This window comes from Streptomyces sp. NPDC006476 (assembly GCF_040612015.1).
Lineage (GTDB): Bacteria > Actinomycetota > Actinomycetes > Streptomycetales > Streptomycetaceae > Streptomyces > Streptomyces griseorubiginosus_B.
On record NZ_JBEXPK010000017.1, the window covers coordinates 1 to 55,392 of the forward strand.

Annotated in this window: 52 protein-coding genes (1 of these 52 only partly in view); 21 read left to right on the forward strand and 31 right to left on the reverse strand. The window is 72.2% G+C overall.

Annotated features, from left to right (window positions below; translation table 11 throughout):
• Positions 1–304: 304 nt before the first annotated feature.
• The gene (locus ABZZ74_RS20280) at positions 305–943 is read left to right on the forward strand and encodes an isoprenylcysteine carboxylmethyltransferase family protein (RefSeq protein WP_356766743.1); all 639 of its coding nucleotides are present in this window, start codon (positions 305–307) and stop codon (positions 941–943) included.
• 26 nt (positions 944–969) lie between these two features.
• Here ABZZ74_RS20280 and ABZZ74_RS20285 read toward each other — a convergent pair whose 3' ends face one another.
• The 3 genes from ABZZ74_RS20285 to ABZZ74_RS20295 all read right to left on the reverse strand — a co-directional run bounded on the left by ABZZ74_RS20285 (position 970) and on the right by ABZZ74_RS20295 (position 3,868).
• The gene (locus tag ABZZ74_RS20285; RefSeq protein WP_356766745.1) at positions 970–1,614 is read right to left on the reverse strand and encodes a helix-turn-helix domain-containing protein; all 645 of its coding nucleotides are present in this window, start codon (positions 1,612–1,614) and stop codon (positions 970–972) included.
• Between the two features lie 114 nt (positions 1,615–1,728).
• Positions 1,729–2,982: a cytochrome P450 gene (locus ABZZ74_RS20290; RefSeq protein ID WP_356766747.1), complete on the reverse strand. Its 1,254-nt coding sequence runs from the start codon at positions 2,980–2,982 to the stop codon at positions 1,729–1,731.
• Between the two features lie 205 nt (positions 2,983–3,187).
• Positions 3,188–3,868, reverse strand: a complete 681-nt coding sequence (locus ABZZ74_RS20295) for a ScbR family autoregulator-binding transcription factor (protein ID WP_356766749.1) — start codon at positions 3,866–3,868, stop codon at positions 3,188–3,190.
• A 169-nt stretch (positions 3,869–4,037) separates the two neighbouring features.
• On the opposite strand from ABZZ74_RS20295, the gene ABZZ74_RS20300 reads away from it, so the two are divergent.
• Complete coding sequence (locus tag ABZZ74_RS20300; RefSeq protein ID WP_356766751.1) at positions 4,038–5,972, forward strand: acyl-CoA dehydrogenase; 1,935 nt, start codon at positions 4,038–4,040, stop codon at positions 5,970–5,972.
• Positions 5,973–6,071: 99 nt separating this feature from the next.
• Here ABZZ74_RS20300 and ABZZ74_RS20305 read toward each other — a convergent pair whose 3' ends face one another.
• From ABZZ74_RS20305 to ABZZ74_RS20325, 5 genes are all read right to left on the reverse strand, one after another.
• On the reverse strand, positions 6,072–7,817 hold the full coding sequence (locus ABZZ74_RS20305; protein ID WP_356766753.1) for an LCP family protein: 1,746 nt from the start codon (positions 7,815–7,817) through the stop codon (positions 6,072–6,074).
• A 175-nt stretch (positions 7,818–7,992) separates the two neighbouring features.
• Complete coding sequence (locus tag ABZZ74_RS20310) at positions 7,993–8,568, reverse strand: TerD family protein (protein WP_356766755.1); 576 nt, start codon at positions 8,566–8,568, stop codon at positions 7,993–7,995.
• Positions 8,569–8,600: 32 nt separating this feature from the next.
• A complete protein-coding gene (gene tatA, locus ABZZ74_RS20315; RefSeq protein ID WP_356766757.1) occupies positions 8,601–8,864 on the reverse strand; it encodes a Sec-independent protein translocase subunit TatA in 264 nt (87 codons plus the stop codon).
• A gap of 40 nt (positions 8,865–8,904) precedes the next feature.
• Positions 8,905–11,502, reverse strand: coding sequence for a magnesium-translocating P-type ATPase (gene mgtA, locus ABZZ74_RS20320; RefSeq protein ID WP_356767042.1), 2,598 nt, complete (start codon positions 11,500–11,502; stop codon positions 8,905–8,907).
• Between the two features lie 169 nt (positions 11,503–11,671).
• On the reverse strand, positions 11,672–12,043 hold the full coding sequence (locus ABZZ74_RS20325; RefSeq protein WP_356766759.1) for a metalloregulator ArsR/SmtB family transcription factor: 372 nt from the start codon (positions 12,041–12,043) through the stop codon (positions 11,672–11,674).
• A 117-nt stretch (positions 12,044–12,160) separates the two neighbouring features.
• Here ABZZ74_RS20325 and ABZZ74_RS20330 point away from each other — a divergent pair, with 117 nt between their 5' ends.
• Positions 12,161–12,550, forward strand: coding sequence for a BlaI/MecI/CopY family transcriptional regulator (locus ABZZ74_RS20330; RefSeq protein ID WP_356766761.1), 390 nt, complete (start codon positions 12,161–12,163; stop codon positions 12,548–12,550).
• A 41-nt stretch (positions 12,551–12,591) separates the two neighbouring features.
• Here ABZZ74_RS20330 and ABZZ74_RS20335 read toward each other — a convergent pair whose 3' ends face one another.
• Positions 12,592–12,855, reverse strand: coding sequence for a hypothetical protein (locus ABZZ74_RS20335; protein WP_356766763.1), 264 nt, complete (start codon positions 12,853–12,855; stop codon positions 12,592–12,594).
• A gap of 138 nt (positions 12,856–12,993) precedes the next feature.
• On the opposite strand from ABZZ74_RS20335, the gene ABZZ74_RS20340 reads away from it, so the two are divergent.
• Positions 12,994–13,956, forward strand: coding sequence for a D-2-hydroxyacid dehydrogenase family protein (locus ABZZ74_RS20340; RefSeq protein ID WP_356766765.1), 963 nt, complete (start codon positions 12,994–12,996; stop codon positions 13,954–13,956).
• 142 nt (positions 13,957–14,098) lie between these two features.
• The gene (locus ABZZ74_RS20345) at positions 14,099–14,383 is read left to right on the forward strand and encodes a chaplin (protein ID WP_356766767.1); all 285 of its coding nucleotides are present in this window, start codon (positions 14,099–14,101) and stop codon (positions 14,381–14,383) included.
• A gap of 67 nt (positions 14,384–14,450) precedes the next feature.
• Here the strand turns inward: ABZZ74_RS20345 and ABZZ74_RS20350 are convergent, their stop codons facing one another.
• From ABZZ74_RS20350 to ABZZ74_RS20385, 8 genes are all read right to left on the reverse strand, one after another.
• Complete coding sequence (locus ABZZ74_RS20350; RefSeq protein WP_356766769.1) at positions 14,451–15,317, reverse strand: tyrosinase family protein; 867 nt, start codon at positions 15,315–15,317, stop codon at positions 14,451–14,453.
• The gene (locus tag ABZZ74_RS20355; protein WP_356766771.1) at positions 15,301–15,801 is read right to left on the reverse strand and encodes a tyrosinase cofactor; all 501 of its coding nucleotides are present in this window, start codon (positions 15,799–15,801) and stop codon (positions 15,301–15,303) included. The genes ABZZ74_RS20350 and ABZZ74_RS20355 overlap by 17 nt, the downstream gene beginning before the upstream one ends.
• Positions 15,802–16,149: 348 nt before the next feature.
• Positions 16,150–16,668, reverse strand: coding sequence for a hypothetical protein (locus ABZZ74_RS20360; RefSeq protein WP_356766773.1), 519 nt, complete (start codon positions 16,666–16,668; stop codon positions 16,150–16,152).
• A gap of 102 nt (positions 16,669–16,770) precedes the next feature.
• Positions 16,771–17,373 (reverse strand): vitamin K epoxide reductase family protein, encoded by a 603-nt coding sequence (locus tag ABZZ74_RS20365; RefSeq protein WP_356766775.1) that lies wholly within the window; start codon positions 17,371–17,373, stop codon positions 16,771–16,773.
• A 5-nt stretch (positions 17,374–17,378) separates the two neighbouring features.
• On the reverse strand, positions 17,379–17,876 hold the full coding sequence (locus ABZZ74_RS20370; protein WP_356766777.1) for a DUF5949 family protein: 498 nt from the start codon (positions 17,874–17,876) through the stop codon (positions 17,379–17,381).
• Between the two features lie 111 nt (positions 17,877–17,987).
• A complete protein-coding gene (locus ABZZ74_RS20375) occupies positions 17,988–18,278 on the reverse strand; it encodes a hypothetical protein (RefSeq protein ID WP_356766779.1) in 291 nt (96 codons plus the stop codon).
• 145 nt (positions 18,279–18,423) lie between these two features.
• Positions 18,424–19,140 (reverse strand): hypothetical protein, encoded by a 717-nt coding sequence (locus tag ABZZ74_RS20380; RefSeq protein WP_356766781.1) that lies wholly within the window; start codon positions 19,138–19,140, stop codon positions 18,424–18,426.
• Positions 19,141–19,315: 175 nt separating this feature from the next.
• Positions 19,316–19,555, reverse strand: coding sequence for a chaplin (locus ABZZ74_RS20385; protein ID WP_208785649.1), 240 nt, complete (start codon positions 19,553–19,555; stop codon positions 19,316–19,318).
• Between the two features lie 342 nt (positions 19,556–19,897).
• On the opposite strand from ABZZ74_RS20385, the gene ABZZ74_RS20390 reads away from it, so the two are divergent.
• From ABZZ74_RS20390 to ABZZ74_RS20425, 8 genes are read left to right on the forward strand one after another with little or no spacing between them, the layout of a single operon-like run.
• Positions 19,898–21,235 carry a glycosyltransferase gene (locus ABZZ74_RS20390; RefSeq protein WP_356766783.1) on the forward strand — a complete coding sequence of 446 codons (1,338 nt, stop codon included), beginning with the start codon at positions 19,898–19,900 and terminating at the stop codon, positions 21,233–21,235.
• Positions 21,232–22,659 (forward strand): exopolysaccharide biosynthesis polyprenyl glycosylphosphotransferase, encoded by a 1,428-nt coding sequence (locus ABZZ74_RS20395; protein WP_356766785.1) that lies wholly within the window; start codon positions 21,232–21,234, stop codon positions 22,657–22,659. Before ABZZ74_RS20390 ends, ABZZ74_RS20395 begins: the two co-directional genes overlap by 4 nt.
• Positions 22,660–22,668: 9 nt before the next feature.
• Complete coding sequence (locus tag ABZZ74_RS20400) at positions 22,669–24,033, forward strand: O-antigen ligase family protein (protein ID WP_356766787.1); 1,365 nt, start codon at positions 22,669–22,671, stop codon at positions 24,031–24,033.
• On the forward strand, positions 24,030–25,904 hold the full coding sequence (locus ABZZ74_RS20405) for a lipid II flippase MurJ (RefSeq protein WP_356766789.1): 1,875 nt from the start codon (positions 24,030–24,032) through the stop codon (positions 25,902–25,904). Before ABZZ74_RS20400 ends, ABZZ74_RS20405 begins: the two co-directional genes overlap by 4 nt.
• Positions 25,894–26,649, forward strand: coding sequence for a polysaccharide deacetylase family protein (locus ABZZ74_RS20410; RefSeq protein ID WP_356766791.1), 756 nt, complete (start codon positions 25,894–25,896; stop codon positions 26,647–26,649). The genes ABZZ74_RS20405 and ABZZ74_RS20410 overlap by 11 nt, the downstream gene beginning before the upstream one ends.
• The gene (locus ABZZ74_RS20415; protein ID WP_356766793.1) at positions 26,646–27,797 is read left to right on the forward strand and encodes a glycosyltransferase; all 1,152 of its coding nucleotides are present in this window, start codon (positions 26,646–26,648) and stop codon (positions 27,795–27,797) included. Before ABZZ74_RS20410 ends, ABZZ74_RS20415 begins: the two co-directional genes overlap by 4 nt.
• Positions 27,794–28,444 (forward strand): lipopolysaccharide biosynthesis protein, encoded by a 651-nt coding sequence (locus ABZZ74_RS20420; protein ID WP_356766795.1) that lies wholly within the window; start codon positions 27,794–27,796, stop codon positions 28,442–28,444. Before ABZZ74_RS20415 ends, ABZZ74_RS20420 begins: the two co-directional genes overlap by 4 nt.
• Positions 28,441–29,535, forward strand: a complete 1,095-nt coding sequence (locus ABZZ74_RS20425) for a GNAT family N-acetyltransferase (protein ID WP_356766797.1) — start codon at positions 28,441–28,443, stop codon at positions 29,533–29,535. Before ABZZ74_RS20420 ends, ABZZ74_RS20425 begins: the two co-directional genes overlap by 4 nt.
• A 19-nt stretch (positions 29,536–29,554) precedes the next feature.
• Here the strand turns inward: ABZZ74_RS20425 and ABZZ74_RS20430 are convergent, their stop codons facing one another.
• Positions 29,555–30,847, reverse strand: coding sequence for a glycosyl hydrolase (locus ABZZ74_RS20430; protein ID WP_356766799.1), 1,293 nt, complete (start codon positions 30,845–30,847; stop codon positions 29,555–29,557).
• Positions 30,848–30,972: 125 nt separating this feature from the next.
• Between ABZZ74_RS20430 and ABZZ74_RS20435 the strand changes: the two genes are divergently transcribed.
• The gene (locus ABZZ74_RS20435) at positions 30,973–32,280 is read left to right on the forward strand and encodes an ATP-grasp domain-containing protein (RefSeq protein WP_356767044.1); all 1,308 of its coding nucleotides are present in this window, start codon (positions 30,973–30,975) and stop codon (positions 32,278–32,280) included.
• Entirely contained in the window at positions 32,280–33,557 is a 1,278-nt protein-coding gene (locus ABZZ74_RS20440; RefSeq protein WP_356766801.1) for an NAD(P)-binding domain-containing protein, read from the forward strand. The genes ABZZ74_RS20435 and ABZZ74_RS20440 overlap by 1 nt, the downstream gene beginning before the upstream one ends.
• Before the next feature lie 71 nt (positions 33,558–33,628).
• Here ABZZ74_RS20440 and ABZZ74_RS20445 read toward each other — a convergent pair whose 3' ends face one another.
• The 3 genes from ABZZ74_RS20445 to ABZZ74_RS20455 all read right to left on the reverse strand — a co-directional run bounded on the left by ABZZ74_RS20445 (position 33,629) and on the right by ABZZ74_RS20455 (position 35,705).
• On the reverse strand, positions 33,629–34,660 hold the full coding sequence (locus ABZZ74_RS20445; RefSeq protein WP_356766803.1) for a chaplin family protein: 1,032 nt from the start codon (positions 34,658–34,660) through the stop codon (positions 33,629–33,631).
• A 113-nt stretch (positions 34,661–34,773) separates the two neighbouring features.
• The gene (locus ABZZ74_RS20450; protein ID WP_356766805.1) at positions 34,774–35,025 is read right to left on the reverse strand and encodes a chaplin; all 252 of its coding nucleotides are present in this window, start codon (positions 35,023–35,025) and stop codon (positions 34,774–34,776) included.
• A gap of 266 nt (positions 35,026–35,291) precedes the next feature.
• On the reverse strand, positions 35,292–35,705 hold the full coding sequence (locus ABZZ74_RS20455; protein WP_356766807.1) for a rodlin: 414 nt from the start codon (positions 35,703–35,705) through the stop codon (positions 35,292–35,294).
• A gap of 191 nt (positions 35,706–35,896) precedes the next feature.
• Between ABZZ74_RS20455 and ABZZ74_RS20460 the strand changes: the two genes are divergently transcribed.
• The 3 genes from ABZZ74_RS20460 (at position 35,897) to ABZZ74_RS20470 (ending at position 37,972) form a co-directional block, all read left to right on the forward strand.
• Positions 35,897–36,307: a rodlin gene (locus ABZZ74_RS20460; protein WP_356766809.1), complete on the forward strand. Its 411-nt coding sequence runs from the start codon at positions 35,897–35,899 to the stop codon at positions 36,305–36,307.
• 61 nt (positions 36,308–36,368) lie between these two features.
• Positions 36,369–37,412 carry an LCP family protein gene (locus ABZZ74_RS20465; RefSeq protein ID WP_356766811.1) on the forward strand — a complete coding sequence of 348 codons (1,044 nt, stop codon included), beginning with the start codon at positions 36,369–36,371 and terminating at the stop codon, positions 37,410–37,412.
• Positions 37,413–37,561: 149 nt separating this feature from the next.
• Entirely contained in the window at positions 37,562–37,972 is a 411-nt protein-coding gene (locus ABZZ74_RS20470) for a rodlin (protein ID WP_356766813.1), read from the forward strand.
• 63 nt (positions 37,973–38,035) lie between these two features.
• On the opposite strand, the gene ABZZ74_RS20475 is transcribed toward ABZZ74_RS20470, so the two are convergent.
• From ABZZ74_RS20475 to ABZZ74_RS20495, 5 genes are all read right to left on the reverse strand, one after another.
• Positions 38,036–39,955: an AMP-dependent synthetase/ligase gene (locus tag ABZZ74_RS20475; protein WP_356766815.1), complete on the reverse strand. Its 1,920-nt coding sequence runs from the start codon at positions 39,953–39,955 to the stop codon at positions 38,036–38,038.
• A gap of 70 nt (positions 39,956–40,025) precedes the next feature.
• Entirely contained in the window at positions 40,026–41,588 is a 1,563-nt protein-coding gene (locus ABZZ74_RS20480; RefSeq protein WP_356766817.1) for a von Willebrand factor type A domain-containing protein, read from the reverse strand.
• Positions 41,589–41,760: 172 nt separating this feature from the next.
• Positions 41,761–42,621: an ABC transporter permease gene (locus tag ABZZ74_RS20485; RefSeq protein WP_356766819.1), complete on the reverse strand. Its 861-nt coding sequence runs from the start codon at positions 42,619–42,621 to the stop codon at positions 41,761–41,763.
• Positions 42,618–45,269: a CocE/NonD family hydrolase gene (locus tag ABZZ74_RS20490; RefSeq protein ID WP_356766821.1), complete on the reverse strand. Its 2,652-nt coding sequence runs from the start codon at positions 45,267–45,269 to the stop codon at positions 42,618–42,620. Before ABZZ74_RS20490 ends, ABZZ74_RS20485 begins: the two co-directional genes overlap by 4 nt.
• A gap of 113 nt (positions 45,270–45,382) precedes the next feature.
• Positions 45,383–46,783, reverse strand: a complete 1,401-nt coding sequence (locus tag ABZZ74_RS20495) for an APC family permease (protein WP_356766823.1) — start codon at positions 46,781–46,783, stop codon at positions 45,383–45,385.
• 325 nt (positions 46,784–47,108) lie between these two features.
• On the opposite strand from ABZZ74_RS20495, the gene ABZZ74_RS20500 reads away from it, so the two are divergent.
• Positions 47,109–47,279, forward strand: a complete 171-nt coding sequence (locus tag ABZZ74_RS20500; RefSeq protein WP_356766825.1) for a hypothetical protein — start codon at positions 47,109–47,111, stop codon at positions 47,277–47,279.
• Positions 47,280–47,334: 55 nt separating this feature from the next.
• Here the strand turns inward: ABZZ74_RS20500 and mmsA are convergent, their stop codons facing one another.
• The 5 genes from mmsA to iolC are packed head-to-tail and all read right to left on the reverse strand — an operon-like array spanning position 47,335 to position 53,377.
• Positions 47,335–48,837 (reverse strand): CoA-acylating methylmalonate-semialdehyde dehydrogenase, encoded by a 1,503-nt coding sequence (gene mmsA / locus ABZZ74_RS20505; RefSeq protein WP_356766827.1) that lies wholly within the window; start codon positions 48,835–48,837, stop codon positions 47,335–47,337.
• 14 nt (positions 48,838–48,851) lie between these two features.
• A complete protein-coding gene (gene iolD, locus ABZZ74_RS20510) occupies positions 48,852–50,729 on the reverse strand; it encodes a 3D-(3,5/4)-trihydroxycyclohexane-1,2-dione acylhydrolase (decyclizing) (protein WP_356766829.1) in 1,878 nt (625 codons plus the stop codon).
• Positions 50,726–51,541, reverse strand: a complete 816-nt coding sequence (gene iolB / locus ABZZ74_RS20515; RefSeq protein ID WP_356766831.1) for a 5-deoxy-glucuronate isomerase — start codon at positions 51,539–51,541, stop codon at positions 50,726–50,728. The genes iolD and iolB overlap by 4 nt, the downstream gene beginning before the upstream one ends.
• Before the next feature lie 7 nt (positions 51,542–51,548).
• Positions 51,549–52,430 (reverse strand): deoxyribose-phosphate aldolase, encoded by an 882-nt coding sequence (locus tag ABZZ74_RS20520; RefSeq protein ID WP_356766833.1) that lies wholly within the window; start codon positions 52,428–52,430, stop codon positions 51,549–51,551.
• Entirely contained in the window at positions 52,427–53,377 is a 951-nt protein-coding gene (gene iolC, locus ABZZ74_RS20525; protein WP_356766835.1) for a 5-dehydro-2-deoxygluconokinase, read from the reverse strand. The genes ABZZ74_RS20520 and iolC overlap by 4 nt, the downstream gene beginning before the upstream one ends.
• A 124-nt stretch (positions 53,378–53,501) precedes the next feature.
• On the opposite strand from iolC, the gene ABZZ74_RS20530 reads away from it, so the two are divergent.
• Together ABZZ74_RS20530 and ABZZ74_RS20535 are read left to right on the forward strand one after the other, a co-directional pair.
• Positions 53,502–54,419 (forward strand): sugar phosphate isomerase/epimerase, encoded by a 918-nt coding sequence (locus tag ABZZ74_RS20530; protein WP_356766837.1) that lies wholly within the window; start codon positions 53,502–53,504, stop codon positions 54,417–54,419.
• Between the two features lie 105 nt (positions 54,420–54,524).
• Positions 54,525–55,392, forward strand: the 5' portion of a protein-coding gene (locus ABZZ74_RS20535; protein ID WP_356766839.1) for a helix-turn-helix domain-containing protein. Its footprint extends 98 nt past the window's final position; the window shows 868 of its 966 coding nt (coding positions 1–868); its start codon is at positions 54,525–54,527; its stop codon lies off the right edge, out of view.

The window sequence follows — 55,392 nt, forward strand, 5'->3', positions numbered from 1 at the left end:
CCGCGGACGTCGAGCTCGCCGCATAACCCCAACAAGACCGAATCACCCCAAACCCAGCAGGGGTGCCTTGACGAAGGACATAGAGGCACCCCCCCCCACGGTCAGTCACCGACATGTGCGTTGTTCGAACCGTACAGATCCGCCAGGGCACTGGGGGTCGAATCGGTGTCAAGGAACTGATGGACCGCGGGTTCGCAGTCGTGCCAGGGGCGCTTCGCCCAGGCGTGATCTCCACCCGTGGGTGGGGACCGGGTTCTACCCGTGGGTGGTGGTGGCGGCGGGGTGGGCGGCGCAGGCTGGAGGCATGGAATCGCTTCATTCCGCACTCGTCGCCCTCGTCGGCCTCTGCGTTCTGGTCTTCGTCGTGGCCTGGATCGCGGGCGCCGTGTACTTCGGTGCCAAGAGCCGGGCCGGACCGGGCGGCGGCTGGGCTCGTGACGTGCGGCGTACGATGCCCCGCCGGGCGCTGCTGATCGCGGGGATCTTCGTCTTCTTCACGCTGGCCGGGCGCACCCCGCACTCCTTCTGGCGCCACCTGCAGTACTGGCAGCCGGAGCTCGCCGTGCTCGGTGCCGTGCTCGCCGTCGCCTCCACCGCGCTGCTGCTGTGGGCCCGCTGGGTTCTGGGCACCATGTGGGCCGGCGTCCCGAGTGTGCGAGAGCACCATGAGCTGCGCACCGACGGCCCGTACCGCCTGGTCCGCCACCCCATATACGCCGGGCTGCTCGGGCTGATCGTCGGCGGCATGCTGGCCGACGGCTTCGGCATATGGATCCTGTTCCTGGCCGCCGCCCTCCCCTGGCTGCTGCGCCGGGTCAGGATTGAGGACGGGCTGATGGCGGAGCGGTTCGGTGCGGAGTACGAGGCCTATCGCGCCCGCGTCCCGGCACTGGTCCCGCGCCCTCGCCCACTCCTTACGGCACGGCACCCGAAGCTCCGCTGAGCCGGCAGACCAGCCCGACCGCACTCTCACGCCCCCTGTGCCCGAGGGACCCCCTGAAGCACCTGTCCGCCTCCCGCCGCACTGAACCGGTGCCGTGCCGACGCGCCCACCAGCCGTGGCAGTACGAGTGCCCAGAAGCGGGTCAGCACCCCCCGTTCCAGCCAGCGGGAATCGCTCTCGCCGCGGGCCTGGAGCCCGGCCGCCACGGCCACCACGACCGCCGAGACCTCCTTGGACGCGGCCTCGGAGATCAGGGCCCCCTCGGCCTCCGCGCGGGCCAGCGTGGCCTCGACCCAGCGCTGCCAGTCCCGCCACAGGTCCGGCGCCGACTCGGAGCTCTCGCCACGGGCGCTGAGCCGGAAACCGACGCGGAGCACCACGTCCCGGCCGAGCCCTTGGACGAGGTCGTGGCTGGCGTCGATGAGGGCCTGCACGGGGCGCGCCTCCCGGGGGCGGGTGATCCGGCACAGCCGGGCCTCGGCCGCGACGACCACCGCGTCCAGGAGGGCCGCCTTGTTGGGGAAGTGGAAGTGCAACGCCCCGTTGCTGACACCGGCCTTGGCGCTGATGGCCGCGAGCGGGACAGACGCCGCGCTCTCCTGGTCGAACAGTTCGGCCGCAGCCTTGATGAGGGCGTTACGCGTACGGATCGCGCGTTCCTGCATGGCCATGAGCTCGTCACTCTCCAGGGTTCGCCATCAGGAGTCGAGCATAACAAACCGCTGTGGCGGTTTGTAGTGCTGGCGTCCGTACGGACCGTGGCGCCGCGCCCGCCTAGGGGACGCCTAGGGGCGCAGCACCACCGGCAGCCTGCCGAAGCCGTTCAGGAGGAAGGTCGGCAGCGGGCGCAGGTCCTCCGGGGCGCACGCCAGCGTCAGGCCGGGGAAGCGTTCGAACAGGGAGCGGAGGGCGACCGTGGCCTCCAGGACGGCCAGCGGGGCCCCGAGGCACCGGTGGGTGCCGTGTCCGAAGCCGAGGACGTCCCGGTCGGTGCGCAGGAGGTCGAAGCGGGCGGCGTCCTCGCCGTGGCGGTCGGTCTCCAGTCCGCCGGCCGCGAAGGAGACGAGGATGGGGTCGCCGCGCCTGATCCGCACGCCGCCCAGGTGGATGTCCTCCACCGCGAAACGCATCGGCGAGTAGGCGGCCGGACTGTGCACCCGCATGGTCTCGTCGACCACGTCGTCCCAGCTCGCCCGGCCCACCCGGACGTGTTCCAGCTGGGCGGGGTCGGTCAGCAGCGCGCCCGCCGCGTTGACGATGAGCGTCGAGGTGGTGTCCTGGCCGGCGGCGATCATCAGGAAGAGGGTGCCGAGCAGTTCGTTCTCGGTGAGCCGGTCCCCGTCGTCGCGGGCGGCTATGAGGGAGGAGGTCAGGTCGTCGCCCGGGTTCTGGCGCTTGGCGGCCACCAGTTCGGCCAGCAGGCGGAACGCGGTGGCTCGGGCATCCTCGATGGTCTGCGCCGAGGCGCTGGAGGAAAACACCATGCGCAGTGCGCCGCAGAGTTCGTCCCTCGACGGCCCCTCGGCGAGGCCGAACAGTTCGCAGACCACCTGCAGGGGGAGCAACTCGGCGTAGGCGGACCGCAGTTCGACCGGCTCCTCGTCCGTGCTCGCGGCCAGTGCGTCCAGCAGCGAGGCGGCGAGTTCCTCGACGCGGCCGGCCAGTTCGGCGGTGCGCCGCGCGGTGAAGGCGCCGGCGACGAGCCTGCGCAGCCGCGCGTGTTCGGCACCGTAGGCGAAGAGCATGTTCTCGTTGGCCACCCAGGGGAACAGGGGCCAGTCCGGGGTGATGCGCCCCTCGGCGAAGGCGGGCCAGTGGCGCCGGGCGTCCTTGGAGACCCGGGGGTCGACCAGGAGCCGCTCCACCCAGCTCTGCCGTACGACCGCCCACGCCCGTACGCCGCCCGGCAGTTCGACCTCGACGGCCGGGCCCCGTTCACGCAACAGCGCGGCCTCGGCGGCGAGGTCCCGGCCGGTCACGTCCAGCACGTACGCGCCGGAGATCGCCTTCGTCACCCTGTACTCCGTTCGGTCGTCCATGCGTTGCCCCCGGCCCCGGCCCGCGCGCCAACTTCCCGCCCCGCAGAGACCCCCGTCGGCATCACACCGCTCCCGTGACCCCCGTCGGCATCACACCGCTCCCGTGACCGCCGTCGGCGTCACACCGCTCCGTGACCCCGTCGGCATCATGCCTGCCCCGTTGCCCCCCGTCGGCATCACACCGCCCCCGTGACCCCCGTCGGTGTCACACCGTCGCAGCTGCCGCCGGTTCGTCGCGCAGGCGCAGGGCCTCCTCGTACACCCGCTCCGCGCGGTCGGGGGCGAAGTCCAGCCGTACCAGGACGCTGGGGACCGCAATGGCGGACATGAGAGTGCGCATCAGGTCCGTGACCCGGTCCACCATGTCGGCGTGGCCGGTCAGTATCTTCGACAGCACCTGGACGCCGGTGAAGGAGCCGGTGAAGAGGGTGGCCGTCGAGGCGATGTCCACGTGCGGCAGCAGCTCGCCGGCCGCCTTGGCCTGGGTGAGGACCTCGAGGTTGTGGTCGATCCAGCCCTGCATCGGCACGCGCCGGTCCAGGCCGTCGTGCGGGCCGCCCTGCTCCACGGTGAGCCGGACGCTGCCGCGCACCATCGGGTCGCCGAGGCGCAGGAGATGGGCGAACAGCAGTGCCTCGTCCAGGGTCTGCTGCAGGGCGAGGTCCCGCGGCGGCACCGGGGGCAGCGCGGCGACCTGGCCCGCCAGCACCTCCTGGGCCAGCTCCTCCTTGGAGGCGAAGTGGAAGTACAGCGCGCCCTTGGTCACCCCGGACTTCTTGAGGACCTCGGCGATCGTCGCCGCCTCGTAGCCGACCTCGTCGAAGAGTTCGGCCGCCGCCAGGATGATCTTCCTGCGCGTCCGGATCGCCCGATCCTGCTGTGCCACTGCCTGCCTCCGTGCCCTCTGCGCGAACCGACCGAGCTCACATCTCCCGGAGAATAAAACCACCTCCCCGGTTTTACAAGACTTGAAAACCAAACCGTTCGGTCCGTAAGTTTCCGGTCCAGCGGCACCCCACACCGTCTGAACTGGCACTCAAACTGGGGGTATTCGGATGTTCCGCCCCACCAGGGCATCCTTCGGGAACGCGACCGCGACTGTTTCAGAGCCCGCGAAAGAGTCGGTTTCGCCCCCGCATGCGGCAGCACCGGCAGGAGGCAGTGTCCTCGACGAACTCACCGGACTGCTTTTCGAGAGATTCGAGGGATTCGAGAGAGACGAGAGCGACAAGAGCGACGAGCGCGATCGCGTCCACGGCACCTGGCGGCGCCTGATCACCGACGAGGCCTTCGCCCACCGCCCGGGTCTGACTCCGCAGGAGCGCGCCGAACTGTCGTACCGTCGGCTGGGGTTGGTGAACGACGCCGCGGGGGACGCCCGCACCCTGGTGCAGGACACGCGCCGGCTCACCGCGCTGCACGAGTGGACCGGCTTCGTGGACGGCGGGCTGTGCACGGTCGCCAGCATTCACTACAACCTCTTCCTGGGCAGTCTGCTGGATCACGACGGCGACCGGCGCGAGCTGTCCGACTTCACCTCGCTGCGGCGTACCGGGGTGTTCCTGTGCACCGAGCTGGAGCACGGCAACGACGTGGCGGCGCTGCGGACGGAGGCGGTGTTCGACCGGGAGACCGGCGGCTTCGTGCTGAACACTCCGGTCCCGGGCGCGCAGAAGTTCATGCCCAACACCAGCCTGACCGGCGGCCCGAAGACCGCCGTCGTCGCGGCGCGGCTTCTGGTGGATGGCGAGGACCAGGGCGTCTTCCTCTTTCTCACACCGCTCAGCGACGAACGGGGCCATCTGCCGGGCGTACGGGTCCGTCCGCTCGCGGAGCGCACGGGCACCCCAGTCGACCACTGCCTCACCGCCTTCGACCAGGTCAGGCTGGACCGCGAGGCCATGCTGGAGGCCGAGCACGGGCGGCTGGACGCGGACGGCAGGCTCACCAGCAGTCTCGGCAACCGGCGTAAACGTTTCCTCCGCTCCGTCGGCCGCGTCACCGTGGGCAAGCTGTGCATGAGCGCCGGCACGCTCGGCATGGCGCGGGCCGCGCTGACGATCGCCACCCGCTACGCCCACCACCGGCACATCAGCGGCACCCGGGCCGGGCAGCGGGTCCCGCTCACCGCGCACCGCAGCCACCACGGCAGGCTGCTGCGCTCGCTCGCGACCGCCTACGCCATGACCTTCCTGCAGCGCTCGGTGGTCGACAGGTGGGTGACGCACGACGAGACCGACCGCGAGGAACACGAGCGGCTGGAGCGGCTGATCGCCGTCGCCAAGGGGTGGATCACCTGGCAGGCCCGGGAGATCACCGTCGAGTGCCGCGAACGGTGCGGTGCGCAGGGGCTGTTCCCGGCGAACGGACTGTCGGAACTGCCCGGCAACGTCGAGGGCGGCATCACGGCGGAGGGCGACAACCTGGTCATCTGGCTGAAGGCCGCGTCCGAGATGGTCTTCGGCCATGAGTCGGGACCGGCGACCCCCGTCCTGCCCGTCGGCCGGGACCTCGGTGACCTGGGTTTCCTACGGGACCTGCTGGCCTCGGCCGAGCGGATCTGGCAGCGGCGGGCCCGGGAGGCGCTGCGCGGCGGCCCCTCCGGTGATCCGCTGGGCCGCTGGAACGAGACCTCCGGTGCGGCCCTGGAGATGGTCTCCCTGCACGCGCGGCTGCAGGCGGCCGACGCCCTGCGGGCCGCCGCCGCGCGCACCACGCACGCGCGTGCCCGGTTCCTGCTGGAGAACCTGTGCCGGCTGTTCCTGCTCGACCAACTCCGCGAACACACCGGTGACTTGCTCGCCGCAGGCCTGATGTCTGCCGAGCACGTGACGTCGTTGCACAGCACCACGGAGTCGGTCGTCGCCGCGCTGTCCCCGCATCTGATGACCCTGGTGGACGCCTTCCACATCCCCGAGGAGTACCTGAACCGCATCCCCCTCGCGAACGCGGACTACGCCGAACGCACCGACACGAGCCCTACGGGCTGAACCACCGAGCACCACCGGCACCCCGACCCGCCCCGACAGCAGCACCGCCCCGAAGCACCCCGAAGCCGATGCCCCGACCCGACAGCCACCCGGCACCCCTTACGACGCCGAATCCTTCCGCCCGCTCGCTGCCGCGTAGGCCTGGCTCGGGGTCATCGGTACTCCGTTGATCTGTACCGTCTTGTAGGGGCTGACCTTGGCGCAGCCCTTCGCGCCGTCGGCTGTCTGGGCGTGGGCGTCGGCGACGGCCGCGTGGGTGTCGGCGGGGGCCGCCGACGAACCGCCCGAACCGGAGGAGCCGTAGGTCGTGCCGCTCGGCCAGTCGCTGCCGATGACCAGGACGACGCCGCTCGTGCTGCCCTGGGTGAGGTGCGAGGCGGGCAGGCCGATCGCGGACGCGACGGTCTGGGCCTCGGCCTTCTGTCCGGGGCCGTAGGTGACGGTCGTCCTCGTGGACTGCTCCGGTGCGTTGCCCGAGGTGGTACCCGAGCCGAAGCCCTTGGCGATCAGGCCATTGGCGACCAGGGACGCGCGTCCGCCGGTGGTGGTGCCGTTCTCCACCTGGACCGTGACCTGGGAGGCGGGCACGGTGGCCGCGGCCGAAGCGGACGGGGACGCGGAGGACTTCTTCTTGCCGCTGCCGGCGGAGGACAGCGACTGGTCGTTGGCGATGGTGGCGAACAGCTGCTTAGCCGCGGCGGCCGGCACCACACGGTTGGCGTTGGTGGGGTCGGCCGCGGTCTGCATCGTGGTGAACGTCATCCGCTTCGACGGCACCTTGTTGAGATCCGTCGCCAGATCGATCAGCTTGGTCACATTGCCCAGGCCGTCGTCCACGGTCAGCGCCTTGGTCGCCGCGTCCGCCAGGGAGTAGACCTTCGCCGGGTTCGCCAGCGTGCCCGCGCTCTTGAACTTGCGGATCATCGCGGACAGGAAGAGGTGCTGGGAGACCGTACGGCCCAGGTCGCTGCCGTCGCCGAAGCCGTGCCGGGAGCGGACGAACTCCAGGGCCGCGTCGCCCTTGAGGGTGTGGGTGCCCTTGGCGAGCTTGAGGTGGGAGTAGGTGTCGTACACGTTGTCGCTGACGCACACCGAGACGCCGCCTACCGCGTCGGACATCTTCACCACGCCCGCGAAGTCGAGCATCACGAAGTGGTCGATGGTGATGCCGGTGAGCTGGTGGACGGTGGCGACCTGGCAGGCCGGGCCGTACTGCAGGGCGCTGTTGATCTGGCCGTAGTAGCCGGGCGTGGACTGGTTGCTGTCCGGGTCCTTGCAGGCGGGGACCTGGGTCATCGTGTCGCGCGGCACACTCATCACGGTGGCGTTGGAGCGGTCGGCGGAGACGTGCACCACCATCTCCACGTCCGCGTTGTGGCCGACGGTGGAGCCGGCCGAGCCGCAGCCGCCGCCGAGTTTGCAGTCGGCCGCGTTGTTCCGGCCGTCCGAGCCGATGACCAGGAGGTTGATCGGGGTGCGACCGAAGGCGTCCGCCTTCTCCGAGCCGCCCTTGCCGTCGAGCGAGACGCTGTTGATGTTGCCGTTGAGGTGCTCGTACAGCCAGGCGCCGGCGCCCGCGGTGACCAGGATCAGCGCCGAGACCGTGAGCAGGGCTATGCGTGCGAGGCGTTTGCGCCGGGCCACCGGCTTGGCGCGCCGCCCCCCTCCGCGCCCGCGGGACCGGGCCGCCTGGCGGGCGGCCGCCCGGCCGCCGTACGGCGCCTGCGGAGGTCCGCCGTCCGTCCCGCCCGGCCGCCCGGATGTATCTCCACGTTGGCGGGGAACGCCGGCCGAGCGGTCACGAGTGGCCGATCGGCCGCGGGTTTCACCCCAGGGGTCGCTCAACTCCCACTCCCTACGCTGCGGCGTACGTCAGGGCGGAGCCCTGGGCTCGGATGATTGCGCAATATAGCAACTGTTGCTGAGATGGCAGGTGGTCTACGCCACACTCGCTTCTCACCTGGCCGGCGGGGGACCCGCGCCGCCCGTGGGTCCCCCGCCGGATCCGGTACCGCCCGCGTCAGACGTTGACGCCGAAGTCGGAGGCGATGCCGCGCAGTCCGGAGGCGTAGCCCTGTCCGACGGCGCGGAACTTCCACTCGCCGCCGTGCCGGTACAGCTCCCCGAAGAGCATGGCCGTCTCCGAGGAGGCATCCTCTGAGAGGTCGTAGCGCGCGATCTCCTGGCCGTTGGCCTGGTTGACCACCCGGATGAAGGCGTTGCGGACCTGGCCGAAGCTCTGGCCGCGCACGTCCGCGTCGTGGATGGAGACCGGGAAGACGATCCGGTCGATCTCCGCGGGTACGGCGGCGAGGTTGACCTTGATGCTCTCGTCGTCGCCCTCGCCCTCACCGGTGAGGTTGTCACCGGTGTGCTCGACCGAACCGTCCGGGCTGGTCAGGTTGTTGTAGAAGACGAAGTGCAGGTCCGAGGCGACCTTCCCGGAAGCGTTCAGCAGCAGCGCCGACGCGTCCAGGTCGTAGTCCGCGCCGGTCGTGGTGCGCACGTCCCACCCCAGACCGACCAGGACCGCGCTCAGTCCCGGCGCCTCCTTGCTCAACGAGACGTTCCCGCCCTTGCCCAGGGAAACTCCCACGGCTCTTCCTCCCCGCTCCCAGCCTCAAGTCGTCACATGTCACCAACGCCGGGACCCGGCACGGCGGTTCCCGGTGTCACGGTTCCCGGCGTCACCGGCTCGGCGGCGGTCGGCACGGCGGAGGCGGAGGCCTGCGGGGCGCTCTCCTCCTTCATGGCCTTGGCCTCGCTCTTGAGGATGCGCATCGACTTGCCCAGTCCGCGGGCGGCCTCGGGCAGCTTCTTCGACCCGAACAACAGAATGATCATGATCGCCACGATCAGCAGGTGCCAGGGCTCGAGCCCGTTCCGGAGCATCCCGCCCACCCCATTCTCTTCATTCTCTTCGCCATGGTTGCTATGTTGCGCAACTGTACAACCATGGCAGCTTCCTGACAGCCACCAGCCCGCCGGTGTAGAGCGCGAGGACAGCGGCCAGGAGCAGGTAATAAAGGGGTGGCAGCGGGGTCAGTCCCAGCAGCGAGCCGAGCGGGGTCACCGGCAGCAGCAGTCCTACGGCGGCCAGCGCGCCGGCCGCCCATCCGACCGGCCCCGGCAGCCGCCCCGCCGTGTCGCGCCCGGCGCGCAGCAGCACCATCACCAGGGCCTGGGTGATGAGGTTCTCGGTGAACCAGCCGGAGTGGAACACCGCCGAATCGTCCAGGCCGCCCGGCCCGTGCAGGGTGAGCGTGAGCACGCCGAAGGTGGCGAGGTCGGCGACCGCGTTGAGGACGCCGAAGCCGGTGATGAACCGCAGCAGGTCGCGCGGGCGCAGCAGGATCGGGCGGCGCAGCACCGAGGGGTGCGGCCGGTCGTGCGCGAAGGCCAGCTGGGCGGCGTCGAAGAACAGGTTCTGCGCCAGCACCTGGGCCGGCAGCATCGGCAGGAAGGGCAGCAGCAGACCGGCCGCGAGCATCGCGATGACGTTGCCCAGGTTGGAGGAGAGCGTGACGCGCAGGTACGTGGCGATGTTCCCGCCGGAGTAGCGGCCGGCGGCGACGCTGTGCCCGATCGCGGTGAGGTCCTTCTCGGCGAGGACCACGTCCGCGCTCTCCCGGGCGACGGCCACCGCGTCGCGCGGGGCGATGCCGACGTCGGCCGCGCGCAGGGCGGGCAGGTCGTTGACGCCGTCGCCGAGGTAGCCGACGGTGTGTCCGCCCGCGCGCAGGGCGGTGGCGACGCGGGCCTTGTGCTCGGGGGCGCAGCGGGCGAAGACGACGGTGCGCCCGGCGGCCTCGGTGAGTTCGGCGTCGGTGAGGCGGTCGACCTGGTCCGCGGTGAGGACGCCGTCGGCCGGCACCCGGACGCCCAGGTCGCGGCAGGCGCGTACGGCGGTGCCGGGGTGGTCGCCGGTGAGGATCCTGACGGTGACGCCCTGGTCGGCGAGGCCCCGCAGGGCGGCGGCCGCGGTGGGCGCGAGGGCGTCCTTGAGCGTGACGAAGCCCCGGAACTGAAGGCCGCGTTCGTCGGCGGGGGTGTACTCGCGCGCCCGGGCGGGGCGTTCGGCGGTGGCGACCGCGAGCACCCGCAGCCCGTCGTCCGCCTGCCGTGCGGCACGCGCGAGCAGCCGCGCCCGCTCCTCGTCCGCCAGCGCACAGCGCGCGAGGACGGTCTCGACGGCGCCCTTGACGACGAGGGTGTGCGTGCCGAGCCGCCCCGGTGTGCGCACGACGGCGGTCGCGAGGCGCCGTACGGGATCGAAGGGCAGGGCCGCCACCCCGTCGTACGCCATGATCGCGTCCTCGTCGGCGGTGTCCAGGACGGCGTCGTCGAGGGCGTCCGGGGCGGGCAGGTCGGCGAGTTGCAGGGTCCACCAGGCGTTCACCGCCGCCCAGCGCAGCACCTCGGGGTCGTCGTGGCCGTCCGGGCCGAGGGCGCCCTCGAGGACGGGGCGGTCCTCGGTGAGGGTGCCGGTCTTGTCGAGGCACAGCACGTCGACGGCGCCGAGGTCGTGCAGCGCGGGCAGCCGCTTGACGATCACCCCGTGGGCGCGGGCCAGCAGCGCGGCGCCGCGTGCCAGGCACATGGTGACGATGACCGGCAGCATCTCCGGCGTCAGCCCCACCGCCACGGCGACGGCGAAGGGCAGGGTCTCCAGGCCGCGGTCGCGCAGGGCGGCGTTGGCCATGAGGACCAGCGGCGGGGTGAGCAGCATGAACCGGATGAGGATCCAGGAGATGCCGTGCACCGACCGGTCGAAGGCGCTGGCCTGCCGGCCGGGCTCCGTACGGCCGTGGGCCGCGGCGAACCTGGTCCGCGCGCCGGTCGCCACGACCACCGCCGTGGCGCTGCCGCCGGCGACGCTGCTGCCCTGGAAGCAGAGCTCGGGCCGGTCGAAGACACCGCCCCCGCCCGCGGACCCGTCACCGGCGTCCTTTGCCACCGGCGCCGACTCCCCGGTGAGCGCGGCCTGGTGGACGGTCAGCCCCTGCGCCCGCAGCAGCCGTACGTCGGCCGGTACGAGGTCGCCGGGGCCGAGCCGGATCACGTCCCCCGGCACCAGTTCCTCCACCGGGATCTCCCGGTCGTCCGGCGGCAGGTCCTCCTCGGCGCGGCGCAGGACGGTGGCGGTACTGGCGACCAGTCCGCGCAGCCCGGCCATCGAACGGTCGGCCCGGTGCTCCCCGGAGGCCCGCAGCACACAGCTCACCGCGACAAGCAGCAGAATCACACACGCGGTGCCCCAGGAGGCGACGACCGCGGACACCAGCCCGAGGCAGAGCAGGACGACGGTGAAGGGGTCCCGTGTGCCGCGCAGCACCGTCGCCGCCCAGGAGGCCTCCCGGTACGCGGGCAAGGTGTTCGCCCCGAACCGCCCCTGACGCTCCTCGGCCTGCGCCTCGGTCAGCCCCCGCGGGCCGCTCTCGAGACGCCGGAGGGTCTGCAGAACGGTGACGGCACCGCCGCCGTCGGCCGGGGCACGCCGCTTCGGTGAGACGCGGGCCGGAGCTCCCACCTCGGCGCCGTCGTCCTGGACGCGCTCCGTCCAGGACCCGACCCGTGCGCGCCCGACGTCCGGTCCGGCCGACTTGCTCTCGGCGTCCGGTCCGGCCGGCGTGCCCTCCGCACCCGGTCCGGCTTCCGGAGACCCCGCCCCCGGAGCCGGTTCCGGGGCCGCCGTGCTGTCAGCCACCGGCCCCGCGCAGACTGCGTACGGGGCCTCGACTCCTGGAGTCGCCCTCGGCACGCGCGGCCAGCTGACCCACCATCACCCGCACCACGGTCACCACGTCGGGATCGTCGACGAAGTAGATCTGCCGCCGCCCCTCCCGCCGGGAGCGCACGAGCCCGGCGAGCTTCAGCTTGGCCAGGTGCTGGCTGACGGCGGGCAGCGCGCCGCCGACCCGGTCCGCAAGGTGGGTGACGTCGCTCTCGCCCTGGGCCAGCGCCCACACGATGTGCAGCCGGGCCGAGGACGCGAGCAGTCCGAAGGCGGCGGCCGCCTCCGCCAGTACCTCGGCGGACGGATCCTCGAAGCCACCGATGTCCGCTGCCACAGCCCTCTCCCGTCCCACCCAAGCCGACAAGCCGTCCCAGTCTAGGGGCCGCGTTCACCTCTACAGGAGAGTAGAGGTCACGGGTCCCGCGCCCCCTCCCCTCTATACGATGCGACCATGGCGAAACCGGAGCAGCGCCGCCCGCGCCGGGCGCAGGGCGAGTTGGAGTCGCAGGTGCTCGCCGTGTTGCGGACGGCCGACGCCCCGGTGACCGCGGCCTGGGTGCGGGAGCGCCTGGGCGACGACCTCGCCTACACGACGGTGATGACCGTGCTGAGCCGGCTGCTGGGGAAGCAGGCCGTGAGCCGCCGCCGGGAGGGGCGCTCCTTCGTCTGGGAGGCGGCCGGGGACGAGGCGGGGCCAGCGGCACTGCGGATGCGCAAGGTGCTGGACCGCGAGCGGGACCGCCGCGCGGTACTGGCCCGCTTCGTCACCGCGCTGCCCGCGGACGACGAGCAGGTGCTGCGCGACCTGCTGGACCGGACGGCCGACGAACGGACGGGCTGATCTCCCGCGGGGGCGTCCGGCATCGACCGGTCGCCGTGACGTCAGCCGGAACCGCTCTCGACGGACTCCTCCTGCGGCCGGGGGAGTTCCCGGTCGCCCACCAGCAGGCACCAGGCGACATCGCCGACGGCCGCTCCGACCGCCGCGGCCCCGGCGATCAGTCCGGCCGTGATCAGTCCCCCGCCGACGTAGGGACGTCCGTCGAAGAAGGACAGGGCGACCCCGAGGGTCAGCAGGACGACCGCGAGGGCGGCCGGGACACCGGGCACGAGCAGCGCCCGTACGGACAGGAACCGACCCGCCATGTCTCTCCCCGGTTGGATGGTTCGATGGATGGGCTGTACGGGCTGGCGAGTGTAACGGTTCTCGGTTTGCGCAACCTTAAAACTGACCTGTACTCGACATAGCGACCCGTATCCGGCATACCGAAGAAAGGATTCCCCGTGCGTCTGCGCTGCGCCGTGCTCGACGACTTCCAGCAGGTGGCGACCGAGATCGCCGACTGGTCGTCCGTGGCCGACCGGGTGGAGACCGTCTCCTTCTCCGAGCACTTCGCCTCCGAGGACGAACTGGTTTCCGCGCTCGCCGAGTTCGACATCGTCGTCACCCTGCGCGAACGCGTTCCTTTCCCCGCCTCTCTGCTCACCCGCCTCCCGCGCTTGAAACTCCTCGTCGCCTCCGGCATGCGCAACAGCGTCATCGACTACGCCGCCGCCGAGGCGCGGGGCGTCACCGTGTGCGGCACGGCGAGCTCCTCGACCCCGCCCGTCGAACTGACCTGGGCCCTGCTGCTGGGCCTGGCCCGCGGAATCGTCGAGGAGAACAACGCCCTGCGCTCCGGCGGCCCCTGGCAGCAGACGGTCGGCGCCGACCTGCACGGCCGCCGGCTCGGCCTGCTGGGCCTCGGGAAGATCGGCAGCCGGGTCGCGCACGTGGGTCTCGCCTTCGGGATGCACGTCAGCGCCTGGAGCCAGAACCTCACCAAGGAGCACGCCGACGAGGTGGGCGTCGAACTAGCCCCGTCCAAGGAGGAATTGCTCGCCGCCAGCGACTTCGTCTCCGTCCACCTGGCCCTGAGCGACCGCACCCGCGGACTGCTCGGCCCCGCCGAACTCGCCCTGCTGAAGCCCACCGCCTATCTGGTGAACACCTCCCGCGCCGCCATCGTCGACCAGGACGCCCTGCTGGCCGCGCTGCGCGAGGGCCGTATCGCCGGCGCGGGCGTGGACGTGTTCGACGTCGAACCCCTGCCCGCCGACCACCCCCTGCGCACCGCGCCCCGGCTGCTGGCCACGCCCCACCTCGGCTATGTGTCGCGGGCGAACTACGAGACGTACTACGGGCAGGCCGTCGAGGACATCCGGGCCTTTCTGGACGGGGAGCCGGTGCGGCGGCTGGGTGAATGAGGGGGAGCGACGGCGTGCGAGCGGGTGTTCAAAAAGGGTGATGCACCGATGAACGCCGTGACTCTGCGCGAGGCTCGGCGTTGAAGGGGGAGTGCGACGGCGAGTGGTGCCGGCGCACTTGCCTATTCAGAAGGAGAACGTGATGTCTCGCATCGCGAAGGTGGCCGCCGTCGCGCTCGGCACCGGTGCCGTCGTCGTCAGCGGCGCCGGCCTGGCCATGGCCGACGCCGGTGCCCAGGGCGCGGCCGTGGGCTCGCCAGGCGTGCTGTCGGGCAACGTCGTCCAGGTCCCGGTCCACATCCCGGTCAACGTGTGCGGGAACACCGTCAACGTGATCGGCCTGCTGAACCCGGCCTTCGGCAACAGCTGCGCCAACGTCAGCGACCACGACCACGACAAGAGCGGCGGCCACGGGTACGGCAACTGACGCCCCCGCACCCACGGAAGAGCCCCGGCGCCTCGAGCACCGGGGCTCTTCCCATGTCCGGGGCCGCTCAGACGTACCGGTAGATCCGGCTGACGTCCTCCATCTGGTCCGGTGTCACGTCCCAGGGCGGCATCTTCTCGTGCCGGGCGACGATCCGACCGTGCTGCTCGTCACCCACGCCGGGCGGCTTGGCCGGCAGATAGCGAGCGCCCTTGTGCCGGGCCTGCCAGCGGGTCCACTGCAGATCGACGAAGGCGTGGTGGAGCCAGAACACCGGGTCGTTGACTGAGGCGCCGCCGAGCATCGCGCCGCCGACCCAGCGGTGCACCCGGTTGTGGTTGCGCCAGGCGACACTGCCCCGCCCGGTCCCCCACCCCTCCAGCTTGTTGCGGAAACCCCTGGTGACGGTGGAGTCCCAGGGCGAGACGTCGTAGACCCGCTCGGCGAGCGCCGACTCCAGTTCGCTCCGCGTCGGCAGCGCGATCGGGTCACGGGCCCGCCCGAGGTCGCGGGTCAGGAACTTCCCGTCGGTGACGCCCTCCTTGATGGTCCAGTGTCCGGCCGCGTAGGCGAACGGCCCGGTCATCACCCGGTGGTCCGTGATACGTCCGTTCCCGCCGAGCAGGTCGGCGGTCCAGGGCGCCGAGGCCGCGGTACGGTCGCGGGTCCAGTCCCAGTACGGGACGCTCACCGAGGAGTCGACCTTGCGCAGCGCCTTCTCCAGCTCCAGCAGGAAGCGGCGGTGCCAGGGCAGGAACGAGGGCGTCATATGGGCGGCGCGCAGCCTCTCCTCCCCGTCCGAGGTGTAGTACTCGATGTGCGTCCGCACGAACTCGTCGTACTGCCCCCGCCGTTTGACCTCCAGCATCGCGTTCACGAACCGCCGCTTCTCGGCGCTCGTCAGCCTGCTGACGTCCTTACGCGTATACGCCATGGTCTCCCCCCATGTGCAGATGTCCCCCCATGTCCGTCTGTTCGCCGCTCATCGGCCCCGGCGCCATGTCCCGCAGATGCTCCCCGGGCCCCATCTCGTCGACGGCCGCGCGGGCGGCGTCCAGGGGGGTCGGGTACGAGCGGTAGTGGTCGACCATGCTCAGCCAGGTGCCGTCGGCCCGGCGCATCAGATGCAGCGGGCGTCCGTCGACGGTGACCTGCCAGTGCTCGCCGACGGCGCGGTGCGCCGCCATCGCGGTGGTGGCGGTCCTGAAGCCCTGGATGCGCCGGCCGTGGTAGGTCTCGTCGAAGGCCTCCTGGCCGGGCCGGGGCTCCACGCTCGCGGGCCGCGAGGCGGCGACGACGGGCGCGAGGGCCAGCGCCATCGCGGGCGCCAGCAGCCCCCGCAGCATCTCCCGCCGCGTCCCGGCTCTCGTCGGCTCCTCCTCCGCGCCCACCGCCACCCCGCCTGCACTCACAACCATGACTCGCTCCTCGTCCGATCCGGTTCGCTCGGTCCTCCGAAGCGCTAACCGGCCGTCACCCCGTGCGGTCACCGTCGAGGGGCCAAGAGATGGACACGGGGCGTGGGGGCCGACGGACGCACACGGGCCGCGGAGGCCAGCGGATGGACAAGGAGCGCGGGAGCCGACGGACGCACACGGACCGCGGGAGCCGACGGACACGCACCCACCGCGCGGGCCGAAGGATGGGAACGGCCCGCGGAAGCCGCCGTATGGACAGGAGGCGTGGGGAGTCGGTGGACGGGTGGGGGGACGCGGGCGGGCCCGGACCGGTTGCGGTGGTCCGGGCCCGGTGGGTGTGCCGTTCGGCTACAGGCCGGGGCCGAGGCCCAGGTTCGCGCCGGGGACCGTCTGCAGGACCGGGGTCAGCACGCCCGCCTCGGGCAGCTTCAGGTCGGGCAGGCCGGCGTTCCGCGGGTTGGGCGGGCTCAGGGGGGCGTCCAGGTTCAGGCCCGGGGCGAGGGTGCGCACGTCAGAGGCCGGGGTGGAGAGACCGACGTGGTCGAACCGGTCGCCCAGGACGTGTGGCAGGGGCGCGCGCAGGCCCGCGCCGGGCAGGCCGCCGGCGACAGGCAGCTGCGGCAGGACGTGCTCCGGGATGAGCCGGCCCTCGACGTACCGCGGCCCATCGGGCCGGCCCGGCGTCGGCAGGGGGATCTCGCCGCCGAGCTTGGGCAGTTCCATGCCCAGGGACTGCTCGGCGCCCGCCAGCGGCACGGGGACGGGGACCGTGCCGATCGCGGCGGCGGGGGTCGCCGCGGCGGCGCCGACGGCGGCCGCGACGCCGGTGAGGACGGCGGCGAGGGTTCCTCGGGTGGTGGACTTCATCTCGGGTACGGTCCCTTTCGCGGTTCGGCGGGCTCTGTGTGCGTACCGAGTAACGAGGCTGCCTGCGCCATCAGTTCACAATTCCCCCGGGTGCAGCAGTAGTCAGCTTGTCCAGAAGTCCCACCAGCGGGTCAGCACCAGCATGCCGATCACTCCGACGTGTGCCAGCGGGAGCACCCAGGTGAACTCGCCGAGGAACGTCCTCGCCCAGCCGGGCGCGGGCAGGAAGCGGCGCAGGACGGCAAACGAGGTGACGTACCAGAACAGCAGGATCGTGGCGACCCACGCCAGACAGCACCACAGGCACAGCGCGTCGATCCGGTACAGCGACTCGAACTGCAGCCAGGTCACGAACCCCACGCCGAACAGGCATCCCGCGTCGAAGGTCAGCCAGTACCAGCGGGGAAGGACGGCACCGGCCAGCAGGCTCATGCCGACGCAGACGACGATGCCGTAGGCGACCAGGCCCAGCATCGGATTGGGGAACCCGAAGACCGAGGCCTGGTCGCTCTTCATGACGCTGCCGCAGGACACCACGGGGTTCAGGCTGCAACCCGGTGTGAAGTGCGGGTTCTCGAGCAGCTTGAACTCGTCGAGGGTGATCACCCAGGAGGCCAGCAGTCCGGCCGCGCCCGTGATCACCAGCAGCAGGGCGAACCCGGGGCCCGTGCCCGCCCGCCGCGCCGCGTCCTGCCCCGCGGCCACCGCCGTCAGCCGCGCAGCCTGCGGGCCGGGAGGACGACGTGCGCCGCCGCGTTCAGGGTCTCCTCGGCGCCCGCGAAGGCGGCGAAGGCTTCCGGGTCGACGGGCTTGCCCGGCTCGGCCTCGGGCCAGGGGCGGGTGGTGAACACCAGGTAGGCGTAGCCCCGTTTGGCGACCGCGGCGAGCCACTCCGGCGGCGGGGTGCACTGGGCGTTGGAGCCGGGCAGGGTGACGACGGCGTGGCCGCCCTCGACCAGCAGGCTCAGCGGCAGGCTCGGCCTGGCGGCGGCGTCGGTCAGCTCGCCGCCGAGGGGCAGGCCGACGCCTCCCAGCAGTTCGGCGACGGCGGCCGACGCGGCCTCGGGGCCGGCCGCGGCGTCGCCGAGGGGGTAGGCGAGCAGGTAGGGCATGTCGCCGTCGGGGGCCTCGCCGCTCCAGGCCATCACAACGAGGGTGCCCAGTTCGGCGGGGCCGAGGGGGCGGGTATCGCTTGAGGTTGAGGTCACCGCGCGACCTTATCGACGGCCCGGAGGGCGGCCGGGCGGCTTCTCACCCGACCGGGGGACGGTCCCCGCCCTCTCCACACGAACGAGGGACCCGCCTCGAACAGCCGGGACTCAGTGCTGGAGCGGCAGGCCGCCGAGCAGGCCGCCGTTGTTGTTCAGCGCGCCCGTCGCGCCCTTGACGGTGTTGAGCAGGGAGTCCTTGTTCTCGGTGTCGAGGGCGTTCGACTGGTGCTGCAGCGGCATCACGTCGCGGGGCTCGATGTGCCCGCTGGTGAGCGTGTTCACGGCGCCGTTGAGGCTGGTGGGCGTCACGTCCGAGGCGCTGTAGGCGAACGCGGGCGCGGCGGCGCCGGCGAGGGCGACGGTACCAGCAACGACAGCGGCGGCCTTCAGGGACTTCATCGGGTTCCTTTCATCGGGCAACTCACGTCACCAGGGGATTTCTGACGCCGTGCCCAACGATCCACGCCCAGGAGGGAAACCCCGTGCGCAGAAAACGTTTCTCATCCTCATGTGAAAGGCCGCCGAGTTCGGCTCTCGCCCCGGGTCACTCGACGGGCAGCGCCGGCGCCGCGGGCAGCGAGGGCGTCGACACCGGCAGGCCCGGCAGGTCGGCGGCGGGCAGGCTGCCGCCCAGCAGGGTCGAGGTGATGGTGTCGACCAGCCCGGTCACCACGCTCGTGACGGCCGGCACCACCTGGCTGACGTCCCCGGAGGTGACCGCCTGGAGCAGGGCGTCGATCGCCTTCTGCAGTGCGGCCAGGGCGTCGCCGGTGAGGTCGGCGGCGGCCCGCGGCTTGGCGTCACCGCTGTTCTTGGCGAGCGTCGGCAGAGCGGGCAGGGCGGGGTTCACCGGGGCGGCGGGGTTCGCGGGGGCGGCCGGGGTCGCGGGCAGGGCGGGGTTCACCGGGGCGGCCGGGGTCGCGGGCGCCGCGGGGACAGCGGCGGAGACCTTGGCGAGGGCGTCGGTGGCGGCCTTGCCGAGCGTGCCGGCGTCGGCGGCCGGGAGCTGGCCGTTGTCGGCCTTGAGGACGGCGTTGAGCAGGTCGGTGACCGGGGTGAGGACGGTGCCGAGGTCGCCCAGGCTCTTGACCTGGTCGAGGAGCGCGTCCGCGCCGGGGACGGGCGCATGGGCCGCGGCCTGGGCACGCTGCTCCCGGGCCGAAGCGCCGTCGGCCGCCAGGGCGGCCGGCGCGGCGACGGCGACGAGAAGGGCGGCGCAGAGTGCGCAGGACGCGATACGCCGTGCCGGCAGAGCACGCATGGGTGTTCCTTTCGGTGGTGCGTGGGACCTGCTGCCCACCGTGGGATCAGCCGTCGCGCCCCGCAACCGCACGGCCCCGTTCGGGGCAACGCGAACCGGCCGCTCACCCACGGAGGAACCACGGGAGGGCGGCCGGCGAAGGGAGTCCGCGCGCGGGGCGGCGACGTCGGGGACGTCAGTCGTTGGCGCACTCGTTGCCGAACGCGGGGTTCAGCAGACCGATGATGTCGACGGTGTTGCCGCAGACGTTGACCGGGACGTGGATCGGGACCTGGACAACGTTGCCCGACAGCACACCCGGGGAGTGGGCGGCGACGCCGTGCGCGTCGGAGTCGGCGGAGGCGATACCGGCACCGCCGGCGACCGCCGCGGCGGCGGCGGTGGTAAGGACCAGGCCCTTCGCGATACGCGACATGGAGAGGTGCTCCTTGGGGGTTGACACAAACATCCGGGCGGATACCCGGCGCTGTGTCAACGCGTGGCGCGCGAGCGGGTTGTGCCGCCAAAGGGGTGATCCGGCGACAGGCCGAACTTCACCAATACGACACACTTGTCCGGTTTCATCTGGTTCGTACGGATAGCGGCTAGAGTTGCACACCTCCTGACGCACCTGTACAGCCACCCGATCGCACTCTTCCCGCTCCCCGAGGTTTGTTCGATCTCGGCATCGCTCCGCGGCTCGGTGGTGACCAGCTGGCCGTCCGGCTCGTTCCCCAGCGGGACGCCCGAGCGCCACCCGTGAGCGAGGAACCGCGCAATGCACCTGCCAGCACCCGACCCCCGGCCCCGGGTCCTGCACATCACCCAGCCGGTGGACGGCGGGGTCGCCCGTGTCGTGACGGACCTGACGCGGGCCCAGCTCGCGGCCGGTCTGCATGTCTCGGTCGCCTGCCCCGCGAGCCGCCTCGCCGACGAACTGAGGTCGCTCGGCGCCGACGTACACCCCTGGCGGGCGACCCGTTCGCCGGGCCCGACACTCGTTCGAGAGGTACGCCGACTGGTGCGGGTGCTCGCCAAGGCGCGGCCCGATCTGGTGCACGCGCACAGCGCGAAGGCGGGCCTGGCCGGACGGCTCGCGGTGCGCGGGCGCGTCCCCACGGTGTTCCAGCCGCACGCCTGGTCGTTCGAGGCGGTCGACGGGTGCATGGCGGCGCTGGCGCTGCGCTGGGAGCGGTGGGGGGCGCGCTGGGCGTCCCGGGTGGTGTGTGTGAGCGAGGCGGAGCGCGCGACCGGCGCACGCGCCGGGATCGCCGCCCACTGGGCCGTCGTGCCGAACGGCATCGATCCGGGGCGTTTCCATCCCGCGGCCGTCGACACCGTACGGGCCGCGCTGCTTCCGGACGTCGATGCGGCGGCCCCGCTGGTGGTGTGCGTGGGGCGGCTGTGCCGACAGAAGGGGCAGGACGTCCTGCTCGACGCCTGGTACGCCGTGCAGGACCGGGTCCCCGAGGCCCGGCTGGTGCTGGTCGGGGACGGGCCGGACCACGACGAACTGCGCTCCCGCGCACCCGAGTCGGTGGTCTTCGCCGGGGCCGTGCCCGATGCCGCGCCCTGGTACCAGGCCGCCGACCTGGTCGTGCTGCCCTCGCGCTGGGAGGGCATGGCACTCGCCCCGCTGGAGGCGATGGCCTGCGGCCGCCCGGTGGTCCTGACGGACGTGGACGGAGCCCGCGAAAGCCTGCCCCCGGCCCTGCGGCCGGCCCGCCGCCCCCTGAGGAATCCGGCAAACAGGAACCCTGCCCCGGCACCCGGTCGCCCCGGCCAGGGAGCGGGCTCCCAGGATCCGGCCGCCGCCTCCGCGGCGGGCCCCCACGGCGCTCCCGCGACCGACTCCCGGAACCCCGCGGCCGTCCCCACGCCCCGTTGCCTCGTCCCGCCGGGAGATCCGGGCGAACTCGCCGACACCGTGTCCTCGTTGCTGCTCGATCCGTTGCTCCGGGAGTCGCTCGGGCATCTGGGGCGCCGGCACGTCCTGTCCACGCACGACGTGCGGCACGCGGCCGAGGCGGTGGCGGGCGTGTACCGCGACCTGCTCGGCGACGTGTCCGCCGCTGCCGCCGTGCCCTCCGAGTACAGGGAGTCCATCCACTCGTGACCGCGGAAAGTACCGTCCCCTCGCCCGGCGGGCAGCCACGGGACATCGGGTTCTCGCCCGTTTCGGTCATGCCCGCGCGCACCGCCGCGGCCGGCTTCCGGTTCCCGGCCGGCCGCCCTCCGGCGCGCCCCGCCTCCCCGGTGCCGCTGCTCGCCGCCGACGTCACCGCCGCGGTCCTCGGCGCCGTGGCGTTCGCGGGTGTCGAGCAGGGCCCCCTGCTGCTGGCCCTCCTGGTCGCCGCGTCGGTGCTGCTACGGCCGCATCCCCCGCACCACGCCCCCGGCGTCCTCGACGAACTCCCCGTCGTCTGCGGCCGGATCGCCGTGACCTGGGCGACGCTCGCGGCGCTCGTCGCGGCGTACGCCCCGGCGCACGCGCTGTCCGCCCGCACCCTGCTGCTGGGCTTCCTGCTCCAGTCGACGGCGGACTGCGCGGGCCGCGGCCTGGTGCACTGGCGCCGGCGGACCGCCCTGCTCAGCCGCCCCCGCACCGCCCTGGTCATCGGCCCGGCGGCGACCGCCCAGCGCGTCGCCGCCGCCGTCCTGCGGCACCCCCGCTGCGGGGTGCAGCCGGTCGGCATCGTGGCCGAGCGCACCGAGGGCACCGACGGGCTACCGGTGCTGACGACCGGTCAGGAAGTACAGCGGGCGCTCATCCAGAACGGCGTAGGGGACGTGCTCACCGTCCATCCCTCGGTACGGACCGAGCAGGGACCGCTGCTGCGGGCGCTCGCCGAGTCGGGGTGCACGGTGTGGGAGGTCGACGCGGACTCCCCGTCGTACGCGACCCGGGACCAGCTCGCCGGGTTCTCCTGCGGGCGGCTGGACATGGGGCACGGGCCACGGCGCGGGAGCGTCGGCAAGCGGCTGCTGGACGTGCTGGTCTCCGGGACGCTGCTGCTGCTGGTCAGCCCGTTGCTGCTGGTGTGCGCGGTGGTGCTGCGGGTCAGCGACGGGCCGGGGGTGGTCTTCCGGCAGGAGCGCATCGGCAAGGACGGCCGCCCCTTCACGCTGCTGAAGTTCCGCACCCACCGTCCGGTCGACGAGCACGAGTCGGCGACCCGCTGGAGCGTGGCCGACGAGGACCGCATGTCGTGGTTCTGCCGCTTCCTGCGCCGCACCTCGCTCGACGAGCTGCTCCAGCTGTGGAACGTCTTCTGGGGCGACATGAGCCTGGTCGGCCCGCGGCCCGAACGACCGTACTTCGTCGCCCAGTTCAGCCAGCACTACCCCGGTTACGCGGCCCGCCACCGGATGCGGACCGGGATCACCGGACTCGCCCAGATCAACGGCCTGCGCGGCGACACCTCGATCGAGGACCGGGCGCGCTTCGACAACGCGTACATCGACAACTGGTCGCTGTGGCAGGACATCTGCATCCTGCTGCGCACCGCGGCCGCACTCGTACGGCCGACGGGGAGCTGAGCGACGCCCATGAGCCATGCCCTGTCCCTGCCCCGCGTCCGCGAGTGGCCGCCGGTCCTGCCCGTGCTCGCCGTGCTCGTCCTGCTCGGCCTGCCGCTCGCGCCCACCGGGGAGAGTGGCGCGGGCCCCGCCGACGCGGTCTCCGCGCTCGTGGTGCTGTCCTGCGCAATCCGTCTCGTACGCGACCGCCGGCGCCCCCTGTCCCGTACGGCCGCCGTGGTACTGGGCCTTCCGGTGCTGGGGCTCGCGGTCGCCGCGACGGGGGCGTCCTCGCCGGGCGCCGCGATCACCGGTCTCGGCCGTTACCTCCAGATCTTCGTCCTGGTGCCCGCCGCCGTGCTCCTGCTGATCCGCGGCCGCCGTGACTTCCGGCTGCTGGCCTGGTCGTTCGTGGGGCTGGCGGTGTGGCAGGGCGCGATCGGGGTCCACCAGTACGTCACCGGGACCGGCGCCTCGTACCAGGGCGAGGACGTCCGCGCGGTGGGCACCTTCGGGCCGACGGACGTGATGGGCATGGCGACGGTCGTGTCCTTCGGTCTGGTGTGCGCGCTGGGACTGGCGCTGGGCCGGGCCTCGGTACGGCAGCGGACCGTCGCCGCCTGCTGCGCGCTCGCGCTGCTCCTCCCGCTCGCCCTGTCCTTCAGCCGCGGGGCGTGGATCGCGACGGCGGCCACCTGTGCGGTGCAGCTGGTGCTCGCGGGGGTGCGGCGGGCGCTGAAGGTGGCGGCCGTCGCGGTCACCGCCGGCATGATCCTGGGCGGCGGCTTCGGGGTCGGGTCGGCGATGCTGCAGGAGCGGATCGACAGCATCACGCGGGTCACCGACGCGCCGGACCAGTCCGTGACGGACCGGTACACGATGTGGGCGGCGGCCGTCGGCATGTGGCGCGAACAGCCGCTGACCGGCGTGGGATTGAAGGGGTTCCCGGACCACCGGGACAGTCACGCCTCGCTGGCCCTGTCCTCGGGCAGCGACACGGAGGGCGCGGGCGCGGCGTACCTCAAGCAGCCGCTGCTGTCCCCGCACAACATGTACCTGCTGGTGCTGGCCGAGCAGGGCCTCGTCGGGGCCCTCGCCCTGGTCGGCGGCTGGCTGGCCCTGCTGGTGTGCGGGCTGCGCGGGCTGTGGCGGGCGCGGGTGCCGGGCACAGGGCTGGACTGCGCCCTGATCGGCACGGGGCTGCTGATCTGGCAGCTCATCGACTTCGTGTACGCGGACATCGGCGGCCCGTCGACGGTCCTGACGGCGGTGGTCTTCGGGGCGGTGGCCTGGTGGGCGCTGGTCGGAGCCGACGAGACCGGGCCCCGGGCCCGACGGTCACCGGGCGCCGTCGAGCGGACCCTCGGCGGCGCCGAGGAGGCCACGTCCCGATGACGGTGACACCCCCGGGCACGCCCCGGATCACCCACGTCCCCGGCCCCGCACCGCACCCCGCGACGCCGACGAACCCGGCGGGGGTACCGGCGGTCCGCTCCTTCGGGGACGCATCGCAAGTGCCGGCAGTGCCGACCCCGACGGACCCGTGGGGCGCCCAGGACCCGACGGAGGCAGGGTCCTTGGGAAGCGCCCCGCACATCGTTCCCCCAGGCACGCGCAACACCGAAACCCCCCACGGCCCCGCCGGTCCCCGCCCCGGCGACGACCAGGAGCCGGGCGGCGGCCCTGGCGACCCCGCCGCCGACGCATCCACCCCCTCCGGGCGGTTTCTCGCCAAGGCCGCTCTCGTCACCGCCGGGTTGTCCGTCGCCGGGGCGCTGCTCGGGCTGGTGCGGGATCAGGCGTTGGCCCGGTTGTTCGGGGCCGGGAGTGAGACGGACGCGTTCCTGGTGGCGTGGACCGTGCCGGAGTTCGCGGCGACCCTGCTGATCGAGGACGGGCTCGCGTTCGCGCTGATCCCGGCGTTCAGCGCGGCGCTGGCCCGGCGGGCGCAGGGCGTTCCCGGCGATCCCGTCCGCGCCCTGGTCGGCGCCACTCTGCCGCGCCTCACGCTGGGCTTCGTCGCCACGGCCGTCCTGCTCATCGTCCTCGCACCGCACCTGGTCGAGGCCCTCGCCCCGGGCCTGCCCCACCCCGCGCTCGCCGTCGACTGCACCCGGCTGACGGCGACCTGTGTGCTGAGCTTCGGACTGGCCGGCTACTGCAGCGCGGCCCTGCGCGCGCACCGCCGATTCCTCGCCCCCGCCGCGATCTACGTCGCCTACAACACCGGCATCATCACCGGGATGTTCGCGCTCGGCGGCCGCCTGGGCGTGCGGTCGGCGGCGGTGGGCGTCGCGGTGGGCGGATGCCTGATGGTCGCCGTACAACTGCCGTCTCTGTGGCGGCAGTTGCGCAAACGTGCGGAGACGGTGGCCGCCTCCGCCCCCGATCAGGCGCGGCCCATGGAGTTCGCCCTCGTCGCCACCGTCCTGCTCTTCGCCCTGTGCCGGCAGTCGCAGGTGCTCATCGAGCGGTTCCTCGCCTCCCACCTCCCGGCCGGCGCCATCTCGCACCTGAACTACGCGCAGAAGGTCGCCCAGATGCCGATGGTGCTGTCGCTGATGCTGTGCACCGTCACCTTCCCGGTGGTGGCCCGTGCCCTGGCCGAGGGCGACACCGAACGGGCCCGGATCCGGGTGGAGCGGGACCTGTCGCTGGCCGCGTGCATCGTGCTCCTGGGCACGGCGGTCGTGATCGCCTGCGCCCCGCAGATCGTCGAACTCCTCTTTCAGCGCGGCGCGTTCACCCCGAGGGACTCCGCGGCGACCGCGGGCGTCATGCGCGTGTACGCCCTCGGGCTGCTCGGCCAGACCCTGGTCGGCGTCCTCGTCCGGTCCTACTTCTCCGCGGGCCGCCCCAGCTGGTACCCGGTCGGCGCGATGACCGCGGGCATCGTCGTGACGGCCTGGATCGGCGCCTTCACGGTGCTGCCGTGGGGCGTCGACGGCATCGCGACCGCCAACGCCGCCGGCATCACCGTCACCGCCGCCCTCCTGCTGGCCGGCATGGGCCGGGGCGGCATCCCGATCCGCACCCGCCGGGTGCTGGCGGAGCTGACCAAGCCGCTGCGCGCCGCGGTGGTGGCGACGGTGGCGGGCGCCCTCGTCGCGCACCACATCGCCGCCCCCGTGCCCGCCCTCGCCGCCGGCTGCCTCACCGCCACCACGGTCTTCCTCCTGCTCGGCCTGGCTCTCGGCGCCCAAGGCCTCGACCCCGCGCTCCACTCCGTACGCACCGTCACACGAAGGCTCTCGCATGGCCGTTGACTCCCAAGACACCGGCAGACGACTCGCCCCGGGCCCGGTTCCGTGGGTGGCGATGTACCACTCGGTGGCCGCATGCCAGGACGACCCGTACCGGATCACGGTCACCCCCGAGCGGCTGGAGACCCAGCTGCGGTGGTTCAACCGACGGGGCCTGAGGGCCGTCTCCCTGGCAGAGCTGCTCGCCGCGCGCGCCCGGGGCGAGGGCCGGGACCTGATCGCGCTGACCTTCGACGACGGGTACGCGGACTTCATCGACAACGCCCTTCCCATCATGAGCCGTTGGGACTGCGGCGCCACCCTCTTCGTCCTGCCGGGCCGGCTCGGCGGCAGCAACGCCTGGGACCCCCGGGGTCCACGCAAGGCGCTGCTGACCGCCGACGGCATCCGGCACGCGGCCGCCGAGGGCGTCGAGATCGGCTCGCACGGCCTCACCCACCTCGACCTGACGAAGGCGGACGAAGACACGCTGAGGTCCGAGGTCGTCGAAAGCCGGGCCCTGCTGGAGGAGTTGATCGGCGCACCGGTCGCCGGGTTCTGCTATCCGTACGGGACGATCGACCGGCGGGTCGTCGGCGCCGTCCGGGACGCCGGTTACGCGTACGCCTGTGCCATCGACCCCGGCCCGCTGACCGGCCCGCACGCCCTCCCGCGCGTCCATGTCGGGCAGAACGACCACGCCGTACGCCTCTTCCTCAAGCACCGGCTGCACCGGCTGCGCCGTCGTCCCGTCGGGGGGACGCGATGAGGGCGCTGCATGTGATCACGGGCCTCGGAGTGGGCGGTGCCGAGCAGCAACTGCGGCTGCTGGTACGGCACCTGCCCGTCGACTGCGATGTCGTCACACTCACCAACCCCGGTGCGGTGGCCGACGGTCTGGCCGCCGACGGGGTGCGCGTCACCCATCTCGGCATGGCCGGCAACCGCGACCTGGCCGCGCTGCCCCGGCTGGTCCGGCTCATCCGCTCGGGCGGTTACGACCTCGTCCACACCCACCTCTACCGCGCCTGCGTCTACGGCCGCCTCGCCGCGCGGCTCGCCGGGGTCCGGGCGATCGTCGCCACCGAACACTCCCTGGGCGACTCGCAGATGGAGGGCCGGCGGCTGTCGCGCGGGGTGCGTTCCCTGTATCTCGCCAGCGAGCGGCTGGGCCGTTCGACCGTCGCCGTCTCCCCCACGGTCGCCGAGCGCCTGCGCCGCTGGGGCGTCCCGGCGCCCCGGATCGAGGTCGTCCCGAACGGCATCGACCTGCCCCGCTTCCGCTTCGATCCCGACCGGCGCAGTCAGACCCGCCGCCGCCTCGGCCTGCCCGAGGACGCGTACGTCGTCGGCGGCATCGGACGCCTGGCCCCCGGCAAACGCTTCGACGTCCTCGTCCACGCCCTCGCCCGACTCCCCCGGAACCACTGGCTGTTGCTGGTCGGCGGGGGCAGCGAGGAGAACGTCCTGCGCCGCACCGCACACGAGGCCGGTGTCGCCGACCGGGTCCTGTTCACCGGCGAACGCCCCTACGTGCCCGACGGCACCCCGGGCCCCGACCTGCCCTCGCTCGCCGCCGCGATGGACGTGCTCGCCTCGCCGTCGCCGGAGGAGGCCTTCGGCCTGGCGATCGTCGAGGCCCTGGCCTCCGGACTGCCGGTGCTCTACGCCTCCTGCCCGGCGATCGAGGACCTGCCCGCGCACCAGTCCGCCTCCGCGCGTCGAGTCCCGTGCGGCGTCGAGGAGTTCGCGGCAGCCGTCGCCGCGACCCGCGCGCGGGGCCCCGCTCCACGGACGGCCCCCGAGGCCGCCCACCACTACTGCATCACCCGCAGCGCCGCCCAGCTCATGGGTGTGTACACGGCCGCGGTGTCCCCTTCGTCGTCCCCGTCACTCCAGGGAGCCCCCTCGTCATGACCGAAACCCTCACCGCCCACCGCCGCCCGGCCGTCGCCCGCTCCAGGCCCCTGCCGCCCTGGACCCTGATCGCGGCCGGCGTCCTCGCCGGCGGCCTCCTCGGCGGCGGCTACGGCCTGGCGAAGCCGCCGACGTACACGGCCACCAGTTACGTCGTCGCCGTACCGACCTCGAAGTCCGACCCGGCGTCCGCGCTGGGCTTCGCGCAGGCCTACGGCCGGGTCGCCACCCAGCTCGCGGTGCTCGGGGACGCCCAGGTGTGGGCGGGCGTACCGGTGCGGACGCTGCAGTCCAGCGTGCAGGCGGCGACCTCGCCGGACGCGCCGATGGTCGCGATCACGGCCACCTCCTCCCGCCCGGACCTGGCCGCGGACATGGCCAACGCGGTCTCCCGCGCCCTGACCCAGCACTCCACCGACACCAGGAGCGAGACCAACGTCGAGCTCCAGCAGTTCGCCCGGGCCACCAAGCCGACCTCCCCCTCCTCCGCTTCCCCGGCGGTGACCGGCCTGGTCGGCGCGAGCGCGGGCGGGCTGCTCGGTGGTCTGGTGCTGCTGGTCCGGCCCCGCCGCAACGCCGACGGATCCGGGCATGCCCTCTCCGTGCCGTCCCCCGCCGTCGCCGCCGAAGCCCACGGCCAGCTGTGACGTACACGACCGAACTCGTCACCGACGAGGCCGTCTTCGCCGGGTTGGGCCCGGACTGGGGGCGGTTGCACGGCCGGTGCGCCACCGCGACCCCCTTCCAGAGCCATGCCTGGCTGCACTCCTGGTGGCTGTCGTACGGCAGGCGCGGGCGGCTGCGCCTGCTGCTCGTGCGGGACGGCGGTGACCTCGTCGCCGCCGCGCCCCTGATGCGGGTGCGCCGGCCCGTGCCCGCGCTGGTGCCGCTCGGCGGGGCCATCTCCGACTACGGCGACGTCCTGCTGGACGACGGGCGCGGCGAGGACGCGGTCGCCGCGCTCACCGAGGGCCTGTCCGTCTGCGCCCGCACCTCGCTGATCGACCTGCGCGAGGTGCGGCCGGGTGGGGCGGCCGAGCGCGTCTACGACCACTGGCAGGGCCCCCGGCGCCGGGTGGCCGACTCGCTGTGCCTGGAGCTGCCCGCCGTACCCATGGACGAACTGGTGGCCCGGCTGCCGTCGTCGAAGGCCCAGCGCGTGCGCGCCAAGCTGCGCAAGCTGGACGCGCTCGGCGTCGAACGGCATGGGGTGGGGCCGGACGAGGTGGACAAGGCGCTGCGGCGGCTGCTGGAGCTGCACGAACTGCAGTGGCAGGGGCGGAAGGTGACGTCCGAGCACCTGCGGGAGCGGTTCCGTGAGCATCTGGTGCGGGCGGTCGGGCCGATGGTGCGCTCGGGGGACGCGGTCGTCACCGAGTTCCGGCTCGACGACGACGTGGTGGCCGTCGATCTGACCCTGCTGTCCCCGCTGCTGGCGGGCGGCTATCTGTACGGCGCCCATCCCTGCCTGCGCGAACGCAAGGTGGACGTGGCGGTGATGCTGCTCGACGCGTGCACCCGGCACGCCCGCGGCACGCTGAGCCTGCTGCGCGGAGACGAGCCGTACAAGCACCACTGGCGCCCCGAACCCGCCGTCAACCAGCGGCTGTTGCTGGCCCGGCGGCGCACCGCCCCGCTGCTGGCCGCGGCTCTCTGCGACGTGGCCGCGCGGCAGCGGGGCAAGGAGGCCGTGCGGGCCGTGCGGAAGTGGAGGGAGCGCGGTGGCGGCGGGCCGTGAGACACCCGCCGCCTCCGGGTCACCGGCTGCGCGACCACCAGTCGAAGCGCAGGCACAGCTTCCCGCCGAGCCAGTGCTCGACCCAGTCGCCGAGTTCGACGGGCGAGCAGTTGGCCGGGTGCGTCGGTGTGGGTGTCGGGACGGGGGTCGGCTTGGTGGGCTGCGGGGTCGGGGTCGCCTCGTCGGTGCGGCCGAAGAGGACGGACCGGTAGACGGCGGACGACCGCGGGTTCTGCCCGCACTCGAAGACGCCGTGCGGGCAGTAGTCGGTGAGCGTGTTGTAGAGCGGCTTGTGCTCGTCCATCCAGGCGAGCATCCGCTTCGTGTACTCCGGGTTGTCGCCGTTGCGGAAGAGTCCCCATTCCGGATAGGAAATGGGCTTGCCGTGGGATCTGGCGAAGTCCACGTGTGCCTGCAGGCCGTAGGGCTCTTTCACCTGTTCGTCGAACGACAGTCCGAAAGGCTGGTCGTACGAATCCATGCCGATGATGTCGACCGTGTCGTCCCCCGGATAGCACTGCGTCCAGGGAATGGCGTCCCGGCCGCGGGTCGGTGCGAAATCGAACCGGAATTTCTGGCCCGGCACCGAGCGCATGGTGGTGACGATCCTGTTCCAGTACGTCTTCCATGCCTCCGGGTCCGGCCCGCAGCGGGAGGTGTACGTGATGCCGTTCATCTCCCAGCCCAGCACGATCACCGTGTCGGGCACGTTCAGCTCCACCAGCCGCTCGGCCAGGGCCCTGAAGTGACGGTCGAACGTGCCGACCGCGCCCAGCCTCAGCAGCCGGCCCACCCGCGCGTCGGAGACGCCGTCCTCGTTGTGGTCGAGCATCGGCACGTTGAGGACGAGCATCCGGTCGGCCCGCTCGGTGCGCCAGTCCGCCCACACGTCCAGGAAACCGGGGGCGCCCTCGATGTCGCTCCAGTGGTTGCCGGGCAGGTAGGTGTGGCCGACGCGCAGGTCGGCGCCGCCCAGCCAGGTGCTGAGCTCGGCCATACGGGCGATGCCACTGGCACCGGAGTCGAGGAAGGCGCCGAACGCGGGCGTGTCCGGGCGGGGTTGCACTGCCGGTGGGGTGACGAGGGCAGACGGGCCGGTGACGGCGGGCGGTGTGGTGACGACGGCCGGAGGCGTCGCCGTCGACGGCGGTGGCGGGGTCGCGGGGAGCGCCGGCGTGGGAGCGGGCGGGTCGCCGACCCGCACCACCCCCGCGGCGAATCCGGTGCCCGAGGCCAGCACGGCGGACGCGGCCACGGTCGCCGCTACGACGGCCAGCACCCGGGACCTGGGACGTCGCTTCTTTCGGTCCATGCCCGCTCCTTTCTGATCCAGTTTCTGAAAGCCGGTCACTGAAGTCCGGTTACTGACACTCAGTCATATGAACAGGAATTACGCCACCGCCGTTACGGCCGACGAGTGAGAAGACATTCATGACCGTGTCGCTGTTTGACATCCGCGTCCCCGCCGTTCTCCTGCGGATCGACCGGAATCCCTTTCATCACGGCACGCTCGGGGCCGTACGCTCGCTCGGCAGAGCGGGAGTCGAGGTGCATGTGGTCGCCGATTCGACGGGAAGTCCCGTTTCCAGATCGCGTTTTGTACGGCAGTTGCATCCCCCGCCGCCGCCCGGTTCATCCGCGCGCGACATCGCCGTGTCGCTGCGCCGGGTGGCCGCCCGGGTCACCCGTCCGGCCGTGCTGATCCCGATGGACGACGCGAGCGCCGTCGCCGTGAACCGGATGCGCGACGACCTCACGCCCGCCTATCTGCTCCCGGCGATGCCGGACGCGCTGCCCGAACTCGTCGCCGACAAGGCCGAACTGGCCGATCTGTGCGCCGCCCTGGACGTCCCGCACCCCTCGACGCTGGTGCCCGACAGCCCCGCCCAGGCCGCCGGCGCCGCCTGGCGTCTTGGGCTGCCCGTGGTGGCGAAATGGAGCCGCCCCTGGCTGGTGCCGACCGGAACCGGCCTGCGCAGCACGGTCCTGGTGCGCTCGGCGTCCCAGGCCCGTGAGCTGTACCTGCGCGCCGAGGAGGCGGGCAGCCGCCTGCTGTTGCAGGCCTTCCTGCCCCCGGGCCCCGAACGGGACTGGTTCTTCCACGGGTACGTCGACCGGACGGGCCGTGTCCGCGGCGGCGGGGCCGGCGTCAAACTGCGGTCCTGGCCGCGTGACGCGGGCCTGACGGCGGTGGGCCGCTGGGCCCCCAACCCCACGGTGCGGGCGGTCGCCGAACGCCTCACGGCGGAACTCGGCTACCGGGGCATCCTCGACCTCGACTTCCGCCGCTGCGGCAGCACGGGCCGCTACCACCTCCTGGACTTCAACCCCCGCCCGGGCGCCCAGTTCCGGCTCTTCGCCGACGCGGCCGGCCTGGACGTCGTACGCGCCCAGCACCTCGATCTGACCCACCGTCCGCTGCCGGACGCGGTGCCGCTGGCCGGACGGGAGTTCGTGGTGGAGCCCTACGCCCCGCTCGCCGCGCTGCGGCCCGCGTCCGCCGGCCGGGAACACGCCTGGCACGCCTCTGACGACCGCGGCCCCGGGCGCGCCCTGTGGCCCCTGTGGACCCGGCATGTGGCCCGCCGCCTCCGCGACCGCGTGAGCGGCCCCGCGCCGGCCGGACAGGCCGTACCGCCTCACGCGCGCGTGGTGCGCCAGGCGCCCTCCCCCTGTGACGCCCCCCCGACCGACCTGTCGGACGTGAACGACCGGTCCGACGACGAGAAAGCGAGCAGTTGCTGATGTACGACCTGCTGGTGGTGGGCGCGGGCCCGTACGGCCTGTCCATCGCGTCCCACGCCGCGGCCGCCGGACTGAACCTGCGCGTCTTCGGCAGGCCGATGGCCTCCTGGCGCGACCACATGCCGCGCGGCATGTTCCTCAAGTCGGAGCCCTGGGCCTCCAACCTCTCGGATCCGCGCGGCCGTCGGCGCCTCGACGTCTACTGCGCCGGCCAGGGCGTCTCGGCCCGGCACGGGGAACCGGTCCCGGTGGAGATGTTCGCCGACTACGGCCTGTGGTTCGCCCGGCACGCGGTGCCGGAGGTCGACGAGCGCACGGTGACCCGGGTGGCCCCCTGCCCCGGCGGTTTCGAGGCGGTCACGGACGACGGCCAGGTGCTGCACGCCCGCACGGTGGCGCTGGCGGTGGGGGTGATGCCGTTCGTGGAGATCCCGGCCGCCCTGCGGGGGCTCGACGCGTCCCTGGTCTCGCACAGCAGCCACCACAGCGACCTGATCCGCTTCCACGGCAAGGACGTCACCGTGATCGGCGCCGGTCAGGCGGCCCTGGAGACGGCGGCCCTGCTGGCCGAACAGGGCACCCGCGTACGCGTGTTGGCGCGCGCCGCGCGCTTGTCCTGGAACGACGCGCCGCCGCCGTGGGAGCGCCCCTGGTGGCAGTCGGCCCGCTCACCGCACAGCGGCCTGGGTCCCGGCTGGCGCAACTGGTTCTACTCCGAACGCCCCGGCGTCTTCCGCCGTCTGCCGGAGCGGACGCGGACCCGGATCACGGCCTCGGCCCTGGGGCCGGCGGGCGCCTGGTGGGTACGGGACCGGGTCGAGCGGGCCGTCGAGGTCCTGCTCGCCCACGAGGTCACCTCGGCGCGGGCGGTGCCGGGCGGGGTGCGTCTGGAGGTCCTCAGCCGAGCGAACGGCTCGCATCCTCCGCTGCGTTCGGTCGAGACCGAGCATGTGGTCGCCGCCACCGGCTTCACCGCCTCGCTCGACCGGCTGACCCTGCTCTCCGCCGACCTGCGCGACAGTCTGAGCACCATGATCGACGGTTCCCCGGAGGTCGGGCGGGACTTCGAGTCGTCGTACCCCGGCCTGTTCCTGGCGGGTCTGGTCACGGCCTCCGGGTTCGGCCCGGCGATGCGGTTCGTGCACGGGGCGACCTACACGGCAGGCGCGTTGGTGCGGGGGGTGCGGCGCCATCTGCGGGTCCGCCCGCTCAGCGGGGCGATCCCGGCGCCCGGACGGCCCTCACCGAGCGAGACCCCGACGCGGGCGTACGGCTGATCGCCCTTCCCCGCACGGGCGCGGGTGCCGGACGAGGACCCGTCCGGCACCCGGTGCGACTCCCCTCGGCACTACCGCCGGGACGCGGCCCGGCCCCGTCGGTACAGCACGGCCCCGGCCACGATCATCGCGGCGCTCGCGCCGGAGGCGGCGAGCATGGCCTCGCTGTTGCTGCCGGTGTGGGGCAGCTGGGGCGGCGGGGTGTGGTCGCCGCCGTTCGGAGGCGGGGTGTGGTGCCCTCCGCCGTGGGACGGCGGGGTGCTCTCGCCGCCGCCGTAGGGAGGCGGGGTGTGGTGTCCGCCGCCGCCTCCGCCACCGCCGTAGGGGGGCGGGGTGTGGTTTCCGCCGCCGTTGGGAGGCGGGGTGTGGTGGCCACCACCGTTGGGGGGCGGCGTGTGGTGCCCTCCACCGTGGTCGCAGGGCGGGGTGTGGTCGCCTCCACCATGGGGCGGCTGCGTGGTCCCACCGCCGTACGGGGGCGGGGTATGGTCCCCTCCGCCATACGGCGGCTGGGAGGAGTGACCGCCGTGCGGGGGCGGGGTGTGGTCCCCTCCGCCATGCGACGGCGGGGAGGAGTGACCGCCGTACGGGGGCGGGGTGTGGTCCCCTCCACCATGCGGCGGCGGGGAGTGGTGACCGCCACCGGGCGGGGGCGTGTGGTCGCCGTGTCCGGGGGGCGGCGTGTGGTCGACATGCCCGGGTGGCTGGGTGTGGTCGCCGTATCCGCCGCCGCCACCGTTGTCGCCGCCCCCGTGGCCGCCGTACCCCGTGTCGCCGTAGCCGGAGTCCTCGTCGCCGTACCCCGTGTCGTCGCCGAAGTCCCCGTGCGACCTCTGGTGTGGGGGGTGCTTGTGGGAACCCGAGTCGCTCGCACAGTGGTTGCCGAAGGCCGGGTCGAGTCCGGCGACCACGTTGACGGAGTCGCCGCAGGCGTTGACCGGCACCTCGACGGGGGCCTCTACGTTGTTGCCGGACAGGAGGCCCGGCGAGCCCTTGGTGGCCCCGCCCGTGTGCGAGTCGGCGAGGGCGGGGCTGCCGTACAGGGACAGGATGCTCGTCGCGGCGGCGGCCGCGACCATTCCCTTGCTCAGGGTCTGTCGCACTCTCGTTGTCTTCCTGCTGGGAGAAGTGGGAAAAGCCGGCCCTGGAACGGAGACAAGACGTCCAGGGCCGGCCATGACACAGCCGCGAGGCTGATGCTTCGAGCGTTACGTCGTCAGTCGTTGCTGCACGAGTTGCCGATGGCGGGGTTCAGCAGACCGATGACGTTGACGGTGTTGCCGCACACGTTGACCGGCACGTGGATCGGGATCTGGACCACGTTGCCCGAGAGAACACCCGGGGAACCGATCGCGGCACCCTCGGCCTCGGCGTCCGCGAAGGCCGGGGCGGCCATGCCGAGAGCCATGATCACGCCCGCGACGACAGCGGCGGTCTTCTTCATGAGCTTTCCCTTCTCTGCGGTCATGTCCTGGTGACGGCCGAAACCGAGCGAGCACAGCTTGAACGGCTCGCACCATGACCTGCAGGCTGCAAAACGAGGGATAGACAGCGGAAGAAACTGCGGAACGTGGGGTGCGGGACAATTCACTCGAACGCCCCGTGTTGAATCGCCGATTTGACCCATGAGGAGCAGAAAACCCCTCTCCCAGGGCGTACCCACCATAGGAAAAGCGGCCCGGTCGGCTCGCCCGGAAGAGGGCGGGCCGGCGGGCCGCTTCGGTTGTGCCGCGATCAGCTGTTGCTGGCGCCGTTTCCGGACAGGACCGGGATGTTGTCGACGATGTGCGACAGCGGCTCGTCACCCTTGGCCTGCGTCGAGTTCTCGGCGCACTGCTGGTTCTGCGGGGCCGACAGGACCGGGATGTCCTGGACGCCGACGTTGGCGATGAGGGCGACGAGGGACTGGGCGTTCACCTTCGCCGGCAGGCCGACACAGAGCTTGTTCGCCGTGCCCTGGACCAGGGAGGCCTGGGGGCTCATGGCACCCTTGGTCGTGCCGTTGCCGTAGACCTGCGCGGCACCGTTGCCGTTGGCGGTGCTGACGCCGTCGTCGTTGCCAATGGCCAGCGCCTGGGGCGCGAGGGCCGCCGAAGCACCGACGACGGACGCCGCGACCGCCGTGACGGCCATTGCCTTCTTGAACATTTCTCCGGTCCTTTCCTGGAGGCGCACACTCCTGCCCCCCCCATCAACCAGGGGCGGAGGTTTTGGTTCCGCCGCTTCACCCTGTCGGGATTCGCCTGCGGCCATTGGAGTGAACGGGAGCAACCAAGCGGACCGGGCCGAGTTGTTCAGGGCGCTCCGGTGGACGGGGTTACTCCAGAAGGGACCAGCAAGTGATCAAGAAGGTTATGTCGGCCGCTGTGGTCGCCGCTTCCGTTGTCGGAGCCTCGGCCGCGTTCGCGCCCCAGGCGCTGGCGATCGGCAACGACGGTGGCGTCAAGACCGTCAACGGCAACGGCTCCGAGCAGATCTACGGCAACCAGGCGACGTACGGGAACATGAGCCCGCAGATGGCCCTGGTCCAGGGCTCGCTGAACAAGCCCTGCATCGGCCTGCCCGCGAAGGTCAACGCCCAGTCCATCCTCTCCGCGGTCAACATCGGCGTGCAGGACATCCCGATCCTCTCGGCCCCGCAGAACCAGCAGTGTGTCGAGAACTCCACCCAGGCCAAGGGCGACGAGCCGCTGTCGCACATCCTGGACAACATCCCGGTCCTGTCCGGAAACGGCGCCAGCAACAGCTGATCGGACGACGCACACAGCGGGCCGCCGAATTATCGGCGGCCCGTTCGCTTACCTTCCTCGCATGGCGAAGAACCCTTTGCGTTTCCGGACATCACTGCGGCGCCTGCTCGTTCCGGGAATGGTGCTGCTGGCCGCCGTACCCCTTCTCGGCAACTCCGCGTTCCGCGCTCCCGAGAAAGCGGCGCACGGAACGAACATCCTTCTGCTGGGAACCGACGGCCGCGACACCATCACGGCCGAGGAAAAGCGAAAGTTCCACGCGGGCGGTGTCGCCTGCGACTGCACGGACGTGATGATGCTCGTCCATGTCTCCGAACGCCGGGACCGAGTGAGCGTGGTCGGTCTGCCGCGCGATTCCCTGGCGCAGATTCCCGCCCGGCGCGACGATTTCACCGGGAAGGAGCGCCCGGCGCATCCGGCGAAACTCAACAACGCCTATGCCGAGGGCGGCGCCCAGCTCACCGTGCGCACGGTGCAGGACATGACGCACGTGCCGATCGACCACTTCCTGCAGATCGACTTCCGCCGGTTCCTGGACGCCGTCGAGCAGGTCGGCGGGGTCGAGGTGTGCACGGCGCGCCGGCTGAAGGACTCGGCCACCAAGCTCGACCTCGCGCCCGGCAGGCACCGGCTCGGCGGCGGGCGGTCCCTGCAGTACGTCCGCTCGCGCCATGTGGACTCCTCGGCGGACCTCGGCCGGATCCAGCGTCAGCAACGGTTCCTGGTCGCGGCGTTGCGGGACCTGATGTCCCGGCGGGTGCTCACCGACCCCGAGGCGATGGCGCGCGTCGGGCGCACCCTTCTCGGTGCCGCCTCCGTCGACCAGGGCTTCGGCGCGGATGATCTGGTGGAGCTGGCGTCGGTGCTGAGCCGGGTGCCGCTGTCGCACACCGAGTTCGCCACCGTGCCGATCGCCGACTTCAACCCGGTCATCGAGGGCGTCGGGTCGACCCTGCGCTGGGACCGCGAGAAGGCCGACCAGGTGTTCGCGGGCCTGGTCGCCGACCGGCCGCTGATCCCGGCCGGGCAGAGCCCCCGCCCGAGCGACCCGCCGCGTATGCAGGGATACCTCCCTGTCCGGGGAAGCTCCCTCGCCTGTCGGTAACGAGATAACACTTTCTCTCCCGCACTGGGCCGAACGGGGCATACGGCGCAACCAAACCCGCGGCCGGCGGTTGATCAAAACGCGGCTCTGCAACGGGGTCCGCTCTCCGAAACTTCGCACCGGAGTCCGCTCTCCGAAAGGGAACGAACATGAAGAAGCTGTGGGCAAGCGCGGCCATCGCCGCCTCCATCGCCGGCGTGACGGCCGCCGGCGCCGCCCCGGCGCTGGCGATCGGCAACGACGACGGCGTGCAAACCGTCAACGGCAACGGCGCCGTCCAGAAGTACGGCAACCAGGCCACGCACGGAGACATGAGCCCCCAGCTCTCGCTCGTGCAGGGCACCCTGAACAAGCCCTGCGTCGGCCTGCCCGCGAAGGTCAACGTGCAGTCCGTCGCCGCCCTCATCGCCAACGTCGGCGTGCAGGACATCCCGATCCTCTCGGCCCCGCAGAACCAGCAGTGCACCGAGAACTCCACCCAGGCCAAGGGCGACGAGCCGCTGTCGCACATCCTGGACAACATCCCGGTCCTGTCGGGCAACGGCGCCAGCAACAGCTGACCGCAGCACCGCCGAAGCGGGCCGCCGAGCACATCGGCGGCCCGCTTTCGTGTGCCCGGGCGGCTACTTGGCGTACAGCGCCTCGATCTCGTCCGCGTACGCGGCCCGCACGGCGTGCCGCTTGACCTTCAGGGACGGGGTGAGCAGGCCGTTCTCCTCGTTGAACTCGCCCTCGACCAGCCTGAAGGCGCGGATCGACTCGGCGCGCGAGACGGCCTCGTTGGCGTAGTCGACGGCCCGCTGGACGTCGGCGCGCATCCGGGGGTCGCCTATCACCTCGGACATCGGGGTGTCGGCGGGCAGCCCGCGAACGGACAGCCAGTGGGCGACCGCCTCGGGTTCGAGGGTGATCAGGGCGGCGACGAAGGGACGGTTGTCGCCGACGACGACGCACTGGCCGATCGGCGGGCGGCTGCGCAGCCGGTCCTCCAGGACGGCCGGGGAGACGTTCTTGCCGCCCGAGGTGACGAGGATGTCCTTCTTGCGGCCGGTGATGGTGAGATAGCCGTCCTCGTCGAGCGCGCCGAGGTCGCCGGTGGCGAACCACTCGTCCTGGAGCACGGCGTCCGTGGCCGCCGGGTTGTTCCAGTAGGCGCCGAAGACGATGCCGCCCTTGATCAGGACCTCGCCGTCGTCGGCGATGCGCACCGCGGTGCCGGGGACGGGCTGGCCGACGGTGCCCGGGCGGGGCCTGAGCGGGGGCACGATGGTGGCGGCCGCGCTGGTCTCGGTCAGGCCGTAGCCCTCGTAGACGATGATCCCGGCTGCGTAGAAGAAGAGGTTGAGGTTGCGGTCGAGCGGGGAGCCGCCGCTGATGGCGTAGCGCATGCGGCCGCCGAGTTCCTTGCGGACGCGGCGGTAGACCAGCAGGTCGTAGAGGGCCCAGGCGGCGTACAGGGCGGGGCCCGGGCCCTTGCCCCGGTCGAGGAACTTGTCGAGGTACGCCGCTCCGAAGCGGACGCCGACACGGTCGGCGCGGTCGAAGGAGGCGCCCCGGCCGACCTTCTCGGCGGTGGCGCGGCCGGTGTCGTGGATCTTCTCGAAGAGATACGGCACACCGACCAGGAAGGTGGGGCGGAACTCCTTGAGAGCGGGCCGGAGTTCGTCGGGCTTGATGCTGGGGCAGTGGCCGATCTCGATGCGGGCCATCAGACAGGCGATCTGCAGGGTGCGGCCGAGGATGTGGGCGAGCGGGAGGAAAAGGAGGGTGGAGGCCTGCTGACGGGTGACCTCCTTGAAGACGGGGTGCAGCAGCTCGACCGTGTTGGCGGCCTCGGCGTGCAGGTTGGCGTGGGTGAGCACACAGCCCTTGGGCCGGCCGGTGGTGCCGGAGGTGTAGCAGATCGTCGCGATCGTGCCGGGCGTCAGGGCGGTACGGCGCTTGGTGACCTCCTCGTCGGGGACGTCCCGGCCGAGGACGGTGAGCTCGGTGAGCGCGTCTTCGTCCAACTCCCAGGTGCGGGGCGGGGTCGGGTGGCCGGCGGTTCCGGTCGTCACCGTGGCGGTGTTGTCGGCGGACTCGGTGACGACGAAGCGGGCGCCGGAGTCGCGGACGATCCACTCGACCTGCTCGGCGGAGGAGGTGGCGTAGACCGGGACGGTCTGGCCGCCGGCCGCCCAGATGGCGAAGTCGAGGACCGTCCACTCGTAGCGGGTGCGGGACATCACCGCGACCCGGCCGCCCGGTTCGAGGCCGGCCGCGATCAACCCCTTGGCTACGGCGCTCACTTCGCGGGCGAAGGCGGCCGCGGTGACCGGCTGCCAGGTGCCGTGCAGCCTGCGGCGCAGGATCACGGCATCCGGGGCCTCGGCCGCGTTGGTGTAGGGCAGGTCGGCGGTGCTGCGGGTGGTGGGGGTCTTCGCCATCGGCGCGGTGCGGGCCTCGCGCACCGCGCCGGACGCGTCCCTGACGACCTCGACCCTGGTGCGCGCGGCCAGGTCACCGCGCTGTTTCGCCCGCTTCAGATCCTTGCGTACGCCCATGGCGGCTCCCGGTCGGCTCGAACTGGGAGCACAACTTACCCGCAAGTAAGAAGGAGTCAATGGGGCCGGATCATTTCATGAGGCTCGCCTCGTCGATCGCCTCCGCCAGCCGGTCGACGTCCTGGTCTTCGGTCTTCTTCGCCAACGCGTGGGCCCGCTCGCCGAGTTCGCCGAGGCCGGGGTTGCCGGGGAGGGAGCCGACGTCGTCGGCCTCGGACGCGCGGGTGCGCAGGGTGTCGGCGAAGTAGGCGGCGATCGCGGTGACCTGGAAGCGGCTGGGGGCGCTCCACACGTCGTCGTGCAGGGCGTCGGTCTCCAGCTGGCCGGACTCCTCGTGCGGGGCGCGGGACTTCGGGTCGAGCCAGCGGACGCTGGCGGTGGCGAGGTGGCCGTCGGCGCCGGGCTTGGTGCGCACGGCGTACAGGGCGGTGACGGTGTGGCCGGGGCCGACCTCGCCGCCGTCGACATTGTCGTCGCGGAAGTCCTCGTCGGCGACCTTGCGGTCGTCGTAGCCGACGAGGTGGAACTCGGCGACGGTCTCCGGGTCGAAGGCGACCTGGGCCTTGGCGTCCCGGGCAGTGAGCTCGATGTTCTGCGGGAGCTGGTCGACGAAGACCTTGCGGGCGTCGTCGTCGCCGGAGACGTAGGCGGTGTGGCCGTCGCCCTTGTCGGCGAGGCGTTCCATCAGGGCGTCGCCGTAGTCGCTGCCGACGCCGACCCCGAAGAGGGTGATGCCGTGGTCGCGGCGTTCGCGGGAGACGCGTTCGAGGATGGAGTCGGCGTGCGTGTCGCCGGTGTTGGCGAGACCGTCGGAGATCAGTACGACCCGGTTGGTGGCGCCCTCGCGCAGGCCGTCGGTGGCGGTGGCGTAGCCCTTCTCGACGCCCGCGCCGAGGTTGGTGGAGTCCTCGGTCTCGAGGTCGTCGACGGCGTCGTGGACCCTGCCGCGGTGGCCGCCGAGGCGGGTCATCGGCAGGACGGTCCGCGCCTCGTCGCTGAAGGTGACCAGGGCGACCGAGTCGTCGTCGCCGAGCTGGTCGGTCATCGTGTCGAGGGACTTCTTCGCCAGGTCGAGGCGGCCGGGCTCACCCATGGAGCCCGAGACGTCGACGACGAACGTGAGCGCGGCGGGCGGGCGTTCGCCGGAGTCGGCGGCGCGGGTGGCGAGGCCGACGCGGACCAGGGACCAGGCGGCGCTGTCGGTGCGGGCCCCGTCGACGGTGACCGAGAAGCCGTTGCCGTCGGGGCGGTCGTAGTCCTGACGGAAGCTGTTGACGAACTCCTCGGGGCGCACCTGCGAGGGGTCCGGCAGCCGGCCGTCGGCGAGAACCCGGCGGGCGTAGCCGTAGGAGGCGGTGTCGACGTCGAGGGCGAAGGTGGAGAGGTGGTCGGCGGACGGGCTGTCGTCCGGGCTCACTCCGCGCTGCTCCCCGGCCGCCGCCGAGCCGGCCGGGGCCGGGAGGCCGCCGGTGCGGTTCGGGCGGTCCGCCGACGTGGTGTTGCTGTCCTGGCCCGCGCTGCACGCCGTGAGCAGCAGGCCGCCCGTCGCCGCGAGGGCGAGCAGGGCGATGCGCAGCCGTCGGGTACGACGGTGTGCCGTGCCGGGCCCTGGTGCTGGGTACCGCTGCTCCATCTTCCGTGCCCCCTCTGCCGATTGACCGGTGGTTCGAACGGCCGTGTTGGCGTCGCCGTCTGTGACTGTGACGGCGGAGGGGGTCGGAACGTGCGTGACGAACCGTTGCGGATGGATCTCGAAGCGGCCACGATCATGGCCCGCCGAGACCGGTGGGTGACCCTCCGTTGACCTAGGAGACCACGTCCTTGCGGGCGAAACCGCGGAAGGCCAGGGCGAACAGGACGAGCGCGTACGTTATGGAAATCGCCGTGCCCTGGATCATGCCGGACCACTCAGGATGCGGCTGGACGGCGTCCGCCCACGCGAACTGCCAGTGCGCGGGCAGGAAGTCCCGCCAGTGACCGAGGGCGGTCACGGCGTCCAGGACGTTGCCGACGATGGTCAGGCCGACCGCGCCGCCGACCGCGCCGAGCGGTGCGTCGGTCTTGGTCGACAGCCAGAACGCCAGTCCCGCGGTGACCAGTTGGGACACGAAGATGTACGCCACCACCACCAGCAGTCGCTGCGTGGCCGTGCCGGTGTCCAGCGCGCCGCCGGTGGGTATCTGCAGCGGGCCCCAGCCGTAGCCGGCCGTGCCGACGGCCAGGGCGACCACCGGCAGCAGGATCATCGCGGCGAGGCTGAGGCCGAGTCCGACGACGAGCTTGGACCACAGCAGGCGGGCGCGCGGCACGGGTGCGGCCAGCAGATAGCGCAGGGAGGACCAGCCGGCCTCCGAGGCGACCGTGTCCCCGCAGAACAGGGCGACCGGGATGACCAGCAGGAAGCCGGCCGACACGAACAGGTTGACGGCGGCGAAGTTGGCGCCGGACGCCGTCGCCGTGTCCATCAGCGTCACCTGGCCGTTGCGCTCGCTCGGGTTGCCGATCGCGAAGGCGATCAGCAGCACGAACGGCAGCGCGGCGAGGATCGCGCCCATGACGAGCGTGCGGCGGCGCTTCAACTGCCGTACCAGCTCGACCCGCAGGGGCAGGGTGCGGCCGGCCCGGTAACCGGAGGCGGTCTCGGTGCGCTCGACGAGCGTGCTCATGCGGAACCTCCGATCAGAGTGAGGAAGGCATCCTCCAGGCGGCGGTGCGGGCCCACCGACCGGACGGGCACTTCGAGCCGTACGAGCTCGACGACCAGGCGCTGCGCGCTGCCGCCGGGGTCGAGCCGGACCAGGAGGCCGCCGTCGGCGGGCACCGCGGAGGCGACGCCCGGCAGGGTGGCGACCTTCTCGACGACCGGCTCCTCCACGGGCGCGGCGGTGCCCACGAGCAGGGTGTCGCCCGAGCCGATGATCTCCCCGACCGGTCCCGCCTGGACGAGCCGGCCGCGGTCCATGACGACGAGGTGCGTGCAGGACTGCTCGACCTCCGCGAGGAGGTGGCTGGAGACGATGACCGTACGGCCGGCGGCCGCGTAGCGGATCATCACCTCCCGCATCTCGCGGATCTGCGGCGGGTCCAGGCCGTTGGTCGGTTCGTCGAGGATGAGCAGGTCCGGCAGGCCCAGCATGGCCTGGGCGATGGCCAGGCGCTGGCGCATGCCCTGGGAGTAGGTGCGCACGGCCCGGGCGAGCGCGTCGCCGAGCCCGGCGATCTCCAGGGCCTCCTCCAGATGGGCGTCCTCGGGCGGGCGGCCCGTGGCCCGCCAGTACAGCTCCAGGTTCTCCCGGCCGGAGAGGTGCGGCAGGAAGCCCGCGCCCTCCACGAAGGCGCCGACCCGGGAGAGGACCGGGGCGCCGGGGCGGATGGCGTGGCCGAAGACGCGGATCTCGCCGGCGTCCGGCTTGATCAGGCCCATCAGCATGCGCAGGGTGGTCGTCTTGCCCGCGCCGTTCGGCCCCAGCAGGCCGAGGACCTGGCCCTTCTCGACGCGGAAGGTCACCTCCCGCACCGCGTACCGGTCGGCGGAGCGGGCGTACCGCTTGCTGAGGCCGGTGATCTGCAGCGGGATCTCGGCGAGGCCGGGGTCGGGCGGCGGTGCCGCGGTCGTGCGGCGACGGCTCGTCAGGAGCAGGGCCAGGGCGATGACCGCGCCGGCCAGCGGCAGCCACCACACCCAGGACGGCAGCGGGGCGGCGGCGGTCGTCACACCGGGGGCCGTGGGCACCGTGAGGTCGCCCTTCAGCGAGACGGTGTACGTCGCCGGGGCGGTCGGGGAGGCGTAGCCGAGGTCGGTGGAGGCGAGGACCAGGCGCAGCCGGTGGCCCTGCTCGACCTCGTGGTCGATCGCCGGGAGGGTGATCGTGACGTCCTGGCCGGCCTTGGCGCCCTCGACGCGGACAGGCGTCACCAGCTGGGAGGGCAGCACGGGGGTGCCGCCGCCGAGCCCAACGTCGTACACCTTCGCGAAGAGCACGGCGTCGTCGCTCGTCGACGTCACGTGCACGGTGACGGTCGGCGATCCTGTGACGCGCAGGCCGGTGCTGAGCGGCGCCGACTCGAACCGGGCGTACTGGCCGGGGAAGTCCAGCGAGACGCCGACGCCGAGCGAGGACAGCTGGGCGAGGCCGCCCGCGCCGCCGAGGCCGGGCAGCGCCGAGACCCCGGGCGGGGTGGCGCCGGGCGGGTTGTCGAAGCGCTGCTGGGTGCCGCGCAGGACGACCGGGCGCCGCCCGCTCTCCAGGCCCGGGTAGGTGGTGTCGGTGGCGCCGCGCAACTGGGCCGCGCCGCTGGTGGAGTCGACGCCTCCGGTGCGGGTGACGCGGAAGGCCGGGCCGGTGTCGGTGCCCTTGTCGTCCTTGAGGTACCGGTCGAACCAGGCACGCACGCGTGACTGCGTCCGCCCGGTCTCCATGTCGCCGCCGTCGTGTCCGCCGGCGATCCAGTCGACGTCCACCGGTGCGCCGTTGGCGCGGATCGCCTTCGCGGCGGCGTCCGCCTGGCCGAGCGGGAAGAGGGAGTCGGTCTGGCCCTGCATCAGCAGGGTGGGCACCTTGATGCGGCTGCCGACGGCGGAGGGGGAACGGGCCTGGAGCAGCTCGCGGGCCTGGGCGTCGGGCCTGCCCGACTCGGCGACCCGCTCGTACATCCGGCACAGCTGCGGCTCGAACTTCTCGCAGCCGCCGCCGGAGTTGACGAAGATGCCGGCCCACAGCTTCTTGAAGACGCCGTTCGGGAACAGGGCGTCCGCGAGGTTCCAGTAGGTGATCGCCGGGGCGATGGCGTCCACGCGCTGGTCGTAACCGGCGGCGAGCAGGGAGATCGCGCCGCCGTACGAGGCACCGGCGACGCCCACGCGCGGGTCGCCGGGCTTGTCGAGCTGGACCTGGGGCTGCTTGGCCAGCCAGTCGACGAGCTGGGAGACGTCCTCGACCTCGCCCTTGGGGTCGTTGAGGCCGATGTTGCCCGTGGACCTGCCGAAGCCCCGGGCGGACCAGGTCAGTACCGCGTAGCCGTCTCTGGCGAGGTCCTCCGCCTGCTGCCGTACGTCCTGCTTGCTGCCCCCGAAGCCGTGGGCCAGCAGCACGGCGGGCCTGCGGCCGGCGGGACCGGACGTGAAGTACGAGGTGTCGATGCGGACACCGTCGATGGCCATGATGCGGTCGGTCTCGTGCACCGCGGGCTTGCTGTCCGAGGCGACGGCCGTCCACGTTCCCGCGCCCGCGAGTACGACGACGGCGGCCCCGGCGGCCAGCAGCCGTCGGGGCCTCCGCAGCAGCCCTCGCGGGCGGGGCAGTCGAAGATCCATGCGTCAACCGTAAAGGGCGCCGCCGACAATGAAGGCAGACCCCGGGGTGAACCCCCGGCCATCCCACGGACGTACGGCCCACCCGGTACGTACACCAGGTGCGGTAGGAAAGGCTATGCCCGGGCGTCCTCCGGGATTGATACGAGCCACCTCGTGTCCTTGCGGGGGCGGAGGTACAGGGCCCAGTACAGGGTCGCCGCCGCCGTGATGCCGCCCGTCCAGAGCAGGTAGGTCGTCTCCTGCTGGGTGAGGATGTAGGCGAGGACCGCGATGAGGAGGACCGGCATCGCGGGCCACAGGGGCATGCGCCAGGCCGGGGTGTGCCGGTGGGCGCCGCGGCGCGAGAGCAGCGCGGCCACCGCGACCAGGAGGTACATGCCGGTCACCGAGACGCCCGTGACGCCGTACAGGGTGTCCAGGTTGACGAAGCAGAGCAGGGCGCCGGGGACGCCGACGGCGAGCGTGGCGACCCAGGGGGAGCCGAAGCGGCCGAGCTTGGCGAAGACGTCGTTGACCGGCTGGGGCCAGGCCTTGTCGCGGGCCGAGGCGAACAGGACGCGGGAGTTCTGGATGACCATGACGATGCCCGCGTTGATGATCGCGAGGGCCACGCAGAGGCTGACGAAGGTGCCGACCGCGGAGTCGGACCAGGCGGTGACCATGGAGCTGATGTCGCCGCCGGTCAGCTCGGAGAGGTCCGAGGCGCCCAGGGTGATCGCCACCACCGGCACCAGGATGATCACCGTCGAGATGGCGAGGGTGGCCAGGACGGTGCGGGCGACGTTGCGGCGCGGGTGCTCCAGCTCCTCGGAGAGGTAGACGGCCGTCGAGAAGCCCTGGGTGACGAAGAGGGCGATGGCCAGCCCCGAGACCACCAGCATGGCGGTCACCGTGTCCGTGTGACCGTGCGCGCCCGTCACCTGCATCGAGGTGAGGCTGCCGAGGCCGCGGTGGCTGTGGGTGAAGCCCAGCAGGGCGACGACGCCGGCCGCGATGACCTCAAGGACCAGGAAGATGCCGGTGATCCAGGCGTTGGCGCGCAGGTCGAGCAGGCCCGCGAGGGTGGCCAGGAGCATCACGCCGGCGCCGGTCATGGCGGGGTCGAGGTGGACGACCGGGGCGAGGTAGTCGGCCGTGCCCATAGCGATCACCGGCGGCACGATCATGACGACCAGCAGGGAGAGGACGAAGACCAGCCAGCCCGCGAGCCGGCCCGCCATCGTGGAGACCATGGCGTACTCGCCGCCCGCGCTGGGGATGAGGGTGCCCAGCTCGGAGTAGCAGAACGCCACGGCGATACAGAGGAGGGAGCCGATGGCGATCGTCAGGGCGGTGGCGGTGCCGAGCGAGCCGAAGAGGTCCGGCACGACCACGAACAGCGTGGAGGCCGGGGTGACGCAGGAAAGGGTGAGGAGGGTTCCGCCGACGACCCCGAGGGAGCGCTTGAGCGCCTTGGGGCCGGTGCCCGTCGCCTCGGGGACGGCGGTGTCGACAGGGCGGAGCGTGTCGGTCATACGGCGGATTCCGATCGACTCGTGCGGATGCCTCCGGCGGCTGCGGTGATGCTGCATGGAACCCCGACGAAAACCGAGGCGTCAATAGGTGTTTACCTACGGAATTCGTAGATCGAAAGCCTTCGGACGCGCGTATACGGCACTTTGTTGCCGCCGCTTCCGCTGTATTGAGCCGTACGGGAACCGCAGGGCCGCGGCGAAAAAACGTGGGGACACGGGGCGGCCGGGGTGGGGTTCTTCGGGGCGGGCGACGGTCGCGACGTCCGCGTGCGGGGCCGAGGGCACGAAGACGGCGGCCCAGGCGGTGAACAACGCGGACAAGATCATGGCCGGCCGTGCTATCCCGGGCCACGGGCTGGCCTTCGACGTCGAGATGGACACCAGGGCCGCGCAGATACAGCAACTGCACGCCTCCCCGACGACCCGGGTGCTGATGGTGAACGGCGCCGCCTGGCCCCACCCGCTGCGCAGACCGGGGATCTCACCGAGCGGATGAAGAAGGCCCGGGAGCAGCAGGGCTGATCCCGGGCCCGGGGTGCCGGACGGCGTCGTCAGTGGTTGCGGGGGAAGCCCAGGTCGACGCCCGCCGGGGCCTCGGAGGGGTCGGGCCAGCGGGTGGTGACGACCTTGCCTCGGGTGTAGAAGTGCGTGCCGTCGTTGCCGTAGATGTGGTGGTCGCCGAAGAGGGAGTCCTTCCAGCCGCCGAAGCTGTGGTAGCCGACGGGGACCGGGATCGGGACGTTGACGCCGACCATGCCGGCCTCGATCTCCAGCTGGAAGCGGCGGGCGGCGCCGCCGTCCCGGGTGAAGATCGCGGTGCCGTTGCCGAACGGGGAGGCGTTGATGAGGGCCACGCCGTCCTCGTAGGTGTCCACGCGCAGCACGGTCAGCACGGGGCCGAAGATCTCGTCCTGGTAGGCCTTGGCGGTGGTCGGCACCTTGTCGAGCAGGGAGATGCCGATCCAGTGGCCGTCCTCGAAACCGTCCACGGTGTGGCCGGTGCCGTCGAGGACGACCTCGCAGCCCTCGGCGGCTGCGCCGGAGACGTAGGAGGCCACCTTGTCGCGGTGGGCGGCGGTGATCAGCGGGCCCATCTCGGAGGTGGGGTCGTTGCCGGGGCCGATCTTGATCTTCTCGGCGCGCTCGCGGATCTTCTCCACCAGCTCGTCGCCGATCGCGCCGACCGCCACGACCGCGGAGATGGCCATGCAGCGCTCGCCCGCCGAGCCGTAGGCGGCGGACACGGCCGCGTCGGCCGCCGCGTCCAGGTCGGCGTCCGGGAGGACCAGCATGTGGTTCTTGGCGCCGCCCAGGGCCTGCACACGCTTGCCGTTGGCGGAGGCGGTGGTGTGGATGTAGCGGGCGATCGGGGTCGAGCCGACAAAGGAGACGGCCTTGACGTCCGGGTGCTCCAGGAGCCGGTCGACGGCCACCTTGTCGCCGTGGACGACGTTGAAGACACCGTCCGGCAGGCCGGCCTCGGCCAGCAGCTCGGCGATCTTGATGGAGGCCGAGGGGTCCTTCTCGGACGGCTTCAGCACGAAGGTGTTGCCGCACGCGATGGCGATCGGGAACATCCACATCGGGACCATCGCCGGGAAGTTGAACGGCGTGATGCCCGCGACGACACCCAGCGGCTGGCGGATCGAGGCCACGTCGACCCGGGTGGCGACCTGCGTCGACAGCTCACCCTTGAGCTGCACGCTGATGCCGCAGGCCAGGTCGACGATCTCCAGACCCCGAGCGACCTCGCCGAGCGCGTCGGAGTGGACCTTGCCGTGCTCGGCGGTGATCAGCTCGGCGATCGCGTCCCGGTTGGCGTCCAGCAGCGCACGGAACTTGAACAGGATCTCCGTGCGCCTGGCCAGCGAGGACTGGCCCCAGGTCGCGTAGGCGTCCTTGGCGGCCGCGACCGCCGCGTCGACCTCCTCGACGGAGGCGAAGGCGACCTTCGTGGTGACCGCGCCGGTGGCCGGGTCGGTGACCGGCCCGTGGTTGCCCGACGCGCCTTCGACGGTCTTGCCGCCGATCCAGTGGTTGACGATCTTCGTCATGCCCGGTTTCTCCTTCACAGATGGCGGCGTCGGGTGGAGACGTGCCGTTCGTAGAGCTCTCGTGCCTTGACCGCCGACGGTCGGGTCGCGGTCTCGGCCACAGGTACATCCCACCAGGCCTGCGCGGGAGGCGCCCCCGACACTGTGTCTGCCGTTTCGGTCTCGACGTAGACACATGTGGGCGTGTCGGCGGCGCGGGCCTCGGCGAGCGCCTCGCGCACGTCCGAGACGGTCTTCGCGCGCAGGACGCGCATGCCCAGGCTGGCGGCGTTGGCGGCCAGGTCCACGGGCAGCGGCGCCCCCGTGTACGTGCCGTCGTCGGACGGGAAGCGGTAGGCGGTGCCGAACCGCTCGCCGCCGACCGACTCGGACAGACCGCCGATCGAGGCGTACCCGTGGTTCTGGATCAGCAGGATCTTGATCGCCACGCCCTCCTGCACGGCGGTCACGATCTCCGTCGGCATCATCAGATAGGTGCCGTCGCCGACGAGCGCCCACACGGGCCGGTCGGGCGCGGCCATCTTCACGCCGATCGCGGCCGGGATCTCGTAGCCCATGCAGGAGTATCCGTACTCCAGGTGGTACTGGTCCCGCGAGCGCGCCCGCCACAGCTTGTGCAGGTCGCCGGGGAGGGAGCCGGCCGCGTTGATGACGATGTCGCTCTCGTCGACGATCGCGTCCAGCGCACCCAGCACCTGCGGCTGCGTCGGCCGTACGTCCGGCTCGTCGGCCTCGTAGCAGGCGTCGACGCGCTGCTCCCAGCGCTCCTTGTCCTCGGTGTACTCGGCGACGTAGGAGGCGGCGACCCGGTGGTCGTGGATCTCCAGGGCCTGGGTCAGCTCCTCCAGGCCGCTGCGGGCGTCCGCGATCAGCGGCAGTCCGGCGAGCTTGTGGCCGTCGAAGGGCGCGATGTTGAGGTTGAGGAAGCGGACGCCCTCGCCGCCGAAGAGGGTGCCGGAGGCGGTGGTGAAGTCGGTGTAGCGGGTGCCGACGCCGATCACCAGGTCGGCCGTGCGGGCGAGTTCGTTGGCGGTGGCCGTGCCGGTGTGGCCGATCCCGCCCACGTCCTGGGGATGGTCGTACCGCAGGGAGCCCTTGCCGGCCTGGGTGGAGGCGACCGGTATGCCGGTGGTCTCGGCGAACTCCGCGAGGGCCTGCTCGGCCCGGCTGTGGTGGACACCGCCGCCGGCGACGACGAGGGGCCGGCGCGCCGACCTGATGGTCCGGACGGCTTCGGCGAGTTCGGTCGGATCGGCACCGGGACGTCGTACGGCCCAGGTCCGCTCGGCGAAGAACTCCTCGGGCCAGTCGTGGGCCTCGGCCTGGACGTCCTGCGGGAGGGCGAGGGTCACGGCGCCGGTCTCGACGGGGTCGCTGAGCACCCGCATGGCGTTGAGGGCCGACGGGATCAGGGCTTCCGGCCGGGTGATCCGGTCGAAGTACCGCGACACCGGGCGCAGGCTGTCGTTGACCGACACATCGCCCGCGTACGGCACTTCGAGCTGCTGGAGGACCGGGTCGGCGGGGCGGGTGGCGAAGACGTCACCCGGCAGCAGCAGGACCGGGAGGTGGTTGATCGTCGCGAGGGCGGCGCCGGTGACGAGGTTGGTGGCGCCGGGGCCGATGGACGTCGTCACCGCGTGGGTGGACAGCCGGCCCGATTGACGCGCGTAGCCGACGGCCGCGTGCACCATGGCCTGTTCGTTGCGGCCCTGGTGGTACGGCATCTCGTCGCGGTGTTCGAGGAGCGCCTGGCCGATGCCGGCCACGTTGCCGTGGCCGAAGATGCCCCAGGTGGCGCCGATCAACCGCCTCCGCTCGCCGTCGCGTTCGGTGTACTGGGCGGACAGGAAGCGGACCAGCGCCTGTGCCACGGTCAGCCGGATCGTCATCGGTACCCCTCCGTGTGGTCCGGGTGGAAGCAGATCCGCCACTCCCGTGTCTCACCCGGTCCCGCCATGACGTTGAGGTAGTACATGTCGTGGCCGGGCTGGGCGATGGACGGGCCGTGCCATCCGTCGGGGACGAGGACGGCGTCGCCGGAGCGGACCTCGGCGAGGACGTCGGATCCGCCCTCACGGGAGGGAGATACGCGCTGATAGCCGAAACCGTTCGGGCCGGCGATCTCGAAGTAGTAGATCTCCTCCAACTCCGCTTCCACGCCGGGCCGGTGCTCGTCGTGCTTGTGCGGTGGGTAGGACGACCAGTTGCCGCCGGGGGTGATCACCTCGACGGCGATGAGCTTGTCGCAGTCGAAGGCGTCGGCGGAGGCGAAGTTGCGGACGTGCCGCAGCTGCGTGCCGCTGCCGCGCTCTTCGACGGGGACCTCCGGCGCGGGGCCGTAGCGGGCGGGGAGTCGTCGCTCGCACTTCGCTCCTGCCAGGGCGAAGCGGCCTCCCGCGCCGGAGGCGATCTGGACCCGGGCGTCACGGGGAACGTAGGCGAAGTCGGTGGCCGACTCGAAAACGCTTGCCCTGCCCAGGAGTTGGAACTGTTCATCCGCCATTTGCACCGTACATCCGCCTTCCAGCGGAAGCACGATCCACTCGCTGTCACCGGTGGTGAACGTGTGTGTACCGCCCGGCGCCAGCTCCACGATGCGCAGGCTGCAGTAATCCCAGCCCGCGCGCTTGGGATCCACGTCGAACGCGTAGTTGGCGTCGGCGGTGGAGCCCCGCGGAATGTACAGCCCGTTGCTGCTCATGCGGCCCTCACAGCAGTCCTACGGCGGTGTCCACGGCGGCGGCCACATCGCCGTCCGCCGGGTACAGCAGCGAACGGCCGACCACCAGCCCCTGCACGGTGGGCAGTTGGAGGGCCCCGCGCCACTTCTCGTACGCCCCGTCCTGGTCGTCACCGACCTCGCCGCCCAGCAGCACGGCGGGCAGCGTGGAGGTCTGCATGACCTCGGCCATGTCGTCGGGGTTCTCGGTGACCGGGAGCTTCAGCCAGGTGTAGGCCGAGGTCCCGCCGAGGCCGGAGGCGATGGCGATGGACCTGGTGACGGCCTCGGCGGACAGGTCGTTCTTCAGCCGGCCCTCCTCGGTGCGGCGGCTGATGAACGGCTCGACGAAGACGGGGAGCCGGCGGGCCGCCATGGCGTCGATGGCGCGGGCGGTGGACTCCAGCGTGGTCAGGGAACCGGGGTCGTCGTAGTCGATGCGCAGCAGCAGCTTGCCCGCGTCGAAGTTCAGCCGCTCGATGTCCTCGGGGCGGTGGCCGGTGAAGCGGTCGTCGAGCTCGAAGCTGGCGCCCTGCAGGCCGCCGCGGTTCATCGAGCCCATGACGACCTTGCCCTCCAGCGCGCCGAGCAGCAGCAGGTCGTCCAGGATGTCGGCGGTCGCGAGGACTCCGTCCACGCCGGGCCGGGAGAGCGCCAGGCACAGTCGTTCGAGGAGGTCGGCGCGGTTGGCCATGGCGAACCTGCGGTCCCCCACCCCGAGCGCGCCGCGGGCCGGGTGGTCGGCGGCCACGATCATCAGGCGGCCGCTCGTGCCGACCAGCGCCCGCCGCGCACGGCGGGCGGCGGCCTCGGCGATCGCCTCGGGGCGTTGGGTGCGCAGACGGACCAGCTCCGTCACGTCGACGGTCACAGGACGGCTCCCGCGGTGAGCGCGGCCTCGATCTCGGCCGGGGTCGGCATGGCGGAGGAGCACTCCAGGCGGGAGGCGACGATGGCGCCGGCCGCGTTGGCGTGCCGCATGATCGTCTCCAGGTCCCAGCCCTCCAGGAGCCCGTGGCACAGGGAGCCGCCGAACGCGTCACCGGCGCCGAGGCCGTTGAGGACCTTGACCGGGAGAGGCGGGACCTCGGCGGACTCGCCCTTGCTGTTGACGGCGAGGACGCCCTTGGGGCCCTGCTTGACGACCGCCAGCTCCACACCGGCGTCCAGCAGCGCCTGCGCGGCGGCCCGCGGTTCGCGCACGCCGGTCGCGACCTCCACCTCGTCGAGGTTGCCGACGGCGACGGTCGTGTGGCGCAGGGCCTCCTGGTAGAAGGGGCGGGCGGAGTCGGGGTCCGTCCAGAACATGGGGCGCCAGTCGAGGTCGAAGACCGTCGTACCGGCCTTGGCGCGGTGCGCGAGGGCCGCGAGCGTCGCCGTACGGCTGGGCTCCTCGCTCAGGCCTGTGCCGGTCACCCAGAAGACGCGCGCCTCGTGGATGGCGTCGAGGTCCAGCTCATGGGCGTCGATCTCCAGGTCGGGCGCCTTGGGCTGCCGGTAGAAGTACAGCGGGAAGTCGTCCGGCGGGAAGATCTCGCAGAACGTGACCGGCGTGGGCAGGCCCGGGACCGGGGTGACCCAGCGGTCGTCGACGCCGAAGCCCTGAAGCGCCTCGTGCAGGTAGGTGCCGAACGGGTCGTCGCCGGTGCGGGTGATCACCGCGGTGTTCCGGCCGAGGCGGGCGGCGGCCACCGCGACGTTCGTCGCCGAGCCGCCGAGGAACTTGCCGAAGCTTGTCACCTGCGGCAGCGGTACGCCGGTCTGGAGCGGATACAGGTCCACACCGATCCGCCCCATGGTGATCAGGTCGTACGCCATCGGCTTCCCTTCGTTGCGGCTCTCCCCGCGTTTGTAGCCCCGCGCGAGGAGCCCTGTCAATGTTTTGTCCAGACATACGGACGAGACCTTGACAGCGCTTACCGGTCCCCGGAAGCTGACCGGCATGAGCTCCCTGTCACCCCAGTCCTCACTGTCCCGCATCCGGATCGGATCGGCGCCCGACTCCTGGGGCGTCTGGTTCCCGGACGACCCGAAGCAGGTTCCGTGGCAGCGGTTCCTCGACGAGGTGGCGGACTCCGGCTACGAGTGGATCGAGCTGGGCCCGTACGGTTACCTGCCGACCGACCCCGCGGTCCTCACCGAGGAGACCTCACGGCGTGGCCTGAAGGTCTCCGCCGGAACCGTGTTCACGGGCCTGCACCACGGCGAGTCGGTGTGGGAGAAGACCTGGGCGCACGTCGCGGACAACGCGGTGCTCGCGCAGGCCATGGGGGCGTCCCACCTGGTGGTCATCCCGTCCTTCTGGCGGGACGACAAGACCGGCGAGGTGCTGGAGTCCGACACGCTGACGGCCGAGCAGTGGCGCAATCTGACCACTCTGACCGAGCGGCTGGGCCGTGAGGTGCGGGAGCGGTACGGGCTGCAGATCGTGGTGCATCCGCATGCCGACACGCACATCGACAGCGAGGAGAACGTGGAGCGGTTCCTGGACGGGACCGACTCCTCGCTGGTCTCGCTGTGTCTGGACACGGGGCACTACGCGTACTGCGGCGGCGACAGCGTGAAGCTGATCGAGACGTACGGGGAGCGGATCGGGTACCTGCATCTGAAGCAGGTGGATCCGGAGATCCTGGCGGACGTACGGGCGAAGGGGACGCCGTTCGGACCGGCCGTGGCGCAGGGCGTCATGTGCGAACCGCCCGCCGGGGTACCGGCGTTGGGGCCGGTGCTGGAGGCTGCACAGAAGCTGGACGTGGAGCTGTTCGCGATCGTCGAGCAGGACATGTACCCGTGCGATCCGGACAAGCCGCTGCCGATCGCTCAGCGGACCAGGGCGTTTTTGAGGTCGTGCGGGGCGTAGGAGCGCCTAGTCGTCTGCCGGGCGGCTCTTTCGTCGGCGAGTGCGGCTATGTTGTGGCTTGTCGCGCAGTTCCCCGCGCCCCTGGCGGGGTTGCAGCATGGGGGGATGACAAGAGCCGTCCGATCGGGGCATGGGGCCTGGGGGTCTTGGGAGACCGTTCTCGCGCGGCCCGATCCTCGGTTGCGGCCCGGCATCATCAGTTATCGCGGGGTTCGGCTGGCGCTCGACCGGCCGCGGCGGCGGCTGGAGGTGCCGATCGGGGCGGCGACCCTGTTGCTCGGGTTCGAGCAGCCGGTGCGGATCACGCGGGCCGGGCGGCCGACGTCCACGCTCGTGTCGGTGTACTGCGGGCCCACGACCACGCCGGCCGTCGGGGAGCACGGTGGGCGGTTGTCGGGGATCGAGGTGCTGTTGACGCCCTGGGCGGCGTTCACGCTGTTCGGGACCCCGCAGTACGAGCTGACGGACCGCACCGTCGATCCCGACGAGCTGCCGCATGTGCTGGGCACGCGGGCGGTGGGCGGTCGGCGCAACACGATCGCTGAACTGGCCGCCGCACTGGCCTCGTTGCCGACCTGGGAGGCGCGGTTCGGGCTGCTGGACGACGTCTTCGTCCGCTGGTCGCAGGCGGGGACGCCGAGTTCGGCACGGGTGGTGCGGGCCTGGTCGGAGCTGGTGCGGACGGGCGGTGCGATGCCGGTACGGGACCTGGCCGACGACGTGGGCTGGAGCGTACGGCAGTTGGAGAACCGTTTCCGGGAGCAGATCGGGCTCGGGCCCAAGATGGCGGCGCGGGTTCTGCGCCTGCAGCGGGCGCGGCGGCTGCTGGCGCAGGGGCGCGGGCAGGCGGAGACGGCGGCGATCTGCGGGTTCTACGACCAGGCCCATCTCAGCGGTGAGTTCAGGGCCATGACCGGGTGCACGCCGCGTGAGTTCACGACGGCCCGGGGACTCCCGCCGGTGTCGCAGCCCG

Coding starts and splice junctions, on each gene's coding strand:
- ABZZ74_RS20280 (WP_356766743.1), top strand. CDS start 305: ATGGAATCGCTTCATTCCGCACTCGTCGCCCTCGTCGGCCTCTGCGTT.
- ABZZ74_RS20285 (WP_356766745.1), bottom strand. CDS start 1,614: ATGGCCATGCAGGAACGCGCGATCCGTACGCGTAACGCCCTCATCAAG.
- ABZZ74_RS20290 (WP_356766747.1), bottom strand. CDS start 2,982: ATGGACGACCGAACGGAGTACAGGGTGACGAAGGCGATCTCCGGCGCG.
- ABZZ74_RS20300 (WP_356766751.1), top strand. CDS start 4,038: ATGTTCCGCCCCACCAGGGCATCCTTCGGGAACGCGACCGCGACTGTT.
- tatA (WP_356766757.1), bottom strand. CDS start 8,864: ATGCTCCGGAACGGGCTCGAGCCCTGGCACCTGCTGATCGTGGCGATC.
- ABZZ74_RS20330 (WP_356766761.1), top strand. CDS start 12,161: ATGGCGAAACCGGAGCAGCGCCGCCCGCGCCGGGCGCAGGGCGAGTTG.
- ABZZ74_RS20335 (WP_356766763.1), bottom strand. CDS start 12,855: ATGGCGGGTCGGTTCCTGTCCGTACGGGCGCTGCTCGTGCCCGGTGTC.
- ABZZ74_RS20345 (WP_356766767.1), top strand. CDS start 14,099: ATGTCTCGCATCGCGAAGGTGGCCGCCGTCGCGCTCGGCACCGGTGCC.
- ABZZ74_RS20350 (WP_356766769.1), bottom strand. CDS start 15,317: ATGGCGTATACGCGTAAGGACGTCAGCAGGCTGACGAGCGCCGAGAAG.
- ABZZ74_RS20355 (WP_356766771.1), bottom strand. CDS start 15,801: ATGGTTGTGAGTGCAGGCGGGGTGGCGGTGGGCGCGGAGGAGGAGCCG.
- ABZZ74_RS20360 (WP_356766773.1), bottom strand. CDS start 16,668: ATGAAGTCCACCACCCGAGGAACCCTCGCCGCCGTCCTCACCGGCGTC.
- ABZZ74_RS20375 (WP_356766779.1), bottom strand. CDS start 18,278: ATGAAGTCCCTGAAGGCCGCCGCTGTCGTTGCTGGTACCGTCGCCCTC.
- ABZZ74_RS20380 (WP_356766781.1), bottom strand. CDS start 19,140: ATGCGTGCTCTGCCGGCACGGCGTATCGCGTCCTGCGCACTCTGCGCC.
- ABZZ74_RS20385 (WP_208785649.1), bottom strand. CDS start 19,555: ATGTCGCGTATCGCGAAGGGCCTGGTCCTTACCACCGCCGCCGCCGCG.
- ABZZ74_RS20390 (WP_356766783.1), top strand. CDS start 19,898: ATGCACCTGCCAGCACCCGACCCCCGGCCCCGGGTCCTGCACATCACC.
- ABZZ74_RS20400 (WP_356766787.1), top strand. CDS start 22,669: ATGAGCCATGCCCTGTCCCTGCCCCGCGTCCGCGAGTGGCCGCCGGTC.
- ABZZ74_RS20405 (WP_356766789.1), top strand. CDS start 24,030: ATGACGGTGACACCCCCGGGCACGCCCCGGATCACCCACGTCCCCGGC.
- ABZZ74_RS20410 (WP_356766791.1), top strand. CDS start 25,894: ATGGCCGTTGACTCCCAAGACACCGGCAGACGACTCGCCCCGGGCCCG.
- ABZZ74_RS20415 (WP_356766793.1), top strand. CDS start 26,646: ATGAGGGCGCTGCATGTGATCACGGGCCTCGGAGTGGGCGGTGCCGAG.
- ABZZ74_RS20420 (WP_356766795.1), top strand. CDS start 27,794: ATGACCGAAACCCTCACCGCCCACCGCCGCCCGGCCGTCGCCCGCTCC.
- ABZZ74_RS20430 (WP_356766799.1), bottom strand. CDS start 30,847: ATGGACCGAAAGAAGCGACGTCCCAGGTCCCGGGTGCTGGCCGTCGTA.
- ABZZ74_RS20440 (WP_356766801.1), top strand. CDS start 32,280: ATGTACGACCTGCTGGTGGTGGGCGCGGGCCCGTACGGCCTGTCCATC.
- ABZZ74_RS20450 (WP_356766805.1), bottom strand. CDS start 35,025: ATGACCGCAGAGAAGGGAAAGCTCATGAAGAAGACCGCCGCTGTCGTC.
- ABZZ74_RS20455 (WP_356766807.1), bottom strand. CDS start 35,705: ATGTTCAAGAAGGCAATGGCCGTCACGGCGGTCGCGGCGTCCGTCGTC.
- ABZZ74_RS20465 (WP_356766811.1), top strand. CDS start 36,369: ATGGCGAAGAACCCTTTGCGTTTCCGGACATCACTGCGGCGCCTGCTC.
- ABZZ74_RS20470 (WP_356766813.1), top strand. CDS start 37,562: ATGAAGAAGCTGTGGGCAAGCGCGGCCATCGCCGCCTCCATCGCCGGC.
- ABZZ74_RS20475 (WP_356766815.1), bottom strand. CDS start 39,955: ATGGGCGTACGCAAGGATCTGAAGCGGGCGAAACAGCGCGGTGACCTG.
- ABZZ74_RS20480 (WP_356766817.1), bottom strand. CDS start 41,588: ATGGAGCAGCGGTACCCAGCACCAGGGCCCGGCACGGCACACCGTCGT.
- ABZZ74_RS20485 (WP_356766819.1), bottom strand. CDS start 42,621: ATGAGCACGCTCGTCGAGCGCACCGAGACCGCCTCCGGTTACCGGGCC.
- ABZZ74_RS20490 (WP_356766821.1), bottom strand. CDS start 45,269: ATGGATCTTCGACTGCCCCGCCCGCGAGGGCTGCTGCGGAGGCCCCGA.
- ABZZ74_RS20495 (WP_356766823.1), bottom strand. CDS start 46,783: ATGACCGACACGCTCCGCCCTGTCGACACCGCCGTCCCCGAGGCGACG.
- ABZZ74_RS20500 (WP_356766825.1), top strand. CDS start 47,109: ATGGCCGGCCGTGCTATCCCGGGCCACGGGCTGGCCTTCGACGTCGAG.
- mmsA (WP_356766827.1), bottom strand. CDS start 48,837: ATGACGAAGATCGTCAACCACTGGATCGGCGGCAAGACCGTCGAAGGC.
- iolD (WP_356766829.1), bottom strand. CDS start 50,729: ATGACGATCCGGCTGACCGTGGCACAGGCGCTGGTCCGCTTCCTGTCC.
- iolB (WP_356766831.1), bottom strand. CDS start 51,541: ATGAGCAGCAACGGGCTGTACATTCCGCGGGGCTCCACCGCCGACGCC.
- iolC (WP_356766835.1), bottom strand. CDS start 53,377: ATGGCGTACGACCTGATCACCATGGGGCGGATCGGTGTGGACCTGTAT.
- ABZZ74_RS20530 (WP_356766837.1), top strand. CDS start 53,502: ATGAGCTCCCTGTCACCCCAGTCCTCACTGTCCCGCATCCGGATCGGA.